Source organism: Streptomyces sp. TRM68416 (assembly GCF_014596915.1).
Classification (GTDB): Bacteria; Actinomycetota; Actinomycetes; order Streptomycetales; family Streptomycetaceae; genus Streptomyces.
The window spans coordinates 57672-115342 of record NZ_JACVWU010000011.1 but is presented as its reverse complement, the minus strand read 5'-3'; the positions used below and the strand labels follow the sequence as shown (position 1 = coordinate 115342).

49 protein-coding genes (2 of these 49 cut by a window edge) are annotated in these 57671 nt (G+C 72.0%); 20 read left to right on the top strand and 29 right to left on the bottom strand.

What is annotated here, in order from left to right; translation table 11 throughout:
- Both ICC28_RS19135 and ICC28_RS19130 read left to right on the top strand, forming a co-directional pair.
- Positions 1–909 carry the 3' portion of a sodium:solute symporter family protein gene (locus tag ICC28_RS19135; RefSeq protein ID WP_188289831.1) on the top strand. Its footprint begins 780 nt before the window's first position, so 909 of the gene's 1689 nt are visible here — the last part of the coding sequence; its start codon lies beyond the left edge, outside the window; its stop codon occupies positions 907–909.
- Between the two features lie 20 nt (positions 910–929).
- Complete coding sequence (locus ICC28_RS19130) at positions 930–1250, top strand: hypothetical protein (RefSeq protein WP_188289830.1); 321 nt, start codon at positions 930–932, stop codon at positions 1248–1250.
- Positions 1251–1585: 335 nt separating this feature from the next.
- Here the strand turns inward: ICC28_RS19130 and ICC28_RS19125 are convergent, their stop codons facing one another.
- The 10 genes from ICC28_RS19125 to rsmI form a co-directional block, all read right to left on the bottom strand.
- Positions 1586–2293, bottom strand: a complete 708-nt coding sequence (locus tag ICC28_RS19125) for a helix-turn-helix transcriptional regulator (protein ID WP_188289829.1) — start codon at positions 2291–2293, stop codon at positions 1586–1588.
- A 295-nt stretch (positions 2294–2588) separates the two neighbouring features.
- A complete protein-coding gene (locus ICC28_RS19120) occupies positions 2589–4622 on the bottom strand; it encodes a PQQ-binding-like beta-propeller repeat protein (RefSeq protein ID WP_188289828.1) in 2034 nt (677 codons plus the stop codon).
- Positions 4623–4709: 87 nt separating this feature from the next.
- Positions 4710–6545 carry a PQQ-binding-like beta-propeller repeat protein gene (locus tag ICC28_RS19115; protein WP_188289827.1) on the bottom strand — a complete coding sequence of 612 codons (1836 nt, stop codon included), beginning with the start codon at positions 6543–6545 and terminating at the stop codon, positions 4710–4712.
- Between the two features lie 282 nt (positions 6546–6827).
- Positions 6828–8630, bottom strand: a complete 1803-nt coding sequence (locus tag ICC28_RS19110; protein WP_188289826.1) for an ABC-F family ATP-binding cassette domain-containing protein — start codon at positions 8628–8630, stop codon at positions 6828–6830.
- A gap of 335 nt (positions 8631–8965) precedes the next feature.
- Positions 8966–9868, bottom strand: coding sequence for a 4-(cytidine 5'-diphospho)-2-C-methyl-D-erythritol kinase (locus ICC28_RS19105; protein ID WP_188289825.1), 903 nt, complete (start codon positions 9866–9868; stop codon positions 8966–8968).
- Entirely contained in the window at positions 9865–10836 is a 972-nt protein-coding gene (gene rsmA / locus ICC28_RS19100) for a 16S rRNA (adenine(1518)-N(6)/adenine(1519)-N(6))-dimethyltransferase RsmA (RefSeq protein ID WP_188289824.1), read from the bottom strand. The genes ICC28_RS19105 and rsmA overlap by 4 nt, the downstream gene beginning before the upstream one ends.
- Before the next feature lie 56 nt (positions 10837–10892).
- Complete coding sequence (locus ICC28_RS19095) at positions 10893–12464, bottom strand: ubiquitin-like domain-containing protein (protein WP_317454044.1); 1572 nt, start codon at positions 12462–12464, stop codon at positions 10893–10895.
- Positions 12465–12621: 157 nt separating this feature from the next.
- The gene (locus ICC28_RS19090) at positions 12622–13500 is read right to left on the bottom strand and encodes a TatD family hydrolase (RefSeq protein WP_188289823.1); all 879 of its coding nucleotides are present in this window, start codon (positions 13498–13500) and stop codon (positions 12622–12624) included.
- A gap of 47 nt (positions 13501–13547) precedes the next feature.
- The gene (locus ICC28_RS19085; protein WP_188289822.1) at positions 13548–13946 is read right to left on the bottom strand and encodes a hypothetical protein; all 399 of its coding nucleotides are present in this window, start codon (positions 13944–13946) and stop codon (positions 13548–13550) included.
- Between the two features lie 387 nt (positions 13947–14333).
- Positions 14334–15191, bottom strand: a complete 858-nt coding sequence (gene rsmI / locus ICC28_RS19080; RefSeq protein WP_188289821.1) for a 16S rRNA (cytidine(1402)-2'-O)-methyltransferase — start codon at positions 15189–15191, stop codon at positions 14334–14336.
- A 62-nt stretch (positions 15192–15253) separates the two neighbouring features.
- Here rsmI and ICC28_RS19075 point away from each other — a divergent pair, with 62 nt between their 5' ends.
- From ICC28_RS19075 to ICC28_RS19065, 3 genes are all read left to right on the top strand, one after another.
- On the top strand, positions 15254–17005 hold the full coding sequence (locus ICC28_RS19075; RefSeq protein ID WP_188289820.1) for a dolichyl-phosphate-mannose--protein mannosyltransferase: 1752 nt from the start codon (positions 15254–15256) through the stop codon (positions 17003–17005).
- 121 nt (positions 17006–17126) lie between these two features.
- A complete protein-coding gene (locus tag ICC28_RS19070; RefSeq protein WP_188289819.1) occupies positions 17127–18746 on the top strand; it encodes a penicillin-binding transpeptidase domain-containing protein in 1620 nt (539 codons plus the stop codon).
- A 95-nt stretch (positions 18747–18841) separates the two neighbouring features.
- Positions 18842–20515: a penicillin-binding transpeptidase domain-containing protein gene (locus ICC28_RS19065; RefSeq protein WP_188289818.1), complete on the top strand. Its 1674-nt coding sequence runs from the start codon at positions 18842–18844 to the stop codon at positions 20513–20515.
- A 128-nt stretch (positions 20516–20643) separates the two neighbouring features.
- Here ICC28_RS19065 and ICC28_RS19060 read toward each other — a convergent pair whose 3' ends face one another.
- On the bottom strand, positions 20644–21003 hold the full coding sequence (locus ICC28_RS19060; RefSeq protein ID WP_188289817.1) for an SsgA family sporulation/cell division regulator: 360 nt from the start codon (positions 21001–21003) through the stop codon (positions 20644–20646).
- Between the two features lie 165 nt (positions 21004–21168).
- Between ICC28_RS19060 and ICC28_RS19055 the strand changes: the two genes are divergently transcribed.
- The 6 genes from ICC28_RS19055 to ICC28_RS19030 all read left to right on the top strand — a co-directional run bounded on the left by ICC28_RS19055 (position 21169) and on the right by ICC28_RS19030 (position 26083).
- Complete coding sequence (locus ICC28_RS19055; RefSeq protein ID WP_188289816.1) at positions 21169–22227, top strand: energy-coupling factor ABC transporter permease; 1059 nt, start codon at positions 21169–21171, stop codon at positions 22225–22227.
- Between the two features lies 1 nt (position 22228).
- Positions 22229–22990 carry a cobalt ECF transporter T component CbiQ gene (gene cbiQ, locus ICC28_RS19050; RefSeq protein ID WP_188289815.1) on the top strand — a complete coding sequence of 254 codons (762 nt, stop codon included), beginning with the start codon at positions 22229–22231 and terminating at the stop codon, positions 22988–22990.
- Positions 22978–23745 carry an energy-coupling factor ABC transporter ATP-binding protein gene (locus ICC28_RS19045; protein ID WP_188289814.1) on the top strand — a complete coding sequence of 256 codons (768 nt, stop codon included), beginning with the start codon at positions 22978–22980 and terminating at the stop codon, positions 23743–23745. Before cbiQ ends, ICC28_RS19045 begins: the two co-directional genes overlap by 13 nt.
- A gap of 10 nt (positions 23746–23755) precedes the next feature.
- Positions 23756–24226, top strand: coding sequence for a MarR family winged helix-turn-helix transcriptional regulator (locus ICC28_RS19040; RefSeq protein ID WP_188289813.1), 471 nt, complete (start codon positions 23756–23758; stop codon positions 24224–24226).
- Positions 24227–24378: 152 nt separating this feature from the next.
- Positions 24379–24825 carry an organic hydroperoxide resistance protein gene (locus ICC28_RS19035; RefSeq protein WP_188289812.1) on the top strand — a complete coding sequence of 149 codons (447 nt, stop codon included), beginning with the start codon at positions 24379–24381 and terminating at the stop codon, positions 24823–24825.
- An 85-nt stretch (positions 24826–24910) separates the two neighbouring features.
- The gene (locus ICC28_RS19030; protein ID WP_188289811.1) at positions 24911–26083 is read left to right on the top strand and encodes a serine hydrolase domain-containing protein; all 1173 of its coding nucleotides are present in this window, start codon (positions 24911–24913) and stop codon (positions 26081–26083) included.
- Between the two features lie 180 nt (positions 26084–26263).
- On the opposite strand, the gene ICC28_RS19025 is transcribed toward ICC28_RS19030, so the two are convergent.
- From ICC28_RS19025 to ICC28_RS19005, 5 genes are all read right to left on the bottom strand, one after another.
- Positions 26264–26539: a DUF1876 domain-containing protein gene (locus tag ICC28_RS19025; RefSeq protein WP_188289810.1), complete on the bottom strand. Its 276-nt coding sequence runs from the start codon at positions 26537–26539 to the stop codon at positions 26264–26266.
- 98 nt (positions 26540–26637) lie between these two features.
- Complete coding sequence (locus ICC28_RS19020; protein WP_188289809.1) at positions 26638–27483, bottom strand: EamA family transporter; 846 nt, start codon at positions 27481–27483, stop codon at positions 26638–26640.
- Complete coding sequence (locus ICC28_RS19015; protein WP_188289808.1) at positions 27480–27977, bottom strand: YbaK/EbsC family protein; 498 nt, start codon at positions 27975–27977, stop codon at positions 27480–27482. The genes ICC28_RS19020 and ICC28_RS19015 overlap by 4 nt, the downstream gene beginning before the upstream one ends.
- 154 nt (positions 27978–28131) lie before the next feature.
- Complete coding sequence (locus ICC28_RS19010) at positions 28132–30348, bottom strand: MMPL family transporter (protein WP_188289807.1); 2217 nt, start codon at positions 30346–30348, stop codon at positions 28132–28134.
- 202 nt (positions 30349–30550) lie between these two features.
- Complete coding sequence (locus ICC28_RS19005; RefSeq protein ID WP_188289806.1) at positions 30551–31156, bottom strand: TetR/AcrR family transcriptional regulator; 606 nt, start codon at positions 31154–31156, stop codon at positions 30551–30553.
- Positions 31157–31340: 184 nt separating this feature from the next.
- Between ICC28_RS19005 and ICC28_RS19000 the strand changes: the two genes are divergently transcribed.
- Positions 31341–34601, top strand: a complete 3261-nt coding sequence (locus ICC28_RS19000; RefSeq protein ID WP_188289805.1) for a S41 family peptidase — start codon at positions 31341–31343, stop codon at positions 34599–34601.
- A gap of 137 nt (positions 34602–34738) precedes the next feature.
- Here the strand turns inward: ICC28_RS19000 and ICC28_RS18995 are convergent, their stop codons facing one another.
- Positions 34739–35380 carry a MerR family transcriptional regulator gene (locus ICC28_RS18995; RefSeq protein ID WP_188289804.1) on the bottom strand — a complete coding sequence of 214 codons (642 nt, stop codon included), beginning with the start codon at positions 35378–35380 and terminating at the stop codon, positions 34739–34741.
- A 132-nt stretch (positions 35381–35512) separates the two neighbouring features.
- On the opposite strand from ICC28_RS18995, the gene ICC28_RS18990 reads away from it, so the two are divergent.
- The 4 genes from ICC28_RS18990 (at position 35513) to ICC28_RS18975 (ending at position 39081) form a co-directional block, all read left to right on the top strand.
- Entirely contained in the window at positions 35513–37009 is a 1497-nt protein-coding gene (locus ICC28_RS18990; RefSeq protein WP_188289803.1) for a flavin-containing monooxygenase, read from the top strand.
- The gene (locus ICC28_RS18985) at positions 37006–37923 is read left to right on the top strand and encodes an alpha/beta fold hydrolase (protein ID WP_188289802.1); all 918 of its coding nucleotides are present in this window, start codon (positions 37006–37008) and stop codon (positions 37921–37923) included. Before ICC28_RS18990 ends, ICC28_RS18985 begins: the two co-directional genes overlap by 4 nt.
- Entirely contained in the window at positions 37920–38804 is an 885-nt protein-coding gene (locus ICC28_RS18980; RefSeq protein WP_188289801.1) for an SDR family oxidoreductase, read from the top strand. Before ICC28_RS18985 ends, ICC28_RS18980 begins: the two co-directional genes overlap by 4 nt.
- Before the next feature lie 91 nt (positions 38805–38895).
- Positions 38896–39081, top strand: a complete 186-nt coding sequence (locus tag ICC28_RS18975; RefSeq protein ID WP_188289800.1) for a hypothetical protein — start codon at positions 38896–38898, stop codon at positions 39079–39081.
- Between the two features lie 68 nt (positions 39082–39149).
- On the opposite strand, the gene ICC28_RS18970 is transcribed toward ICC28_RS18975, so the two are convergent.
- On the bottom strand, positions 39150–39953 hold the full coding sequence (locus tag ICC28_RS18970) for an exodeoxyribonuclease III (RefSeq protein ID WP_188289799.1): 804 nt from the start codon (positions 39951–39953) through the stop codon (positions 39150–39152).
- A 71-nt stretch (positions 39954–40024) separates the two neighbouring features.
- On the opposite strand from ICC28_RS18970, the gene ICC28_RS18965 reads away from it, so the two are divergent.
- A complete protein-coding gene (locus tag ICC28_RS18965) occupies positions 40025–40504 on the top strand; it encodes a GNAT family N-acetyltransferase (protein WP_188289798.1) in 480 nt (159 codons plus the stop codon).
- A gap of 7 nt (positions 40505–40511) precedes the next feature.
- On the opposite strand, the gene ICC28_RS18960 is transcribed toward ICC28_RS18965, so the two are convergent.
- The 3 genes from ICC28_RS18960 to ICC28_RS18950 form a co-directional block, all read right to left on the bottom strand.
- Positions 40512–40967 carry a phospholipase gene (locus ICC28_RS18960; RefSeq protein WP_188289797.1) on the bottom strand — a complete coding sequence of 152 codons (456 nt, stop codon included), beginning with the start codon at positions 40965–40967 and terminating at the stop codon, positions 40512–40514.
- Between the two features lie 112 nt (positions 40968–41079).
- On the bottom strand, positions 41080–41751 hold the full coding sequence (locus ICC28_RS18955; protein WP_188289966.1) for a response regulator: 672 nt from the start codon (positions 41749–41751) through the stop codon (positions 41080–41082).
- The gene (locus ICC28_RS18950; RefSeq protein ID WP_188289967.1) at positions 41733–42992 is read right to left on the bottom strand and encodes a sensor histidine kinase; all 1260 of its coding nucleotides are present in this window, start codon (positions 42990–42992) and stop codon (positions 41733–41735) included. The genes ICC28_RS18955 and ICC28_RS18950 overlap by 19 nt, the downstream gene beginning before the upstream one ends.
- Positions 42993–43262: 270 nt before the next feature.
- On the opposite strand from ICC28_RS18950, the gene ICC28_RS18945 reads away from it, so the two are divergent.
- The 3 genes from ICC28_RS18945 (at position 43263) to ICC28_RS18935 (ending at position 47372) form a co-directional block, all read left to right on the top strand.
- The gene (locus tag ICC28_RS18945) at positions 43263–44000 is read left to right on the top strand and encodes an ABC transporter ATP-binding protein (protein ID WP_188289796.1); all 738 of its coding nucleotides are present in this window, start codon (positions 43263–43265) and stop codon (positions 43998–44000) included.
- The gene (locus ICC28_RS18940; RefSeq protein WP_188289795.1) at positions 43994–46432 is read left to right on the top strand and encodes an FtsX-like permease family protein; all 2439 of its coding nucleotides are present in this window, start codon (positions 43994–43996) and stop codon (positions 46430–46432) included. The genes ICC28_RS18945 and ICC28_RS18940 overlap by 7 nt, the downstream gene beginning before the upstream one ends.
- 430 nt (positions 46433–46862) lie before the next feature.
- Entirely contained in the window at positions 46863–47372 is a 510-nt protein-coding gene (locus tag ICC28_RS18935; RefSeq protein WP_188289794.1) for a tetratricopeptide repeat protein, read from the top strand.
- A gap of 90 nt (positions 47373–47462) precedes the next feature.
- Here the strand turns inward: ICC28_RS18935 and ICC28_RS18930 are convergent, their stop codons facing one another.
- From ICC28_RS18930 to ICC28_RS18895, 8 genes are all read right to left on the bottom strand, one after another.
- On the bottom strand, positions 47463–47648 hold the full coding sequence (locus ICC28_RS18930; protein ID WP_188289793.1) for a hypothetical protein: 186 nt from the start codon (positions 47646–47648) through the stop codon (positions 47463–47465).
- Between the two features lie 111 nt (positions 47649–47759).
- Complete coding sequence (locus ICC28_RS18925; protein ID WP_188289792.1) at positions 47760–49079, bottom strand: MFS transporter; 1320 nt, start codon at positions 49077–49079, stop codon at positions 47760–47762.
- A 90-nt stretch (positions 49080–49169) separates the two neighbouring features.
- Positions 49170–50273, bottom strand: coding sequence for a dTDP-4-dehydrorhamnose 3,5-epimerase family protein (locus tag ICC28_RS18920; protein WP_223189098.1), 1104 nt, complete (start codon positions 50271–50273; stop codon positions 49170–49172).
- A 301-nt stretch (positions 50274–50574) separates the two neighbouring features.
- A complete protein-coding gene (locus tag ICC28_RS18915; protein WP_188289790.1) occupies positions 50575–50910 on the bottom strand; it encodes a hypothetical protein in 336 nt (111 codons plus the stop codon).
- Positions 50911–51075: 165 nt separating this feature from the next.
- Entirely contained in the window at positions 51076–51969 is an 894-nt protein-coding gene (locus ICC28_RS18910) for a LysR family transcriptional regulator (RefSeq protein WP_223189083.1), read from the bottom strand.
- Between the two features lie 224 nt (positions 51970–52193).
- Positions 52194–53402: a phosphoribosylglycinamide synthetase gene (locus tag ICC28_RS18905; protein WP_188289788.1), complete on the bottom strand. Its 1209-nt coding sequence runs from the start codon at positions 53400–53402 to the stop codon at positions 52194–52196.
- A gap of 150 nt (positions 53403–53552) precedes the next feature.
- Positions 53553–56582 carry an AfsR/SARP family transcriptional regulator gene (locus ICC28_RS18900; RefSeq protein ID WP_223189082.1) on the bottom strand — a complete coding sequence of 1010 codons (3030 nt, stop codon included), beginning with the start codon at positions 56580–56582 and terminating at the stop codon, positions 53553–53555.
- 488 nt (positions 56583–57070) lie between these two features.
- On the bottom strand, positions 57071–57671 hold the 3' portion of the coding sequence (locus ICC28_RS18895; RefSeq protein ID WP_188289787.1) for a bifunctional 5,10-methylenetetrahydrofolate dehydrogenase/5,10-methenyltetrahydrofolate cyclohydrolase. Its footprint extends 266 nt past the window's final position; the window shows 601 of its 867 coding nt (coding positions 267–867); the start codon falls outside the window, past its right edge; the stop codon is at positions 57071–57073.

Genomic DNA, 57671 nt, shown 5'->3' with positions numbered 1-57671 from the left:
CTGGGCTTCGTGTTGAGCTTCGGCTACTGGACGACGAACTTCGCGGAGGTGCAGCGCGCGCTGTCGGCGAAGAACCTGAGCGCCGCTCAGCGGACGCCCCTGATCGCGGCCTTTCCGAAGATCTTCATCGTCTTCCTGGTGATGATCCCGGGCCTGGCCGCCGCGGCCCTGGTCCCCGGCTTCGGCACCCCCGAATCGGGCTACCAGTACAACGACGCCATCCCGTACCTGATGGAACAACTCCTGCCCAACGGCGTCCTCGGCGTCGCGGTGACCGGCCTGCTGGCGGCCTTCATGGCGGGCATGGCGGCGAACGTGTCGTCCTTCAACACGGTGTTCACCAACGACATCTGGGCGAGGTACGTGGTCAAGGACCGCGAGGACGACTACTACGTGCGCTTCGGCCGCCTGATCACGGTGATCGGCGTGTGCGCGTCGGTCGGCACGGCGTTCCTGGCGTCGACGTTCTCGAACGTCATGAGCTACCTCCAGACACTGTTCTCCTTCTTCAACGTGCCGATGTTCGTCGTCTTCGTCATCGGCATGTTCTGGAAGCGCGCGTCGGTGAAGTCCGGCTTCTGGGGCCTGCTCGCGGGCACGGTCGCCGCGATGCTGAACTACTTCTGGATCTACAAGCAGGGCGTCGTGGACATCCCCTCCGAGCAGGGCGCCAACTTCGTCTCGGCGATCGTCGGCTTCGTCGCGGGCGCGGTGGTGATGGTCGCCGTCTCCCTCTTCACCGCCCCGAAGCCCGTCGAGGAACTCCAGGGCCTGGTCTACGGCACCCGCTCCCCCGGCATGTCCGAGCCCCCCGCCGAGGGCGACGACGCCTGGTACCGCAAACCGGCCCTGCTGGGCTGGGGCGCGGTCGTCCTCGCGGCCGCCTGCTACATCCCGTTCTCGTTCTAGCCCAGGAGGATTGACAGACCATGTCTGAGCACCGCGAACACTCCGGCTACTCCGAGGACGACGTCCAGCGCGAGGTCACCGAGCTGGAGGCCAAGTCCGCCACGGCGGCCCGCATCTTCGACCTGCGCCGCATCATCGGCGGCCTGTTCGTCATCTACGGCGTGATCGTCACGATCGCCGGCATCTCCCCCTCCGACACCGACCTCGACAAGACCGGCGGCATCAACATCAACCTCTGGACGGGGCTGGGCATGCTGCTGCTCGGCCTGTTCTTCCTGACCTGGCTGAAGCTGCGGCCTCTGGCACCGCCGACGCCGGAGAACGACGAGCCGCCGGAGTAGAGAGGACGAGGCGGGGACCGGCGTACGGCCCCCGCCCCCGTTCCACCGACCACTCGACGGCGAACAACTCCTCGGCGTCGTCCACACTCACCGCGCGCCGGGCCCACACTTCGAGCTGATCCGGATCGGAGCACCCCTCCACCCGCTGACGCACCGAGTCGGACACCTCGATACCGCGCCAGCTCAGGATGTTCAGCCCCATCGCGAAACGCTCCTCGACGCGGCCTTCCTCCCAGCCTTCCTTACGCACCTGCTGGGCGAGCGGATGCCGCCAGAAGTTCGGCTGAGCCGCGGGTGCCCCGGGGAGGGCGGCGGAGCCCTCCGGGAGCCTCTTCCTAGGATTCCGGCCCCCTTCCCGGGTCCCGGGGAGAGGGCGGTACGGGGCCCGCTCGGTCCAGTAGGCCGGTGCGGGCCGCCAGGGCCGCTGCTTCCAGGCGGGAGCCCACGCCGAGTTTCATGAGGACGCGTTGGACGTGGGTGCGGGCCGTGGAGGGGGCGATGCCCATGCCTGCGGCGATCAGGCGGGTGTCCTCGCCGTCGGCGACGCGGACCAGGACCTCGACCTCCCTCGGGGTGAGCATCTGGAGGAGGCGTTGGCCCTCGTCGTCGGGCTGGGCGGCGGGGTTGAGCAGTTCGCTGAAGGCGCCCTGGAGGAGCTGGGGCGCCACCGCCGCCTCTCCCGCCCTCGCCTTCATGATGGCTCGTTCGACGCCCTCGATGCGTTCGTCGTGGCGGACGTAGCCCGAGGCTCCGGCCGCGAACGCCGCCGCGATGCCCCGGGGGCTCGGCACCGGGCCGAGCACCAGCACCGCGACCTGCGGCCGCTCCCGTTTGATCCTCACCACCGGGTCGAACATCCCCGGCTCCGCCGGTGTCGCCGTGCCGAGCAGGCACACTTCAGGTGCCCGTGTGATCACCAGTTCCGCCGCCCCCGCCGCGGGTGCCGCCGCGGCCAGCACCCGGTGTCCTCGCAGCTTCAGCGCCGAGGCCAGTGCCTCGGCGAGCAGGCGGTGGTCGTCGACCACCATCAGCCGCACTCCCATCGAGCAACCCCCCAGTCCCCCCAATGGATCCCCGTCCCCATGCATCCCAGTGGCCGTCCCACAGGGATGCACCACCATGGATGCCCACTGGTCCGCACGGACAGAAGCCCCCTCCCGGCTCCCCCCGGTCCTTCTTGCCCCCGGAAGCTACACGCTTGTTCGACGTTGCGCTCCCCCTACCGGTGAGAAGTGCCCCGGATCGCCGAAATTCCTCGCATACGAGGGTGATGAGCGGTAAATGCACGGCCCCGCCCCTGAGCAGGGGCGGGGCCGCGTCAATCGTGCGGAACAGTGATCACTTGGCGCCGAAAGCGATCACCAGGTAGTCCACCTTGTCGCTGCTGGCGCCGATGTCGCTCACGTATACGTCCGACATGAACAACCGACCCTGCCCGTAGAGGAGTTCCGCGTTCTTCGGCTGCATGCGCCGCTCCACGTCCATTACCGACTCCGTGGACGGGTTCTGCATCAGCTGGGTCTCCTTGAAGGTGCTGCCGTCGATGCTCACGACCTGGCCGCCCTTGTCGTAGGGCCCGCGCTTGTACGCGATCAGGTTGGGGCCGTCCATGCGCAGCGGGGAGAGCGTGTAGTCGTCGCCCGCGTCCGCCCGCTGGCCGGTCTCCTTGCCGGTGGCGAGGTCGATGGAGACGATCTCGTTGGTGTCGATGAACTCGCCGGAGCCCTCGTGCTCCTCGGTCGGCAGGTAGAGCCGGTCGTTGCCGACGGCGACCTCGCGGCACTCCTCGACCTTGGTGATGCCGTCGCAGCTGGCCGCGTACTTGTCGCCCGGCGCGGGGATGCGGACGCGGAGCTTGCCGGTCTTGTTGTCGATGGAGAAGAAGTCCGAGATACCGCTGGCGTCACCCGCGGAGTCGGCGACGTCCGCGGCCACGACGAGCGGCTCGGTGGAGACCACGCTGGCGTACTCGATGCCCTCGGCCATCTTGTACTCGGAGATCACCTTCCCGGACTTCGGGTCGATGGTCTGGATGTGCAGCTGACGCTGGCCGTACCGGCCGCACTTGCGCACGGCTACCAGCTTCGGGCCACCGCCGTATCCGGAGTCGTAGCAGGTGTCGGTCGGCTTCGGCGCCCACAGCAGGTCGCCGGTCGCGATGTCGAACGCGGCGCCGCCACTGGTGCTGCCCACGGCGACGGTGCTCGCGCTGACGGTGACGTTGTTGAAGCCGATCGCCTGGTCGCCGGAGGTGGCGGTCTCGGTCCACAGCTTCTTGCCGGCGTCGAGGTCGATGCCCGCGACCTCGGTGCAGCCCCAGGAGGGGTTGGCCTTGGTCGGCATCTTCGGCTGGTAGATGATCGCCGTCTTGTTGTCCTCGGTGGCGTGGTTGCTGGCCTGGCACACCGGGCCGGGGAGGTCGATCGTCCAGAGCTTGCTGCCCTTGTCGAGGTCGTAGCCGACGACCTCGGCGACGCCGACCTTGACGTACGCCTTGTCGGTGAGCCAGGAGCCGGCGGCGGAGAACGTGGACTTCACCTTCTCCGCCGGGACCTGGAACAGCACCTTGGAGTTGGGGTTGGCGGGTGCCTTCTCCACGGCCTTGGCGTTCGTGGTGCCACCCGTGCCGCCCGTGCCGTCGGCGCCGCCGGTGTCGCCCTTGCCGTCGCCACCGCCGCCGGTGCCGCCGCTGGAGCCGGCCGTGTCCTTCTTGCCGCCGTCGTCACCGGACTGCGCGTACAAGACGCCGCCGCCGACGATCAGCGCGATCGCCACGACGGCCGCGACGATGATGGCCAGCTGCGAGTTGAACTTCCGCCCGCCGGCCGCCGGGCCCGCCTGCGCCTGCATCGGCACGGTCGCCGCGGGGTAGCCGTAGCCGGGCTGCTGCCCGTACGGCTGCGTGGGCGCCTGGCCGTACGGCTGTGTGGGTGCCTGGCCGTACGGCGGTGTCGGCGGCTGACCGGGGTAGCCGTAGCCGGGGGCCGGGGTCTGCGGAGGTTGCGGCTGCTGCGGAGCCCCGGGAGCTTGGGGTGCCTGGGGTGCCTGGGGTGCCTGGGGGTAGCCGTAGCCGGCCGGCGGCTGCGGTGCCGCAGGGGGCGGGGTCTGTGGGTAGCCGTAGCCCGGCGCCGGGGTCTGCGGCGGCTGCGGGGGCGCCTGGGGCGCGCCGAAAGGCGGCTGCGGGGGCGTGGGCTGGCCCGGTGGGGGCGTGGGCTGGCCCTGCGGGGCGCCGAAACCGGGCTGCTGCGGGGGCTGCTGGTCCTGGGGTGCGCCGAAACCTCCCTGCTGCTGCGGCTGCTGGGGCGGCTCGTCCTGGGGTGGGCCGTAGCCTCCCCCCTGCGGGGGCTGGTTGGGCGGCGGGGGCTGGGTCATGGTGTGACTACCTCGAAGACGGGTCGGCGAAGCCGGTGGGGACTACGGCGGACAGGGGGCGGGGGCCTCGGAAGTGCGGTGGGCGCCTCACTTGCCGTAGACGATCATCAGCTTCTCCTTCGTCTCGTCGCTGCCGGACAGCCGCGTCGTCGACAGGTAGAAGCGGCCGTCGACCCAGTCGTAGGCCGCCGAGTAGAAGCTGTTCTCGAGCTTCGAGATGGCCTCGGGGTTCTGGAGCAGCTTCGTCGGCTTGGGGCTGGTGCCCGTGGTGGGGATCGCCACGACCTGGCCGCCCGAGTTCCAGCCCGGCTCCACGTAGGCGATGAGCTTTCCGGCCTCGACCTTCAGCGGGATCATCGAGTCGTCCAGCGGCGACTTCACGCGCCACTTCTCCTTGCCGTTGGCGAGGTTGATCGCGACGATCTCGTTGGCGCCGGTGGTGGCCTTGGTGGGCAGGTAGAGCGTCGAGCTGTCGGCGGTGACGCCGGTGCAGCCCTGGAGGTCGCGGCCGAGGAAGGCCCAGCCGCACTCGGGCGCGAAGTCCTCGTCGACGGCGACCTGGGAGGTGACCGTGCCGCCCGAGCCGAGCGTGGAGATGTTCCACGCGTTCTTGTCCTCGTTGGTGCTGTAGACGACGACCGGGTTCACGGAGTAGACCCGCTCGACCTTCCAGCCCTTGTCGGGCTTCCAGGTCCACTTGGCCTTGCCGGTCTTGGGGTCGAGCTCCTGGACCGAGTCGTGCGCGTTGTCGCCGCCCGCGCTGCAGGACGCCACGGAGATCAGCTTCTCGCCGCCGGTGAAGCCGGCCGGGAAGCAGGCGTCGCCGTACTTCTTCTTGTCGTACAGCTTGTCGCCGGTCGTGACGTCGTACGCCGTGCCGGACTGGGAACGGCCCACCATCAGCGTCTTGCCGACGATGTTCAGCTGGAGCTGGAGCGTGCTGTCGAACAGTTCGCCGTCGGCGACCTCGCCCGTCCAGCCCTTCTCGCCGGTGTTGAGGTCGAGTTCCTGGAGCTGGTTGCACTTGGCGCGGTCGCTGCTGCCGCTCATGTAGGCGATGACGATCTTGTCGTCGGCCGTCTTCTGCGGGGTGGCCGAGCAGATCTTCTGCGGGAACGTGATCGCGTCCCAGGTCGGGGCGCCGCCGTCGACGTCGTAGGCGAAGACCTGCTTGTACGCCGCCTTCACCGCCGTCTTGTCGGTGATCCACAGGCCGGGGGCGTCGGCGCCGGAACCGGGCGCGTCGGGCGCCTCCTTGTACCAGAGCACCTTCGACTCACCGGGCTTGCGGCCCGCGTTGAGGTCCTCCGCGCCGTCGCCCTTGTCGCCGGCGCCGTCGCCGGGGTTGACCGGCGCGTCGGTCGCGGTGGGCTTGGGGTCGTCGGTCTTGCCCGCGACGGGCTTCTTCTTGCTGCCGCCGCCGTCGTCGTCGCCGCCTCCGGTCACGGCGAACACGGTGCCGCCGATGACGAGCAGTGCCACGACCGCGGCACCGATGGCGAGCAGGGGCTTGCCCTTGAAGGGGTTGCGGGAGCCGGGGGCGGGCGGCGGGGTGCCGGGCGCGCCCGGCTGCCCGGGCTGCTGCGGGTAGCCGTAGCCGGGCTGGCCGTAGGGGCCGGGCTGCTGGGGTTGTCCGTAGGGGCCGGGCTGCTGCGGCTGGGCGTACGGGCCCTGCTGGGCGTACGGGCCGGGCTGGCCGTAGGGGCCCGGCTGCTGCGGCTGGCCGTAGGGGCCGGGGGCCGGGGTGGGCTGCTGCTGCGGGTAGCCGTAGCCGGGCTGCGGGGGGCCGGCGGGCGGCGGGGTCTGCGGAGGGCCCGCCGGTGGCGGCGGGGGCGTCTGCGGTGCCCCGAAACCGCCCTGCGGCGGCTGGTCCTGCGGCGCGCCGAAACCGCCGTGCGGCGGCTGGCTGGGCGGCTGGCTCATCAGCGGTTCCCCCTTGTGACCGATGTGGCGCCGCGCTCTGTGGCGCTGCGTTTCCGCCACACCCGTGGTTCTTCAGACGGTTCTCAGACGGCTCTTTCTATCACTCGGGACCGACAGACCACGGGGCCGGTCAACCCCTGTTCCCAAGGGACGACCGGCTCGTGATACCGCCGTTACGCGCCTTCACGCGCCCTTCACGCGGCTTGCGCGCCCCACGCACGCGCCTCACCGCGCGCCGCACGCACGCGCCCCCGGCTCACGCTCGGCCCGCGCCTTCCGGGGCTACGCGTCCTCCGCGAGTTCCAGCCACCGCAGCTCCAGCTCTTCGCGCTGGCCCGCCAAGTCGCGCAGCTCGGCGTCGAGTTCGGCGACCTTCGCGAAGTCTGTCGCGTTCTCGGCGATTTGGGCGTGGAGCTTGGTCTCCCGCTCGGAGACCTTGTCGAGCTGCCGCTCGATCTTCTGGAGCTCCTTCTTGGCGGCGCGCTGGTCGGCGGCGCTCTTCTCGGGTACCGCCTTCTGGACGACCGGGGCCGCGGCGGCGGCCGCCTCCTCCATCCGGTGGCGCCGCTCGATGTACTCGTCGATGCCGCGCGGCAGCATCCGCAGGGTGGCGTCGCCGAGCAGGGCGAAGACGCGGTCGGTGGTGCGTTCGACGAAGAACCGGTCGTGGGAGATGACGATCATCGAGCCGGGCCAGCCGTCGAGGACGTCCTCCAGCTGGGTGAGGGTCTCGATGTCGAGGTCGTTGGTGGGCTCGTCGAGGAAGAGGACGTTCGGCTCGTCCATGAGGAGGCGCAGCAGTTGCAGGCGGCGCCGCTCACCGCCGGAGAGGTCCCCGACCGGCGTCCACTGCTTCTCCTTGTTGAAGCCGAACGTCTCGCACAGCTGTCCGGCGGTCATCTCGCGTCCCTTGCCGAGGTCGACGCGCTCGCGCACGCGCTGCACGGCCTCCAGGACCCGCAGGGCCGGGTCGAGTTCGCCGACCTCCTGGGAGAGGTAGGCGAGCTTGACGGTCTTGCCGACGGCGATCCGGCCGCCCGCGGGCTGCGCCTCGCCCTCCGTGCGTGCGGCCTCGGCCATGGCGCGCAGCAGGGAGGTCTTGCCGGCGCCGTTGACCCCGACGAGGCCGATCCGGTCACCGGGGCCGAGCTGCCAGGTGACGTGCTTGAGGAGCACCTTGGGGCCCGCCTGGACGGTCACGTCCTCCAGGTCGAAGACGGTCTTGCCGAGCCGCGAGGAGGCGAACTTCATCAGCTCGCTGCTGTCCCGGGGCGGCGGCACGTCCTTGATGAGCTCGTTGGCGGCCTCCACCCGGAAGCGCGGCTTGGACGTACGCGCGGGGGCGCCTCGGCGCAGCCAGGCCAGCTCCTTGCGGACGAGGTTCTGCCGCTTGGTCTCCTCGGTGGCGGCGATGCGCTCACGCTCGGCGCGGGCGAAGACGTAGTCGGAGTAGCCGCCCTCGTACTCGTGGACGGCGCCGCGCTGCACGTCCCACATGCGCGTGCAGACCTGGTCCAGGAACCAGCGGTCGTGGGTGACGCACACGAGTGCGGAGCGCCGCTCGCGCAGGTGCTGGGCGAGCCAGGAGATGCCCTCGACGTCGAGGTGGTTGGTGGGCTCGTCGAGCACGATCAGGTCCTGCTCGTCGATGAGCAGCTTGGCCAGCGCGATACGGCGGCGCTCGCCGCCGGAGAGCGGTCCGATGACGGTGTCCAGGCCCTGCGGGAAGCCGGGCAGGTCGAGCCCGCCGAAGAGGCCGGTGAGCACGTCGCGGATCTTGGCGTTGCCCGCCCACTCGTGGTCGGCCAGGTCCCGGATGACCTCGTGCCGCACGGTGGCGGCCGGGTCGAGGGAGTCGTGCTGCGTGAGCACGCCCAGGCGCAGTCCGCCGGAGTGCGTGACGCGCCCGGTGTCGGCCTCCTCCAGCTTGGCCAGCATCCGGATCAGGGTCGTCTTGCCGTCGCCGTTGCGGCCGACGACTCCGATCCGATCCCCTTCGGAGACGCCGAGCGAGACGCCGTCGAGCAGGGCACGGGTGCCGTACACCTTGCTGACGTTCTCGACATTGACCAGATTGACGGCCATTTCTCTCCTGCCCAGGGGGGTCGATCGGCCTCCAGGGTAGTCGGCGGGTGTGACAGGCGGCCGCGGAGTCCGCGACTGCCGCCGGGGTGGGGGCGGGGGCGGTTGCGGCTGGCGTGGCGGGGGGCGGTGGGCGGTGGCGTGGCGGGGGGCGGTGGCCGTTGTCGTGGCGGGGGGCGGTGGGCGGTGGCCGCTGGCGTGGCGGGGTCGGTGACCCTGGCGTGACGGGGGCCGGTGGCCGTCTGCCATGACGGGGCCGGTGACCGCTGGCGTGACGGGGTTGGTTGCGCTGCCCGCCGTCGCTCCCCGCCGCCGCTGCCGCCGTCCTCCCCGTCGTCCTACCCGTCGAGAACCGTCGCGCCCGGAGCGGGCCCCGACGCCGTGCGCACCGTGCGGCAGGTGCCGGAGGCGAGCAGGGCCTCGGCGACCTTGTCCGCGGCCTCGGGGTCGCGGACCAGGAAGGCCGTGGTCGGGCCGGAACCGGAGACGAGCGCGGTGAGCGCGCCGGCCGCCCGCCCCGCGGCGAGGGTGTCGGCGAGTTCGGGGAAGAGGGAGAGCGCGGCGGGCTGGAGGTCGTTGGAGACGGCGGCGGCGAGCGCGTCCGCGTCGCCCTCGGCGAGGGCGTCGAGCAGCGGCCCGGAGGCGACGGGGTCGGGGATGTCGGTCCCCTCCCCCAGCCGGTCGAACTCCCGGAAGACAGCCGGTGTCGACAGCCCGCGCGCGGCCATCGCGAACACCCAGTGGAAGGTCCCGCCGACCTCCAGCGCGCGCAGCTTCTCGCCGCGTCCGGTGCCCAGCGCGGCCCCGCCCACCAGGCTGAACGGCACGTCGCTGCCCAGTTCGGCGCAGATGTCGAGGAGTTCGTCGCGGGAGGCGTGCGTGCCCCACAGGGCGTCGCAGGCGAGGAGGGCGCCCGCGCCGTCCGCGCTGCCGCCCGCCATGCCGCCGGCGACGGGGATGTCCTTGGTGATGTGGAGGTGGACGTCGGGTTCGAGGCCGTACCGTCCGGCGAGCGCCTCGGCGGCGCGGGCGGCCAGGTTGGTGCGGTCCAGCGGGACCTGGGCGGCGTCCGGGCCCTCGCAGGTGACCCGCAGACCGGTGGGCGACGGGGTGACGGTGACCTCGTCGTAGAGGCCGACCGCGAGGAAGACGTTGGCCAGGTCGTGGAAGCCGTCGGGGCGGGCGGCGCCTACCGCGAGCTGGACGTTGACCTTGGCGGGGACGCGTACCGTGACGCTCACTGGTGACCGGTCTCCTTGTGCTCGGCGGGGGCGGCCGTCTTGTCCTCGGCGGGGGCGGCCGTCTTGTCCTCGGCGGGGGCGGCCGTCTTGTCCTCGGCGGGGGCGCTCGCCTTGTGTTCTGCGATCCTCGCGAACTCCTCGACCGTCAGCGCCTCTCCGCGCGCCTGTGGTGAGACGCCCGCCGCGACGAGCGCCGCCTCGGCGGCCGGTGCGGAACCGGCCCAGCCCGCGAGCGCGGCCCGCAGCGTCTTGCGCCGCTGGGCGAACGCGGCGTCGACGACCGCGAAGACCTCCGCCTTGGAGGCCGTCGTCGCGACCGGCTCGGCGCGGCGCACCAGCGACACCAGCCCGCTGTCGACGTTCGGCGCCGGCCAGAAGACATTGCGGCCGATGGCTCCGGCCCGCTTCACCTCGGCGTACCAGTTGGCCTTCACCGACGGCACGCCGTACACCTTCGAGCCGGGCGCGGCGGCGAGCCGGTCGGCGACCTCCGCCTGCACCATGACGAGCGTGCGCTCGATGGTGGGGAAGGTGTCGAGCATGTGCAGCAGCACGGGAACGGCGACGTTGTACGGCAGGTTCGCCACCAGCGCGGTCGGGGCGGGGCCCGGCAACTCGCGTACGTGCATCGCGTCGGAGTGGACCAGCGCGAACCGGTCGGCGCGCTCGGGCATCCGCGCGGCGACGGTGGCGGGCAGCGCGGCCGCGAGTACGTCGTCGATCTCCACGGCCGTGACCCGGTCGGCGACCTCCAGCAGCGCGAGGGTGAGCGAGCCGAGCCCGGGGCCGACCTCGACGACCACGTCGTCCGGCCGGACCTGCGCGGTGCGGACGATACGGCGGACGGTGTTCGCGTCGATCACGAAGTTCTGACCGCGCTGCTTGGTGGGGCGCACCCCGAGGACGTCGGCGAGTTCGCGGACGTCGGCGGGGCCGAGGAGGGCGTCGGGGGCGGGGCTGGTGCTCACGGGACAAGGGTACGGGGGTGCGGGGCCGGCCCTCGTCCGGTCGGCGCCCGTGGTCCTCACCCCTGCAGCCGCGCCCCGCAGTGCGGCCAGGGGCTCGCCCCGCGCTGCACGTACAGCTTCTTCGCCCGGAACGTCTGCTCCGACGCGGGCGCGTCCTGCGGCCGTCCCTTGCCGCCGAGCCCCTGCCAGGTCCGGGTGTCGAACTGGTACAGCCCGCCGTACGTCCCCGACGGGTCCACCGCGTCGGGCCGCCCGCCCGACTCGCAGGCGGCGAGCCCCTGCCAGTTCAGGTGGTCGGCGCCCTGCACCGACGTCGGCATCGGCTTGGTGCCCACCTTCACCACCTGCGTCCGCGGCTCCCGTACCGTCTCGGTCCGGATCCGCCGGGGCTTCTGCTTGACGCCGTTGACGGTGCGCAGGGAGTAGGTGACCCGGCGCAGCCCCGGCTGGCCGGACTGCTCGACGACCTCCGTCCCCTTGAACAGCGAGGGGTCCTCGGTCCGCTCCACGTCGAACGGGATCTGCTCCTCGCGGACCTCCTTCGTCCCGGTGATCCGCAGGACGGTCACCGTCTGGCCGTCGCGCGGGAAGCTCGCGAGCGCGACGGAGGTGGTGTCCTGTCCGCGCAGGGTGATGCCGGCCTCCTCGACGGCCTCGCGGACGGTCGCCGCGTTCGTGCGGACGGTGCGGGCACGGCCGTCGGCCATGATCGTGACGGAGCGCTCGGTGCGCACGTCCAGTGCGAGCCCCTCGCGCCCGATGCGCAGGGATCGCGCGACGGACAGGTACGCGCCCTCCGCGCGTACGCCGAACTGCCGCAGCGCTTCGTCCACGGTGCGCGCCGTCGTCCACACCTGGCGCCGTCGGCCGTCGAGCGTGAGCCGTACCGGGCGTCCGTAGCGTACGGCGACCTCGTCGCCGCTGTTGAGGTCCGCGCCGGGGGCGGGCGCGACCACGTCGTGCGCCCCCACTTCGACCCCTTGCTCCGCGAGCAGTTCGGTGACGTCGTCGGCGAAGGTGTGGAGGGTGCGCGGTGTGCCGTCGACGCTCAGTTCGATCGCCTTGTCCTTGGCGACGAACGCGGAGGTGCCGCCGGCGAGGAAGGCGACGACGAGGGCCTGCGGGAGCAGGCGGCGCAGGGGACTGTCGGGGCGCTCGGCGTAGCGCGCGCGGCGACGGCGTGCGGCGCGGCGTCCCGCGCCGGCGCGGGCGGGGGGCGCGAGCGCCGCCTCGCCGGGCGCTTGCTCACCGTACGCGCCCCCGGCGTGCGCCTTCTCGTCGAGAGCCCCTCCGTCCGGCGCCCTTCCGTCCGGCGCCCCTCCGGTCTGGCGCGGCAGCGCCGTCCCGTGCGCCGCGCGCGCCCCGGGAAACTCGCGCTCCGCATCGGCCGCGCCGCCCCCGCGCGCCCCGCGCCCCTCACCGGACTCGCGCGCCCCCTGCCCCTCGTACGCCGGCCGATACGTGTCCGCGTACGTCTGCTCGTACACCCCGGGCATCCCGTAGCCGAGGGTCTCCGCGCTGTGCAGGTCGGCGGGGGGCGCGTCGTATCCGCCGTACGCCGGGGGCGGATACGCGCCGCTCGCGCCCGCGCCGTACGCCTCATACGTCTCGTACTGCGAGTTGCTCACGCCGATACGCTCCAGAGGGCCAGAGGGGTCCCGATCGGGCCCCAAGAACCTAGCGGAGCGATGGTCACTCTCCAAAGCGACGCGACTACGCACCGTCGCGGCGAGGTCCGGGGCGGACCTGTGCGAGCGTTATCCGTCGGTTACGAACGCGGCACCCTCAGTAGTCGAAGGCGCGCGCCGTGTTCGCGCCGAGCGCCGTTGCCAGCGCGTCCTCGTCGATGCCGCGCACGGCGGCCATCGCGCGCACCGTGACCGGAACGAGATACGGGGCGTTGGGCCGTCCGCGGTACGGCATCGGCGTCAGGAAGGGCGCGTCGGTCTCCACCAGGACCAGCTCCAGCGGGGCCGCCGCGAGCGCGTCGCGGAGGTTCTGGGCGTTCTTGAAGGTGACGTTGCCCGCGAAGGACATGTAGTAGCCGGCGCGGGCGCAGATCTCCGCCATCTCCGCGTCCCCGGAGTAGCAGTGGAAGACGGTCCGCTCCGGCGCGCCCTCCTCCTTCAGCACGCGCAGCACGTCCGCGTGGGCGTCCCGGTCGTGGATGACGAGCGCCTTGCCGTGCCGCTTGGCGATCTCGATGTGGGCGCGGAAGGAACGCTCCTGCGCGGCCTTGCCCTCGTCGCCGGTGCGGAAGTAGTCGAGGCCCGTCTCGCCGACGGCCTTCACGTGCGCGAGCGCGGCCAGCCGGTCGATCTCGGCGAGCGCCTCGTCCAGGCCCGCGTCCCCGCCCGGCTCGCGCGCCCCCTGCCGGGACCAGCCGTCGGGGTCACCGTGGACGATGCGCGGGGCCTCGTTGGGGTGCAGGGCGACGGCGGCGTGGACGGCGTCGTACGCCGCTGCCGTCTCGGCGGCCCAGCGGGAGCCGTTCACGTCGCAGCCCACCTGCACGACCGTCGTCACCCCGACCGACGCGGCCTTCGCCAGCGCCTCCTCCACCGTGCCGGACTGCATGTCGAGGTGGGTGTGGGAGTCGGCGACGGGCACCCGGAGGGGTTCCGGGAGCGGCGGCGCCTCGTTCTTGTCGCTGGAGGAAGGCATGCCCCGATCCTACGAAAGGGGCGCGCGCGGCCGGCCGGGCGACCGGGTCAGCTCGCCCTGCGGTGGAACGGGTGCAGGAGATCGGACAGATGCCAGTGGTGGTGCTCGCGCTCCTCCGCCGCGCCCGGCGCCTCCACCGGGCCCGCCGGGGGCGTGCGGTGGCTCCGGTGCGCCGCGTCGCGCGCCGACGAGACCTGCCCCGCGCGCAGGAGCCGTACGACGTGGCTGTCGCAGTTCTGGCACGTGGGCCGGCTCAGAGGGGACGGGACGACCTGGCCGTCGGCCACGTACATCACGAACTCGTGGCCGTCGCCGTCCGTGTGGTGCTCGATCTCGTACGACTGTTCCCAGCCGTGCCCGCAGCGCATGCAGGCGAAGGAATACGACTCGTGGACGATCGGGGTGTCCGCGCCACGGAGGCGGGTCTGTCCTGCGGTCTCGCTCATGCCGGCTCCTCGTGTTGGACCGGGGACGGGTGCGTCCCACCACCCAGTGGACGCCTCCGCCGACGCGAACGCAGCAGGCCTGTCGAGTGTTGGCGGCGATTTGGGCGTCCCTTGCCCGGGCGCCCCGTTCACCCGGCGCGGGCTTTGCTTTTCATGGCCGCCCTTTGCCGCCGGATGGGGCGCGCGCTCAGAGGAGATGCGCCCTGCTCAGAGGGCGCACGCCCCGACCAGGTGCCTCACGCCCCAGCCGGGCGCCTCACGCCCCGCGTGAAACGATCACGCCCGGCGCGCGCCAAACCGATCACACCCCGCGCGCACCACACCCCGCGCGCCCCGCGCAAGACGATCAAGGCCCTCCCCGTGAGGCGCGCCTCCCCACAAGCCCCCTCACACCCCCGCGTTCTTCGCCGCCACCACCGCGTCGAACACCTCCCGCTTCGGCAGCCCGGCCTCCGCCGCCACCGCCGCGATGGCCTCCTTGCGCCGCTCGCCCGCCTCCTCGCGCACCCGCACCCGGCGCACCAGCTCCTCGGGGCCGATCTCCTCGGGTCCCTTCTCCGGCGCACCCTCCACGACGACGGTGATCTCCCCGCGCACGCCCTCGGCCGCCCACTCCGCCAGCTCCCCCAGCGAACCGCGCCTGACCTCCTCGTACGTCTTGGTCAGCTCCCGGCACACGGCGGCCCGCCGCTCCGCGCCGAACACCTCGGCCATCGCCGCGAGGGTGTCGTCGAGCCGGTGCGGGGCCTCGAAGTAGACGAGGGTGCGCCGTTCCTCGGCGACCTCGCGCAGCCGCGACAGCCGTTCCCCGGCCTTGCGCGGCAGGAACCCCTCGAAGCAGAACCGGTCGACGGGCAGCCCGGACAGCGCCAGCGCGGTCAGCACGGCGGACGGCCCGGGCACCGCGGTGACCCGCACCCCGCGCTCGACGGCCGCCGCGACCAGCCGGTACCCGGGGTCGGACACGGATGGCATCCCCGCGTCCGTGACGAGCAGCACGCGCGCGCCGCCGAGCAGTTCGTCGACCAGTTCCGGCGTACGGGCCGACTCGTTGCCCTCGAAGTAGGACACGACACGCCCCTTGGGCGTGATCCCGAGCGCCTGGGTGAGCCGCCGCAGCCGTCGGGTGTCCTCGGCGGCGACGACGTCGGCGCCGGCCAGCTCCTCGGCGAGCCGGGGAGGTGCGTCGGCGATGTCGCCGATGGGAGTGCCGGCAAGGACCAGGGTTCCGGGCGTAACTGTCACGTTTCCATCCTCGCAGGCCCCATGCGCGGGACTCCCGCAGCACGGTTCCCTACGATGGCGCGGTGACCAGTACAGCGTCGTCCATGGACTCCACGGACACCCGGCAGGGCCAGGCGCCACCCGAGCAGCGGCCCTCGTGGCAGCAGCGGTTGCGCCGCTTCGGATACACCGCGGGGCCCGGAAGCGATGTCCGCGACCGCCTGGTGCCGCCGTATGTGCAGCCCAGCCCACGACTGTGGACGGTACTCGGCCTGTCGCCGGCGCTCACCAAGCGGATCACGCGGTGGTCGGGCTGGGGCGGTCCGCTGCTGGTCACCCTCCTCGCGGGCGTGCTGCGGTTCTGGAACCTGGGCAGCCCGAGGGGGGTGATATTCGACGAGACGTACTACGCCAAGGACGCGTGGGCGCTCGTCCACCGCGGCTTCGAGGTCAACTGGGACAAGAACGCCAACGACCTGGTGCTGTCCCTGGGCGACAAGGTCAATGTCCCCACGGACGCGGCGTACGTCGTGCACCCGCCGGTGGGCAAGTACGTCATCGGGCTGGGCGAGCTGATGTTCGGCTTCGACCCGTTCGGCTGGCGGTTCATGACGGCGCTGCTCGGCACGCTCTCCGTGCTGATGCTGTGCCGGATCGGCCGCCGACTGTTCCGTTCCACCTTCCTGGGCTGTCTGGCGGGCGCGCTGATGGCGGTGGACGGCCTGCACTTCGTGATGAGCCGGACCGCGCTGCTGGACGGCGTGCTGATGTTCTTCGTGCTGGCCGCGTTCGGCTGCCTGGTCGTCGACCGCGACAAGGCGCGCGAGCGGCTCGCCGCCGCGTTGCCGGCCGACGCCGACGGCCGGGTCCGCCCCGACGCGTACACGGCCGAGACCGCGCGCCTGGGCCTGCGCCCCTGGCGCTGGGCGGCCGGTCTGATGCTGGGCCTGGCGATCGGCACCAAGTGGAACGGCCTGTACTTCCTGGTCGCGTTCGGCCTGATGACGGTCCTGTGGGACGTCGCTTCCCGCAAGGTGGCGGGCGCCCGCCACCCGTACACGGCCGTCCTCAAGTACGACCTGGGGCTGGCGTTCCTGGCCACCGTGCCGGTCGCGATCGTGACGTACCTCGCGTCGTGGACGGGCTGGATCCTGTCGCCCACGGACGGCACCGGCGGCTACTACCGCAACTGGGCCGCCACCGACGGCAAGGACAGCAGCTGGTCCTGGCTCTTCCCGGACTGGTTGCGCAGCCTGTGGCACTACGAGCAGCAGGTCTACGAGTTCCATGTGGGCCTGTCCTCGCCGCACACGTACCAGTCCAACCCGTGGAGCTGGATCGTCACCGGCCGCCCGGTGTCGTACTTCTACGAGTCACCCGCCCCCGGCGTGGACGGCTGCCCCGCCGATGCGGGCGACAAGTGCGCGCGCGAGGTCCTGGCCATCGGCACGCCACTGCTGTGGTGGGTGGCAGCCTTCGCCCTGTTGTACGTGCTGTGGCGCTGGTTCTTCCGCCGCGACTGGCGCGCGGGCGCCATCGCCTGCGCCGTCGCGGCCGGCTATCTGCCCTGGTTCCTGTACCAGGAGCGGACGATCTTCTTCTTCTACGCCGTCGTCTTCCTGCCCTTCCTCTGCCTGGCCGTGGCGATGCTCCTGGGCGCGATCGTCGGCCCACCGGGCTCGTCGGAGACACGCAGGGTGGCCGGGGCCACGGGCGCGGGCGTCCTGGTGCTGCTGATCGCCTGGAACTTCATCTACTTCTGGCCCCTGTTCACGGGGACGAGTATCCCGATCGACGACTGGCGGTCGCGGATGTGGCTGGACACCTGGGTCTAGCCACCTCGGCGACCGCCCGAATACCTGGATCAGGCAACAATCGGAGAACAGCGGCCCCACCCTCCCCACCGGCCCCCTACAGTGCGGAAGACCACTGGGGAATCGGGGAGGGGACGACCCTATGGGCAAGGGGGTGAAGGCCGCCGTCGTCGGCGGTGTGTTCGCCGCGATGGTGGGCGGGGCCGGTTACGGCGCCTACAACCTCGTATCCGCGCTGAACGGTGACGGGGGCGCGCCGGAGGTGAAGACCGGGCCGCCGAGCGCGGAGGAGGTGGCGGAGGCCTCCGGGAAGTTCTTCTCGGCGTGGGAGAAGGGGCGCGCGGCGCAGGCGGCGGCGTACACGAACTTCGAAGCCCCGGCCGAGAAGCTGCTGACCGCGTACGGCGAGGAAGCGCACATCACCGGTGTGAAGATCACGCCGGGGGCGGCGAAGGGGACCACGGTGCCCTTCTCGGTGCGGGCGACGGTGTCGTACGGGAAGGCGTCGAAGCCGCTCGTGTACAAGAGCGAGCTGAAGGTGGTGCGCGGGGAGACCTCCGGGCAGGCGCTGGTGGACTGGGATCCGTCGGTGGTCCATCCCGCGCTGAAGAACGACGGCGACACGCTGGTGACCGGGGAGTCGGCGAGCCCGCCCATCGTGGCGGTGGACCGCGACGACCGCGTGCTGACCAAGGAGAAGTACCCCTCGCTGGGTCCGATCCTGGACACGTTGCGCGAACGGTACGGCGACCGCGCCGGCGGCACCCCCGGCATCGAGCTGGTGGTCCGGCACACCGCCGGGGACGCGGCCGACACCTCGCTGGTCACCCTCACCGAGGGCAAGGCGGGCCGGCTGCCCACGACGCTGAGCGCGGCCGTGCAGGCGGCGGCCGAGAAGGCCGTGCAGAGCTACGACGAGTCGTCGGTGGTCGCGGTCAAGCCCAGTACCGGCGAGGTGCTGGCGGTGGCGAACAACCGTGCGGACGGATGGAACGCGGCCTTCGAGGGGCGGGTCGCGCCCGGCTCCACGATGAAGATCGTCACCGCGGCGATGCTCATCGACAACGGTGTCGCCTCGATGAACGGCCCGGCGCCCTGCCCGGACACCGCCACCTGGCAGAGCCAGACCTTCAAGAACCTTCCCGGTCTGCCGGCCAACGAGAGCGCCACGCTGGCCGATACGTTCATGCGTTCGTGCAACACCGGTTTCATCAAGCTCGTCGACGAGGAGCCGCTCACCGACGCCTCGCTGACGGCGGAGGCGCAGGAGCGGTTCGGGCTCGGCCGGGACGACTGGAAGACCGGCATCACCTCCTTCGACGGCAGCGTTCCGCCGTCCGCGGGCCCGGACCGGGCGGCCAACGCCATCGGCCAGGGCCAGGTCCAGATGAGCCCGCTGAACATGGCCTCCGTGACCGCCACCGCGAAGACGGGTGCCTTCCGGCAGCCGTACCTGGTGCCGCCCGGGCTGGACGACCGCGAGCTGGCCACCGCCAAGGGCCTGCAGCCGAACACCTCCTACCAGCTCACCCAGATGATGCGGCTCACCGCGACCCAGGGCACGGCCCGGGACGTGATGGCCGGGCTCGGCGGGGACATCGGCGCGAAGACCGGTTCCGCCGAGGTGGACGGGCAGGCGGCCAACAGCTGGTTCACCGGGTTCCGCAACGATGTGGCCGCGGCGGCGATGAGCGAGGCCGGCGGGCGCGGCAGCGAGGCGGCGGGCCCGATCGTCAGGGCGGTGCTGGCGGCCGGAGGCTGAACTCACCCCTGAAGGACGGGACTCTAGGGTGGTGCCGTCGTTGGGCTGGACGAGGGCGACGGGGACCCTGGGACTTCGCGGAGGAACTGACAGCTGTGGGCAAGAGAAGGCGCGTCGCGGACGAGCGACGGAAGACGAGGCCCGCCGTGGTGGTCGGCGGGATGATCGCCGTGGTCGTCGGCGGCGCCGGGGTGGGCGCCTACGCGCTGTACGGGGGCGGGGCGGTGGCCGACGAGCGTACGCAGACCGCGGCCGCCGACGGCACGGCGAAGGCGGTCAAGACGGGCCCGCTGTCCGCCGAGGAGGTCACCACGGCGGCCGGCGCCTTCCTCACGGCCTGGCAGCGGGGCGAGGTCGACGAGGCCGCCGCCGCCACGGACGACGCCACGGCGGCCCGGAAGCTGCTCGCCGGCTACCGCAAGGACGCCCACATCAAGGACGCCACCTTCACCCCCGGCACGCCGAAGGGCGCCGAGGTGCCCTTCTCCGTCAAGGCAACGGTGGCGTACGACAAGCTCAGCGAGCCGTTGGCCTACGACAGCGCCCTGACCGTCGTACGGCGTGCCGGGGACGGCGAACCGGTCGTCGCGTGGCGGCCGTCCGTCGTCCACCCCGACCTCAAGGACGGCGACACGCTGGTCACCGGGGAAGCCGGGACCCCGCCGGTCAAGGCGCTGGACCGGGACGGCGGCGAGCTGACGGCCGAGTCGTACCCGTCGCTGGGCACGGTGCTGGACGGGCTGCGCGAGAAGTACGGCGAGACGGCCGGCGGCAAGGCGGGCATCGAGCTGCGCGTGATCCGCGGCAAGGAGTCCAAGTCGGCGGACAGGACCCTGGTGGAGCTGAGCGAGGGCACACCGGGCACGGTGCGGACGACGCTCAACCCGACGCTCCAGGCCGCGGCCGAGGAGCAGGTGGCGAAGAAGGCACGCGCCTCGGTCGCCGTCCTGCGCCCCTCCACGGGCGAGATCCTGGCGGTCGCGAACTCCTCCAAGGGCTTCAACACCGCGCTGCAGGGCTCCCTCGCGCCCGGCTCCACGATGAAGGTCGTCACCGCCTCGCTGCTGATCGAGAAGGGCCTGGCCTCGGCGAACAAGGCGCATCCGTGCCCGAAGTTCTTCACGTACGGGGGCTGGAAGTTCCAGAACCTCGACAAGTTCGAGATCAAGGGCGGCACGTTCAAGGCGAGCTTCGGGCGGTCCTGCAACACGGCGTTCATCAGCCAGGCGCCCGAGCTGGACGACGACAGCCTGACCAAGCAGACGCAGCAGGTCTTCGGCCTGGGCCTGAACAACTGGTCCGTGGGGGTGCCGACCTTCGACGGCAGCGTCCCGGTGCAGTCGCACGCGCAGATGGCGGCCTCGCTGATCGGCCAGGGCGGGGTGCGGATGAACCCGCTGAACATGGCCTCGGTCTCCGCGACGGTCAAGGCGGGCGTCTTCCGCCAGCCGTACCTTGTCCCGCCGGAGGTGGACAGGCGCACACTGGCCACGGCCCCGCGCGCGATGTCCTCCGGCACGCTCTCCCAGTTGCGTGAGCTGATGGCCCATACGGCGGTCTACGGCACTGCCGCCGAGGCGATGGCCGGGGTGGGCGGTGACATCGGCGCGAAGACCGGTTCCGCCGAGGTCGACGGACAGAAGAAGCCCAACGGCTGGTTCACCGCCTACCGGGGCGACCTCGCGGCCGCGGGCGTGGTCCAGGCGGGCGGGCACGGCGGGTCGACGGCGGGGCCGATCGTGGCGTCGCTGCTGAAGCTGGGGGGCTGAAGGGCTGAGCGCTGCTGAAGCCGGGGGCTGAAGGGCTGAGCGCTGCTGAAGCCGGGGGCTGAGGGGCCGAGCGCTGCTGAGGCTGGGGGCGCTGAGTGAAGGCGTGAGGAGGGGCCGTACGCGCGTGTTCAGCCGCGTACCGGCTCCGCCGCCGCCGTGTACGTCCGGCGCAGGAACCGCAGCAGCGCCTTCGTCTCGAACTGCACCACCGAGACGCCCTGCGCGGAGTGGAACTCCACCACCGCCTGTACCCGCCCGCACGGCCACACCCGTACGTCCCCGCTGCCTGCGGGCGCCCGCAGGCCCTGTTCCAGCAGGTCGCGGGAGAAGGTCCACTCGTGCGGTCCGGGCAGTCCGACCCGTACCGCGCGGGGGTCCCGCTCGGGGTCGTACCGCAGGACGACGGGTACGGCCCCGCGGTCCTCCTGCACCTGGACGTCCGTGTCCGTGACGATCTGGGCTCGCGCGTACTGCTCGACTACCGACATCGGGCGGCCCCTTACGCTGCGTGACCTATGCGAAAGCTGTGAATCCGCTTCCTCTCCAATGTCGCATATTTTCCGCCGGGCGCCCCTGGGCCGGAGATTCTGCGCCGATTGTTCTCGGTCACACGCTCTTGCAAGCCGTTCGCAACAAGCCACTATCATCGAACGGTGCATGTCCCTGACGGATTCATAGACGCCCCCACCTCGCTCGCGACCGGAGCGGTCGCCGCGGCCGCGGTCGCCGTGAGCCTGCGCGGCGCGCGCCGGGAACTCGACGAGCGCACCGCGCCGCTGGCCGGCCTGGTGGCCGCGTTCATCTTCGCCGTCCAGATGCTGAACTTCCCCGTCGCCGCGGGCACCAGCGGTCACCTGCTGGGCGGCGCGCTCGCCGCGATCCTCGTCGGCCCCTACACCGGCGTGCTGTGCGTCTCCGTCGTCCTGCTCATGCAGGGCATCCTCTTCGCGGACGGCGGCCTGACCGCGCTCGGCGTGAACATCACCAACATGGCGGTGGTCACCACGGTCGTCGCCTACGGCCTCTTCCGCGGCCTGGTCAAGATCCTGCCGCGCACCCGCCGCTCGGTGACCGTGGCCTCCTTCGCCGCGGCCCTCGTCTCGGTCCCGGCCGCGGCGCTCGCCTTCACGCTGATGTACGCGGTCGGCGGCACCACCGACGTCTCGATCGGCAAGGTGGCCACCGCGATGGTCGGCGTGCACGTCCTGATCGGCATCGGGGAGGCCGCGATCACGGCGCTCACGGTCGGCGCGGTGATCGCCGTGCGCCCGGATCTCGTGTACGGCGCGCGCGACCTGCGCCAGCGCCTGCAACTGCGCGTGAACGGCGCACTGGTCGACGTCCCGGCGCCCGAGGGGGCGCGCACGGCGCCCGTCGCGGCGCGCACCTCCCGGCGCGCGCTGTGGATCACCGGTCTGGTCACCTCCCTCGTCCTCGCCGGCGTCGTCAGCTTCTACGCCTCCTCCAACCCCGACGGCCTGGAGAAGGTCGCCTCCGACCAGGGCATCGACAAGAAGGCCGAGGAGCACGCGTACGCCGACTCCCCCCTCGCCGACTACGGCGTCAAGGATGTCGAGGACGCCCGCCTGTCCGGGGGGCTGGCGGGCGTCATCGGCGTCGGTGTCACGGTCGTGGCGGGCAGCGCGGTGTTCTGGGCGGTGCGCCGCCGACGTACGCACGACGACGTCTCCCCCGTGAGCACGAACGTCTGACATGGGCGCCGGACACGCGCACAGGCTGTACCGGCACGGGCACTCCCCCGTGCACGGACTGCCGCCGCACACCAAGCTCGCCGCGACCTTCGCGTTCGTGGTCGTCGTGGTGTCGACACCGCGGGAGGCGATGTGGGCCTTCGGGCTGTACGCCGTCCTGCTCGCGGTCGTCGCGTACCTCGCGCGCGTGCCCGCCGGTTTCCTGCTCAAGCGGCTGCTGATCGAGGTGCCGTTCGTCGCCTTCGCGGTACTGATGCCGTTCGTCGCGGAGGGCGAGCGCGTCGAGGTGCTCGGTGTGTCGCTGAGCGTCAGCGGACTGTGGGGCGCCTGGAACGTGCTCGCCAAGGGCACCCTCGGCGTCGCCGCGTCCGTCCTGCTGGCCTCCACCACCGAACTGCGCGAGCTGCTGCTCGGCCTGCAGCGCCTGAAGCTCCCGCCCCTGCTGGTGCAGATCGCCTCCTTCATGATCCGCTACGGCGACGTGATCACCGACGAGATGCGGCGCATGCGCATCGCGCGGGAGTCGCGCGGCTTCGAGGCGCGCGGTGTGCGGCACTGGGGCGTGCTCGCGAAGTCCGCGGGCGCGCTGTTCATCCGCTCCTACGAACGCGGCGAGCGCGTCCACCTGGCCATGATCAGCCGCGGGTACGCCGGTGCGATGCCGGTGATCGACGAGGTGACCGCATCCCGCGCGCAGTGGACGTACGCGTTCACCCTCCCCCTCGCCGCCCTCGTGGTCTGTCTGCTGGGATGGACCATGTGACTGCTTCCCTGGAGGTCTCCGGCCTCGCCTTCGCCTACCCCGACGGCCATCAGGCCCTGTTCGGCGTGGACTTCTCCATCGCGCGCGGCGAGCGTGTGGCGCTGCTCGGGCCGAACGGTGCCGGCAAGACGACGCTCGTGCTGCACCTCAACGGCATCCTCGGCGGCGGCACCGGCACGGTGACGGTGGCGGGTCTGCCCGTGGGGCGGCAGCACATGGCCGAGATCCGGCGCAAGGTGGGCATCGTCTTCCAGGACCCGGACGACCAGCTGTTCATGCCGACGGTCCGCGAGGACGTGGCGTTCGGTCCGGCTGCGGCCGGGCTGAAGGGGGCGGAGCTGGAGGAGCGCGTGGACCGGGCGCTCGCGCAGGTGGGCATGGCGGAGTTCAAGGAACGGCCGCCGCACCACCTGTCGTTCGGGCAGCGCCGCCGGGTGGCCGTGGCGACCGTGCTGGCGATGGAGCCGGAGATCCTGGTGCTGGACGAGCCGTCCTCCAACCTGGACCCCGCCTCCCGCCGCGAACTGGCCGACATCCTGCGCTCGCTGGACGTGACCGTGCTGATGGTCACGCACGACCTGCCCTACGCGCTGGAACTGTGCCCGCGCGCGCTCATCCTGAGCGACGGCGTGATCGCGGCGGACGGCCGGACGGGCGAGCTGCTCGCGGACGACGACCTGATGCGCGCCCACCGGCTGGAGCTGCCCTTCGGCTTCGACCCGCGTTCCGTGCCGGCGACCCGGCTCCGTCCGTGACAATGGGCGCGTGACGAACGACGAGAACGGCGGGGCGGCCGGTTCCCTGCTCCTCGACGAGCAGCTGTGCTTCGCGCTGTACGCGGCGCAGCGCGCGGTGACGGCGGCGTACCGCCCCCTCCTCGACGACCTCGGGCTCACCTATCCGCAGTACCTCGTGCTGCTGGTGCTGTGGGAGCGCGGGGAGACGACGGTCAAGGAGCTGGCGGGGGCGCTGCGGCTGGACTACGGGACGGTGTCGCCGTTGCTGAAGCGGCTGGAGTCCGCGGGGCTCGTGCGCCGGGAGCGCGCGGCGGGCGACGAGCGCTCGGTGCTCGTCGCGTGCACGGGGCGTGCGGAGGAACTGAAGGAGCGCGCGGCGCGCGTACCGGGCGCACTGCTCGCGGCGACGGAGCTCGGCGGGCCGGAGGTCGCGCGGTTGCGCGAGGAGCTGTGGCAGCTCGCGGAGAGGGCGCAGGCGGCAGCCGACCGCGCACACTGACCCGCACACGCCCGGCGCACACGCCCCACCTCCCCTCTCCCCTGATCTGGCGTTACCCGCAGTTGCCACCCCCTGCCCGCACCCCCACACCTACCGGTCAGTACCTTGTGCACGATGTATTTGTGCACAAGGATTCCCGGGGGAGGACGTCCATGACCGACGGCACCGCTGTCGACACCCGTCCGACGAAGATCATGTACGTCGCCGAGGCCACCGCGCACGGTGGCCGGGACGGCTATGTCACCAGCCAGGACGGCGTGCTGGAGCTGCGCGTCGCGATGCCGCCGGAGCTGGGCGGCGACGGCAACGGCACCAACCCCGAGCAGCTGTTCGCCGCCGGGTACAGCTCCTGCTTCCACAACGCGCTCGTCCTCGTCGGCCGACGGGCCGGTTACGACCTGACCGGCTCCACCGTCGCCGCGAAGGTCGGCATCGGCCCCAACAAGCAGCTCGGCTACGGTCTCGCGGTCGCCCTCAACGTCTCCCTGCCGGTGCTCGACGCGGACGTCGCGGCCAAGCTCGTCGACGCGGCCCACGAGGTCTGCCCCTACTCCAACGCCACCCGCGGCAACATCGACGTCACGATCCTGCTCGGTTGACGCGAGCCGAGGAATCGCAGGCGACGGTCCGTTGTTGCACCCGCTGTCGAAGGCGAGTGGGACGCATGGGAAGGGACCTGCGGACGTGAAGGTGAACGGCACGGTCGTCGAGGGATTCGAGCCGGTCAGGGAGGCGTTCGTACGGAACTTCGAGGCGCTCGGCGAGCGGGGCGCGGCCGTCTCCGTCTACCGCGACGGGCAGCGGGTCGTCGACCTGTGGGCCGGCACCCGGGACGTCGACGGCACGGAGCCGTGGGAACGCGGCACCGCGCAGGTGGTGCGCTCGGCGACCAAGGGCGTCGCCGCCGCCGTACTGCTGATGCTGCATCAGCGCGGGGAGCTGGACCTGGACGCGCCGGTGGGTGCGTACTGGCCGGAGTTCAAGGCGCACGGCAAGGAACGGGTGCTCGTGCGGCACGTGCTGAACCACCGGGCCGGGCTGCCCGTGCTGGACACGCCGCTCACCCCCGCGCAGGCGCTGGACCCCGCGCGCGGACCCGAGGCGGTCGCCGCGCAGGCGCCCGTCTGGGAGCCGGGCACCGATCACGGCTATCACGCGCTGACCTACGGCTGGATGGTCGACGAACTGACCCGGCGGGTGACGGGACGCTGGGCCGGTGAGTGGATCGCGGCGGAGCTGGCCGCGCCGCTGGGCCTGGACCTGTGGCTCGGGCTGCCGGAGTCGGAGGCGGCGGCCGGGCGGGTCGGCCGTTCCGGACGCGTGGAGGGGCCCGAGCCCGTCGGCGGACTGCGCGCCCGCCCGAAGCGTTCGGTGACCGAGGCCTACGCCGACCCCGACTCCCTGACCCGCCGGGCGTTCGCGGCGATCAGCCCGTTCCCCGACCAGAACGACCCCGCCCACCGCGCGGCCGCCCTGCCCGCCACCAACGGCATCGCGACGGCCGAGGCCCTCGCCCGCTTCTACGCGGCGCTGATCGGGCCCGTCGACGGCTTCCGCCTGTTCGACGCGGCGACGGCCCGGCTGGCCCGCGCCGAGGAGTCGGCGGGCCCGGACCGGGTGCTGGTCGTGGGCACCCGCTTCGGCCTCGGCTACATGCTGCACGGCAGCGCGTCCCCGCTCCTCGCCCCCACCTCCTTCGGCCACCCCGGCCGCGGCGGCTCCCTCGGTTTCGCCGACCCCGACTCGGGCATCGCCTTCGGCTACGTCACCAACGGCTTCCGCAAGACGGTGACGGCGGACCCGCGCGCGCAGGCGCTGGTGCGGGGGGTGCGGGAGTCGCTCACGCGGGGCGCGTAGCTGCTCGCACACGCTCGAGCGCGGGCTCACCAGCGCACGCAACTCGGGCGCACGCCCCGATCCGGCGCGAAGCGCCCGCGCGGGGCGCACAAGCCGACCAACGCGCCCCAAACAGGGTGGCGCACCCCAGCCAGGGGCGCGCGAGCGAACCCGCACGCCCCCACCTCACCTCACCTCACCTCACACGTGAATCGGATGGGACGTGCGCCCCGAGGCCGAGTCGATCTCGCCGTGCGCCTTCGTCAGCAGCTGCATCGCGAGTTCGTTGAGGGCACGTGCCGCCGCTATCTCCTCCCCGACCCGCGGCTGATTCGCGTCGGTGTGGTGGCGGCTGGCGTGCCCCTGGGCCCGTACCTCGGTGCCGTCGGGCAGCCGCACCAGCGCCGCCGCCCGCGTGTGCTGGTCGTCCTCCTGGAACTCCAGCTCCACATGCCATCCCACTGCGGTGTGCATCATGACGATCACCTCCGGAACTCCTCCTTCCAGGGTGCTCCTCCGACCACGCCCCGCACCACCGCTCCCGCGCCGGAACGGACACCCGCCCCCTCTCCGGTTCACCCCGCCCGCAGCATCAGCCCGATCCCCACCACCAGCAACCCGGCCGCCACGATCCGCGGCGCCCCGAACCGTTCCTTGAAGAACACCGCGCCGATCGCCGCGCCCACGATGATGGAGGACTCCCGAAGGGCCGCGATCGGCGCGAGGGCCGCGCGGGTCTGGGCCCACAGGACGAGGCCGTAGGCGGTGACGGAGAGGGCGGCGCCGAGCAGGCCGACGGCGGCGTACGGGCGGAGGAGGGCGACCGAGTCGCCCCGTCGGCGCCAGACGGTGTACGCGGGGATCACCACGCCCTGGATCGTCATCAGCCAGGCGATGTAGCCGAGGGAGGAGCCGGAGGCGCGCACGCCGAGGCCGTCGACGACCGTGTAGGCCGCGATGGTGAGGCCGGTGGCGAGGGCGGCGCCGATCGCGGACCAGTGGGGGCGGTGTCCGCGCAGTCCCCACAGGGCGACGCCGGTCAGTCCGGCGCAGGACAGGGCGATGCCGGCGGCGGCCCAGTCGTCCGGGACCTCGTGGGCGAAGAGCGCGGCGAACAGGGTGACGACCAGGGGCGCGGTGCCGCGGGCGATGGGGTAGGCCTGGCCGAAGTCGCCGAGCCGGAAGGACTTCATCAGCAGGGCGTAGTAGGCGATGTGGATGAGCGCGGAGCCGATCAGGTACGGCCAGGCACCGGCCGCCGGCACCGGCGTGAACGGCAGCATGACCAGCCCGATCAGCGCCCCGCCGCCCGCGATCAGGGTGAAGCCGACGAGTTTGTCGGGGATGCGGTGGGCGAGGGCGTTCCAGCAGGCGTGAGTGACCGCGGCGAGCAGGACGGCGGCGGTGACCAGGGGCGTCACGCGGTGTGCTCGCGCACGTCCGCCAGGGCGGCGCCGGCGTGCGCGATCAGGGCCTTCGGTTCCATGGGGAAGACGGTGTACGGGGTGCCGGCGGCGGCCCAGACGAGGTCGTGGTCGAGCAGGGAGCGGTCGGCCAGGACGCGGGTCCGCGTGCGGTGCCCGAAGGGCGGGACGCCGCCGATGGCGTATCCGGTGGTCTCCCGTACGACGTCGGCCTTGGCCCGGGTGACCCGCTCGGCGCCCAGTTCGCGCCGGACGAGGTCGACGTCGACGCGGGAGGCGCCGTCCATGAGGACGAGGACGGGGACGCCGTCGGCGGCGAAGATCAGCGACTTGCAGATCTGGCTCAGTTCGCAGCCGATCGCGGCGGCCGCCTCCGCGGCGGTGCGGGTCGCGTCCGGGAAGCGCCGGATCCGGTCGTGCAGTTCGCCGAGTCCGAGTTCGTCGAGGGCGGCGGCGAAGAGGGGGTGGGCTCCTGAAGCGGCAGACGTCATGAAAGGCCACGCTAGCGGTGCGTGTACCGGGCACGCGACGGGATATCGGTCCTCGCGGAATCCGGCCGCGTGCCCGCGTGCACAAGGCAGCCGGTGAGGGCGCCCCCGTCCCCACGGAGCCCTCACCGGCCGGTCCTGCGGCGGACGCGGTGCGTCAGGCGCGTACCAGCTCCTTGTCCGCGTCCGCGTGGGCCTCGGCCGCGGCCTTGAGGCCCTCGCCCTCGACGTCGACGTTGGGCAGGGCGCGGTCCAGCCACTTCGGCAGCCACCAGGCCTTGGTGCCGAGCAGGGCCAGCACCGCCGGGACGATCGCCATGCGGACGACGAACGCGTCGAAGAAGACCGCGACGGCCAGGCCGAAGCCGATCATCTTCACCATCGACTCGGAGGAGCCGATGAAGCCCGCGAAGACGGCCATCATGATCACGGCGGCGGCGGTGACCACCCGTGCGCCGTGCTTGAAGCCGGTCACCACGGCCTGGCCGGGGCTCTCGCCGTGGACGTAGGCCTCGCGCATCCGGGTCACGAGGAACACCTCGTAGTCCATGGCGAGGCCGAAGACCACGCCGACCATGAAGATCGGCATCATCGACATGATCGGGCCGGTCTCCTCGACGCCCATGAGGCCGGACAGCCAGCCCCACTGGAAGACCGCGACGACGGCGCCGAGCGCGGCGAGCACGCTGAGCAGGAAGCCGAGGGCCGCCTTCAGCGGGACCAGGATGGAGCGGAACACCGCGATCAGCAGCAGGAAGGCGAGGCCCACGACGAGCGCGAGATACGGGATCAGCGCGTCGTTCATCTTCTGCGAGAAGTCGATGTTCATCGCCGTGGTGCCGCTGACCAGCACCTCGGTACCGGTGTCGGCCTTGATGTCCGCGCCGGTGTCCCGGATGGTGTGGACGAGGTCTTCGGTCTGGGTGGAGGAGGGCTTGGAGTCGGGGATCACGGTGATGGTGAAGGTGTCCCCGGCCTTGTTGAACGTCGCCGGGGTCACCGTGACCACGCCGTCCAGGTCCTTGATCCCGTCGGCCACCTCGGTCGCGGCGGCCTTCGGGTCGGCGCTGTCCTTCGCGTCGCCGACGACCAGGAACGGGCCGTTGAAACCGGGGCCGAAGCCCTCGGACAGCAGGTCGTAGGCGCGGCGCTGGGTGGTGGAGGTGGGCTGCGAGCCGTCGTCGGGCAGGCCCAGCTCCAGGGAGCCGACCGGGACCGCGGCGGCGCCGAGGCCTACGACGCCGAGGAGCAGGACGGCGACGGGGCGGCGGACGACGAAGCTCGCCCAGCGGGTGCCCATGTTGGGCTTGGCCGGCTTGTCCCCGGAGGCAGCCTTTCCGCGGCCGAACAGCTTGCTCTTCGCGCCCGCCGGCTGGACCTTGCGGCCCGCGTAGCCGAGCAGCGCGGGGATCATGGTCAGCGCGATCAGGACGGCGATGACGACCGTGCCGGCCGCGGCGATGCCCATCTTCGTCAGCATCGGGATGTTGACGACGGAGAGGCCCACCAGAGCGATCACGACCGTGAGGCCGGCGAAGACCACCGCGGACCCGGCCGTGCCGGTGGCCCGGCCGACCGCCTCCTCGCGGTCCCGGCCCTCGGCCAGTTCCGCGCGGTAGCGGGAGACGATGAACAGCGCGTAGTCGATGCCGACGGCGAGGCCGATCATCATGGCCAGCGTGGAGGTGGTCGAGCCGAGGTCCAGCGCGTTGGCGAGGGCGGTGATCGTGGAGACGCCGATGCCCACGCCGATGAGCGCCGTCAGCAGCGGCAGACCTGCCGCGACCAGCGAACCCAGGGTGATGACGAGGACGACGGCGGCGACCGCGATGCCGATGATCTCGGTGGAGCCGGTCTCGGGCGTGGCCTGGAGCGCGTCACCGCCGATCTCGACGGTCAGCCCGGACGCGCGGGCGTCGTCGGCGGCGTGCTCCAGGGCCTCCTTGGAGGACTCCTGGAGCTCCATGCCGGAGACCTCGTAGCGGACCTGGGCGTAGCCGACGGTGCCGTCCTTGGAGACGGAGTCCGTCTTGAAGGGGTCGGTGACGGAGACGACCTCGGAGCCGTTGCCCAGTTCCTTGACGGTGTCCTCGACGGCCGCCTTGTGCGCGGCGGACGACAGCTTCTGTCCGTCGGGGGCCTGGAAGACGACGCGTGCGGTCGCTCCGTCGGCACTCGAACCGGGGAATCGTTCCTCCAGCAGGTCGAAGGCCTTCTGGGCCTCGGTGCCGGGGATGGAGAAGGAGGCGCTGCCGGCGGTGGGCGCGGAGGCGGCGCCGACGCCCGCGAGCGTCAGCAGGGCCACCCAGATCAGGGCGACGAAGTGCCGACGCCTGAAGGCGAGTCGGCCGAGCTTGTAGAGGAACGTGGCCACGGAGGCGTACTCCCGGTCATGTCGATGGGGTGTTCTGGGCAGGGGTGATCAGCCCGGCGACGTGAGCGGTGACGTCAGGTGGAATGGGCTTGCTGGGGACTTCTCGGATCCGCTGGGGACCTTTCGGATCCGCTGAGGACTCCTCGGATCCGCTGGGGACTTCTCGGATCCGCCGGGGACCTCTCAGGCCCCCAGTGACGGTTCAGTCGGTCGGAACGCCGAGGGCGGGGAGGACCACGGCGTCGATGTACGAGATGAGGAAGGCCTGCGTCGGCGGCAGCTCGTCGATCATCGTGCGGGCGGCGAACGCGCCGAGCATCATGTGCATCATGTAGTCGATCGCGGGGTTGTCCGCACGGACCTCGCCCCGGTCGACCGCCCGTTGCACCACGCGACGGAACGCCGTCATCTCCGGCTCGACGAGATGCTCCCGGAACGCCCGCAGGAGGTCCGGGTTGCCGTGCACGGCCATGGCGAGCCCTCGCATCAGCGCGGAGTTCTGCTCCATGTCGCAGTCGTCCGAGCGCCGGGTGAGGGCGTGCAGGTCGCCCTTGAGCGACCCGGTGTCGATGTCGCCGAGGCCGATGCCGCCCGGCTTGGTGTGCCGTACGGCCTTCGCCACCAGTTCGGCCTTGCCGCCCCACTGGCGGTAGAGCGTGGCCTTGCTGGACTTGGTGCGCGCGGCGACCGCGTCCATGGTCAGGGCGTCGTAGCCGACTTCACGGAGCAGGGCGAGGACGGCCTCGTAGAGCTCGGCCTCGCGCTCGGGTGTGATCCGGCTGCGGCGCGCTGTTGCCACCTCGGCCATGGAGCCACTCCCTTTCCCGTCCTCCGTGCGGAAACGACCGCGAACACCATGAAACGAACGCGAGCGACACTGTTTCGTACGGAACGAATGTAACGCAGAACCCAAGCGAAACGAAACGGTTTCGTACGTGTTCTGGGTCACGACACGAGTTGCTGGGGCCCATCCCCCGGAAAAGCATGGGGAGGTGAGCTATCTGCGCCTGCCCCACATCAACGGTGACCTGCTGTGCTTCGTGGCCGAGGACGACCTCTGGCTGGCCCCCCTGAGCGAGCCGGACCGCGCCCGGCGGCTCACCGTCGACCGCACCAAGGCCGGCCACCCGCGCTTCTCGCCCGACGGCCGCCACATCGCGTACACGAGCTGGCGCAGCCTCGCCCCCGAGATCCATCTGGTCCCGGTGGACGGCGGGCCGGGGCGCCGGCTCACCCACTGGGGCAGCGCCGACACCCAGGTCACCGGCTGGACGGAGGAGGGCGACATCCTCGCCGTCACCTCCCACGGCGAGCCCTTCTCGTACTTCACCTGGGCGTACAAGGTCACCCCCGACGGCTCCCCGGGCCGCAAGCTGCCCTGGGGGCCGGTCTCCGACATCCAGGTCGCCGGCCGTCAGACCCTGCTGCTGACGGGCACCCCACCGCACGAGCCGGCCGCCTGGAAGCGCTACCGGGGCGGCGCCACGGGCCGCCTGTGGCTGCACGGGCAGCGGCTGCTCGCCGACCTGGAGGGCCACCTCCACTCCCCCATGTTCGTCGGCGACCGGATCGCCTTCCTCTCCGACCACGAGGGCATCGGCAACCTCTACTCCTGCGCCCACGACGGCTCCGACCTGCGCCGGCACACCGACCACGACGCCTTCTACGCCCGGCACGCCTCCAGCGACGGCACCCGGGTGGTCTACCAGTGCGCGGGCGACCTGTGGATCGTCGACGGCCTCGACGCCGAACCGCGCAGGCTGGAGGTGCGGCTGAGCAGCCCGCGCGCGGGCCGGCGCCGCTACCAGGTGCCCGCCGCCCAGCACCTCGACGGCATCTCCGTGGACGAGACGGGCCGGGCGAGCGCCGTCGTGGTGCGCGGCAGCCTGTACTGGCTCACCCACCGCGACGGCCCGGCCCGCACCCTCACCGACACCCCGGGGGTACGGGTGCGGCTCCCGGAGATGCTCGGCGCGACCGGGCGGATCGCCTACGTCACCGACGCCGAGGGCGAGGACGCCGTCGAGATCGCCTCCCTGCCCCGGGCCACCGGCGACCGCGCGCCGCGCAGGCTGGCCTCGGGCGAGCTGGGCCGGGTGCTGGAGCTGGTCGCCGACCCGCGGGGCGAACGCCTCGCCCTCGCCTCCCACGACGGACGGCTGCTCCTCATCACGGTGTCCGACGACGCGGCTGCCGCCGCGGGGACCGAGGAGTCCGACGGCGACGCCACCGAGGACTCCAACGGCGAGGTCACGGAGCTGATCCGGTCGATCAACGGCCCCGTCCGCGACCTGGCCTTCTCCCCCGACGGCGCCTGGCTGACCTGGTCCCACCCGGGCATCGGCCGCTCGCTGCGCCAGATCAAGATGGCCAGGATCAAGGACCGTTACGTCGTCGACGTCACCAACGGCCGCTTCGAGGACGAGAACCCGGTCTTCACCAGCGACGGCCGCTACCTGGCGTTCCTCTCCTGGCGCGGCTTCGACCCGGTCTACGACGTCCACACCGGCGACCTGTCCTTCCCGCTCGGCTGCCGCCCCTATCTGGTCCCACTCTCCTCGGCCACGCCCTCCCCCTTCGCGCTGAACCCGGAGGGCCGCCCGGCCGCCGGCGGACTGGACCCGGCGGAGGACGGGAGCGGCGACGGCGGGGCGGTGACCGTGGAGGTCGAGGGGCTGGAGAGCCGGGTGACGCCGTTCCCGGTCGCCGCCTCCAAGTACTCGGCGCTGTACCCGGTCGCGGGCGGCGGTCTGGTCTGGCTGCGCTGGCCGATCTCGGGCGCGCTGGGCGAGACGTTCGCCAACCCGGACGACACCAGCGGCCGGCCGACCCTCGAACACTTCCACATCAGCAAGGCGAAGAAGTCCGAACTCGTGGACCACCTCGACTGGTTCGCGGTCAGCGGCGACGGCAGCCGGCTGGTCGTGGTGGACGAGGGCGAGCTGCGGGCGGTGCCCGCGAACGAACTCGGCGACAGCGACTCCACGGTGTGGATCGACGCCCGCCGCATCCTGCACGAGGTCGATCCGGCCGCCGAGTGGCGCCAGGCGTACGAGGAGGCGGGCCGGCTCATCCGCGCCTACTTCTGGGACCCGGGGATGTGCGGCATCGACTGGGACGCGGTGCTGGCGCAGTACCGCCCGCTGGTCGAACGCGTGGCGTCCCCGGACGAGTTCGCGGATCTGCTGCGCGAGGTCCTCGGCGAGCTGGGCACCTCCCACGCCTACGTCTCCCCCGCCCGCCGCGACGAGGGCCCGCCGCACTACCAGCGCCGCCAGGGCCTGCTCGGCGCCAACTTCGTGCGCCGCGAGGCCGGTTGGACGGTCAAGCGGATCCTGCCCGGCGACTCCTCCGACTCCAAGGCCCGTTCCCCGCTGGCCGGTACGGGCATCCGCGAGGGCGCGGTGCTCACCCACGTCGACGGCCGCCCGGTGGACCCGGTGACGGGGCCGTACCCGCTGCTGGCGGGAGCGGGCGGTACGACGGTGGAGCTGACCTTCACCCCGGCGGAGGGGGAGGGACGCGCCCGGAGGGTCGCGGTCGTCCCCCTCATCGACGAACGCCCCCTGCGCTACCAGGACTGGGTGGCCAAACGCCGTGAGGTGGTACGGGAGTTGAGCGGGGGCCGGTGCGGCTATCTGCACATCCCCGACATGGGCGGCTCGGGCTGGGCCCAGTTCAACCGGGATCTGCGCATGGAGGTCTCCCGGCCGGCCCTCATCGTCGACGTGCGGGGCAACGCGGGCGGCCACATCAGCGAGCTGGTGGTGGAGAAGCTGTCGCGCACGATCCTCGGCTGGGACCTCACCCGCGACGCCCAGCCGGTGTCGTACGCCTCCAGCGCGCCGCGGGGTCCGGTGGTCGCCCTCGCGGACGAGGCGACCTCCTCCGACGGCGACATGATCACCGCGGCGTTCAAGCTGCTGAAGCTCGGCCCGGTGGTCGGGCAGCGCACCTGGGGCGGCGTGGTCGGCATGACCGGCCGTCACTCGCTGGGCGACGGCACGGTGATCACGGTGCCGATGAACGCGGCCTGGTTCGACGCGTACGGCTGGTCGATCGAGAACAAGGGCGTCACCCCCGACCTGGAGGCCCTGCGCACCCCGCTGGACTGGGCGGAGGGCCGCCACGCCCAGCTCGACGACGCGGTGCGGCTGGCCCTGGACCTGCTGGAGACCAACCCGCCGGCGACCCCGCCGGGGTACGCGCACGTACCGGACCGGTCACGGCCGAAGCTGCCGCCGCGCTCCTGAAGGAAGAGGGCTCTCCGGCAGCGCCCTCAAGGGGCGCGGGGCTGTATTCGACATGCGGCTACCGCCGCGTGGGCGCGACCGGCCACAACGGCGCCGCAGCCGAACGACGGCACCACGCGGCCCTTCCGGCGGAGCGCTCAGGACGGCTTCCGCAGCCTGCGGTCCAGCGCCAGCGACAACTCCGCGTCGACCACGCTCCGGGCCAGCGGACGCAGGCGGTGGAGGTCCTCCTCCGGCGCGTGGCGCAGGACCACGTCGGCGAAGAGTTCGGCGAGGGCGTCCACGTGTTCCCGCACGCGCTTGCCGGCGGCCAGGACGTCCGCGAGCGGGATGCCCTCGCGGACCAGGGCGGCCGAGACGTCCAGCAGGCGGCGGCTGACGTGGACGATCTCGTCGCCGTCGGTGCCGAGGTACCCGAGGTCGAGGGCGGCGGCGAGGTTCTCGGCGGTGACCTGGCCCTCGAAGCGGGCGGCGAGTTCCTCGGGGGTCAGCCGGACCGGCTCCTCCTCGGTGGGGGCGACGCCGAGCAGGTCGGCGACGTCCCGGCCGTGGTCGAGGGCCTCCGCCAGCTCCGCGATGCCGCTGAGGGTGTGGCCGCGCTCCAGCAGCGCCGCGATCGTGCGCAGCCGGGCCAGGTGGTGGTCGTCGTACCAGGCGATACGGCCCTCGCGGCGCGGCGGCGCGATGAGCCCGCGTTCGCGGTAGAAGCGCAGGGTGCGCACCGTGATGCCGGCCTCCCTGGCCAGGTCCGCCATGCGGTATTCGCGCTTCTCCGTCACGCCCGCAGCCTATGTCGTACCCCCGGTAACTTTCCTGGCCCCGCCCCCTACCCATGAGTACGGAGCTGCTCTACCCTCCCCATTGCGCCAGTATTCACTGGCAGAGTCGTCGGGTCTGTGGAGGGCGTCGGGATGACCGAGCACGAGCATGTACGAGTGGCGGTGGTGGGGTCCGGGTTCGGCGGCCTCGGAGCCGCGGTCCGGCTGCGGCGCGAGGGCGTCACCGACTTCGTGATCCTGGAACGGGCGGACAGCGTCGGCGGCACCTGGCGCGACAACAGCTACCCCGGCTGCGCCTGCGACGTACCGTCCCACCTGTACTCCTTCTCCTTCGCCCCCAACCCCGACTGGCCGCGCACCTTCTCCGGCCAGGAGCACATCCGCGCCTACCTGGAGCACGTCGCGGACGTCTTCCGGCTGCGCCCGCACCTCCGGCTGAACTCCGAGGTCAAGCGGATGGCCTGGAACGCCGAGCGGCTGCGCTGGGACATCGAGACCACCGGCGGGAACCTCTCGGCCGACCTCGTGGTCTCCGCCACCGGCCCGCTGTCCGACCCCAAGGTGCCGGACATCCCGGGCCTGGACACCTTCCCCGGCAAGGTCTTCCACTCCGCCCGCTGGGACCACGACTACGACCTGCGCGGCAAGCGCGTCGCCATGGTCGGCACGGGCGCCTCCGCCATCCAGATCGTCCCGGCGATCCAGCCCCTCACCGAGCGGCTCACCCTCTTCCAGCGCACCCCGCCCTGGGTGATGCCCCGCATGGACCGCCCGATCAGCCGCGCGGAGCGCTGGCTGCACCGGCAGCTGCCCTTCACCGCCGCCGCCCGCCGCGGACTGCTGTGGGGCATCCGGGAGTTGCAGGTCCAGGCGTTCACCAAGCACCCGAACGAACTGGGCCTGGTCGAGCGGCTCGCCAAGCAGAACATGGCCCGTGCCATCAAGGACCCGGCCCTGCGCGCCAAGCTCACCCCCGACTACCGCATCGGCTGCAAGCGGATCCTGCTCAGCAGCGAGTACTACCCGGCGCTCACGAAGCCCAACGTCGACGTCGTCGCCAGCGGCCTCAGCGAGGTCCGCGGCTCGACCGTGGTGGCCGCCGACGGCACCGAGGCCGAGGTCGACGCGATCGTCTTCGGCACCGGCTTCCACGTCACCGACATGCCCATCGCCGAACGCGTCGTCGGCGCGGACGGGCAGACCCTCGCCGAGAGCTGGAAGGACGGCATGGCGGCCCTGCGCGGCGCCTCCGCCGCCGGATTCCCCAACTGGATGACGATCATCGGCCCCAACACCGGCCTCGGGAACTCCTCCATGATCCTGATGATCGAGTCCCAGCTGAACTACCTGGCCGACTACGTACGGCAGTTGGACGTCCTCGGCGGCCGGGTCGCCCTCGACGCCCGCGCCTCGGCCGTCCAGGCCTGGAACCACCGGGTGCAGGAGCGCATGAAGCGCACGGTGTGGAACACCGGCGGCTGCACCAGCTGGTACCTGGACGCCAACGGCCGCAACACCACCGTCTGGCCGGGCACCACCGCCGAGTTCCGGCGCGCGACCCGCCGGGTCGACCTCGCCGAGTACGAGGTGCTGCGCGCCCGGGTCAAGGAGGAGGTGACGACCGCGTGAGCCGCCTCCTGCACGTCGCCTCCGGCCCCTACGCCCCGCCCGCCCCCGCCCGCCGGCTCACCGCCGTCTCCGCCGACGGCGCCCGCCTGCACGTCGAGGTGCACGGCCCCGAGGGCGCCCCCGCCGTCGTCCTCGCCCACGGCTGGACCTGCTCCACGGCGTTCTGGGCGGCGCAGATCCGGGACCTGGCCGCCGACCACCGGGTCGTCGCCTACGACCAGCGCGGCCACGGACGCAGCCCGGCGAGCCCGGCGTGCAGCGCCGACGCGCTCGCCGACGACCTGGAAGCCGTACTCGAAGCCGCCCTCGCGCCCGGCGAGAAGGCCGTGATCGCCGGTCACTCCATGGGCGGGATGACGGTCATGGCCGCGGCCACCCGGCCGGCCTTCCGGGAGCACGCCGCCGCCGTCCTGCTGTGCAGCACCGGCTCCTCCCGGCTGGTCGCCGAGTCCACCGTCGTACCGATGCGGCCCGGCCGGCTGCGCACCTGGCTGACCAAGCACATCCTCGGCTCCCGGGCACCGCTCGGCCCGGTCACGCCGGTGGCCCGGCGGATCCTCAAGTACGGGACCATGGGCCCCGGTTCGGCGCCGCACATGGTCGAGGCGTGCGCCCGTATCGTCCACGCCTGCCCGCGCCAGGTGCGCCACGCCTGGTCGCACGTACTGGATCTGCTCGACCTCGACCACGGGGTGCGGGAGTTGAGGGTGCCGACGGCCGTGGTCGTGGGGACGGCCGACCGGCTCACCCCGCCGGTGCACGCCCGCTCGCTGGCCGCCGCGCTGCCGCACTGCCTCGGCGTCACCGAACTGCCCGGCGCCGGCCACATGACCCCGGTCGAGGCGCCCGAGCTGGTGACCGGGAAGATCCGTGAACTCGTCACCACCTACACGCAGGCGAAGGAGAGCGCATGAGCAGGGTGAGCCTCGAAGGACAGGTCGCCGTCGTCACCGGCGCCGCGCGGGGCGTGGGCGAACTCCTCGCCCGCAAGCTCTCCGCGCGCGGCGCCAAGGTGGCGCTGGTCGGCCTGGAGCCGGACGCGCTGAAGCAGGTCTCCGAGCGGCTGCACAGCGACAGCGACCACTGGCACGCCGACGTCACCGACCACGAGGCGATGGCGCGGGTGGCGCGGGAGGTCAAGGAACGCTTCGGGAAGGTCGACATCGTCGTCGCCAACGCCGGTGTGGCGACCGGCGGTCCGTTCGTGGACTCCGACCCGGACGCCTGGCGGCGGGTGATCGAGGTCAACCTGATCGGCTCGGCGGTGACCGCCCGCGCCTTCCTGCCGGTGCTGATGGAGAGCCGCGGCTACCTGCTCCAGATCGCGTCGCTGGCCGCCATCACCCCGGCGCCGATGATGACCGCGTACTGCGCCTCCAAGTCCGGAGTGGAGGCCTACGCGCACAGCCTGCGCGCCGAGGTCGGCCACAAGGGCGTGCGGGTCGGCGTGGGGTACCTGTCCTGGACCGACACCGACATGGTGCGCGGGGCCGACCAGGACGACGTCATGCGCGAACTGAGGCAGCGGCTGCCCTGGCCCGCCAACAAGACCTATCCGCTGGGCCCGGCGGTCGACCGGATCGTGGCCGGCATCGAGCGGCGGTCGAGCCATGTGTACGGGCAGTGGTGGCTGCGCGGGATGCAGGGGGTGCGCGGGTATCTGCCGGGGCTGATCGGCACGGTCGGACAGCGGGAGGTGCGGCGGTTCGGGGAGCGCCTGGACGGGATGCGCATCGGGCTGGTCGGCGCGGGCGGGGCGGCGGACGAGGAAACCCGCGCTACGCAGCGTAGTTGATCGAAATGCGCGCTCTGTCCCCGCGTGTGAGTCTGGTCGAGGCCCCGGCACGGGGCTCATCCCCCCTCACCCACCACGGGAGTGAACCCACATGGGTATGAAGGACCAGTTCCAGGACAAGGCCGAGCAGTGGCAGCAGCAGGCCAAGCAGAAGGCGGAGCAGGCCAAGGAGAAGGCCCAGCAGCGCGGCCAGCAGCGCGGTCAGCAGCGTGACGACGAGACCGAGCGCATGCGCCAGGAGGAGCAGGACCGGTTCGACCAGGACTACGACGCGTAGCCGCGGCGCTCGACCGATCCCCTTCGTCGTGCGGGGTGCCCTCCCTTCCGGGGCACCCCGCACGCGCGTCACGTCCCGAAGACCACCGTCACCGGAGCGTGGTCCGACCAGCGCTCCTCGTGGCTGGCGGCGCGCTCCACGTACGCCTTGACCGCACGCTCGGCCAGCCCCGGGGTCGCGACCGCGAGGTCGATGCGCCAGCCGGAGTCGTTGTCGAAGGCACGCCCCCGGTACGACCACCACGAGTAGGGGCCCGCCACGTCCGGATGGAGCGCCCGCACCACGTCGACGTAGCCGCCCTCGGCCTCGTCGAAGACCCGGGTCAGCCAGGCCCGCTCCTCCGGCAGGAAGCCGGAGCTCTTCTGGTTGGCGCGCCAGTTCTTCAGGTCGGCCTGCTGGTGGGCGATGTTCCAGTCGCCGCAGACGACGACCTCGCGGCCGTCGGCGGCGGCCCGCCGGCGCAGGTCCTTCAGGTAGGCGAGGAACTCGTCCATGAAGCGGATCTTCTCGTCCTGGCGCTCGGTACCGACCTCGCCGGAGGGCAGGTAGAGGGAGGCGACGGTGACGCCGGGCAGGTCGGCCTCGACGTAGCGGCCGCTGGTGTCGAACTCCGCCGAGCCGAAGCCGACCTGGACGCGGTCGGGCTCGCGGCGGGTGTAGAGGGAGACGCCGGCGCGCCCCTTGGCGGCGGCGGGCGCGTGCACGACGTGCCACCCGTCCGGGGCGCCGGCCTCGTCGGGCAGCTGGTGCGGCTCGGCGCGCACCTCCTGCAGGCACAGGACATCGGCCTCGGTCGCGGCGAGCCACTCCACGAAGCCCTTCTTCGCGGCGGCACGCAGCCCGTTCACATTCACAGAGGTCACAGTGAGCACCCGGGCACGATACCCGTAGGCTGGACAGAGTCTAAATCTCCGCCCTGTCGAATAGATGTACGGTTTGGTGCATGCACATACGTCGCGTTTCCTTCGACCACCCCGACGCCGTCAAGCTCGACGCCGAGGTCCAGGCCGAGTACCACGAGCGCTACGGAGACGGCGGCGACGCCACCGAGCTCGCACCGGCCGACTTCGAACCGCCCAACGGGGTGTACCTCGTCGCGTACGACGAGCTGGGCCGGGCCGTGGCCACCGGCGGCTGGCGCCGGCAGGACCACAACGGCGAGGGCAACGAGGACGGCGACGCCGAGCTCAAGCGGATGTTCGTGATCAAGGAGATGCGCGGCCTTGGCCTGGCCCGCCGGCTGCTGGCCGCCCTGGAGGACGACGCGCGCGCGGCGGGCCGTACCCGCATGGTGCTGGAGACCGGGGTGCAGCAGCCGGAGGCGATCGGCCTGTACACCTCCAGCGGCTACGAGCCGTGCACGAAGTTCGGCTACTACCGCTTCCACGAACTGAGCCGCTGCTTCGCGAAGCCGCTGGCCTAACCGCGGCCTAGCCGAGCTTGTCGACCGCCTGGTAGTAGGTCCAGGCGGTCGCGTCGCAGGAGGTCTTCTTCAGGCCCGAGTAGGTGGCACACACGCGCTTGAGATCGGCGTGGAAGGCGTCGTCCAGGCGGGACTTGTGGGCGTCGAAGGTGCCGGCCGCCTTGTAGTTGCGGTAGCCGAAGTCGTGGCGGACGCAGGCGTTGGCGAAGGGGAAGCCGAAGGGGTTGTCCGGCGAGGTGGTGCAGTGGTCGGTGGACCAGTCGAAACCGTAGGAGCTCCAGGCACCCCGGTCGGCGCGGGCCGCGAAGAAGGCGTTGTAGCTGGTGGCGCCGGTCTGCGTCCAGTCGCTGAGGACCGCGTTCTTGTCGGCGGGCGCGGCGGCGGCCTCCGTGGCGGGCAGCAGGGCGGCGGTCAGCGCGAGCATGGCGGTGGCCAGGGACGCGGCTGCGGTACGACGGCGCATGGGGTGTCCTCCGTGGGGAGCGCTGCTCGCTCCGGCGGGGGTCGCTCGGAGCGGCGTCAGCGTCCGCCACGGGGTTGATGCGCCGTCTATACGGCCTGTACGGCCTCCCGCGTCAGGCCCGGAGGTAGGCCAGCACCGCCAGGACCCGGCGGTGGGTCTCCTCGGCCGGGGGCAGGTCCAGCTTGGCGAGGATCGAGCCGATGTGCTTGCCGACGGCGGCCTCGGAGACGACCAGGGCCTTGGCGACGGCGGCGTTGGACTTGCCCTCCGCGACGAGCGCGAGCACCTCGCGTTCGCGCGGCGTGAGCCGCTCCAGCGGGTCGCGGCGCCGGCGCAGCAACTGCCGTACGACCTCGGGGTCCACGACGGTGCCGCCGTCGGCGACCTCGCTCAGCGCGTCGACGAACTCCGCGACCTGACCGACGCGGTCCTTCAACAGGTAGCCGACGCCGGAGCCGCCGCCGGAGTCGAGCAGATCGGCGGCGTAGGCCCGCTGCACGTACTGGCTGAGGACCAGGACGGGCAGGGCGGGCCGCTTCTCGCGCAGGGCGACCGCCGCGTGCAGGCCCTCGTCCTGGAAGCCGGGCGGCATGCGTACGTCGGTGACGACGATGTCGGGTTCGTGCTCCTCGACGGCGGCGACCAGGGCCGTCGCGTCGCCTACGGCCGCCACCACCTCGTGGCCGCAGCGGCCGAGCAGGCCGATGAGGCCTTCGCGCAGCAGGACGCTGTCCTCGGCCAGAACCACCCGGAGCGATCGGCGCGTCAGGCCGCCTCGGTCCACTCGCAAGGAATCTCCACACGCAACAGGGTCGGTCCGCCCGGCGGACTGGACAGGGAGAGTCTGCCATCGAGGACGGAGACGCGGTCGGCGAGACCGGTCAGTCCGCTGCCGCGTTCGACGTCGGCGCCGCCGTGCCCGTCGTCGTGGACCCGGAGCACGAGGCGCCCCTCGGCATGGCCGCCGCTGACCGCGGCGCGGGTGGCGCCGCTGTGCTTGGCGACGTTGGCGAGGGCCTCGCAGACGACGAAGTAGGCGGCGCTCTCCACCGCTTGGGGCAGCCGTCCGGGCAGGTCGAGGTCGACGTCGACGGGCACCGCGCTGCGGTCTGCCGCATCGGCGACGGCCGCGCCGAGGCCGTAGTCGGCGAGCACCTTGGGGTGGATGCCGTGGACGAGTTCACGCAGCTCCGCAAGGGCTCTGCCCGCCTCGTCGTGGGCCTTGGCGAGCTGGTCGGCGAGCGGGCCGGGCGGGGCGTCGAGGCGGGCCAGGCCGAGGGTCATGGTGAGGGCGACCAGGCGTTGCTGGGCGCCGTCGTGCAGATCGCGCTCGATGCGGCGCCGCTCGGCCTCGAAGGCGTCGACCAACCGGACGCGGGAGCGGGCGAGTTCGACGACCTTCTCGCCGAGTCCGGCGTCGCGGGGGGCGATGAGCAGGCGGGTCAGTTCGGCGCGGGCGCCGGCGGTGACCGCGAGGACGTAGGCGCCGGCGGCCAGCAGGAGGACGCCGAGCACGGCGACGCCGAAGGCGGTGGGCCAGTCGGTGACCGTCCACTGCTTGAGCACCTTGGTCTCCTCGCCGCCGCCGACGGTGGCCAGCAGCAGCGGGGTGGCCACCATCGACACCGGAAAGAGCAGGGCGACGGTGACGACGAGGGCCTCGGCGGGCCACAACAGGCCCGCGAAGAGCAGCGTGTAGCCGAGTTCCCGCCAGGTCGGCTGCTCGCGCAGGCGAGTGGTGAACCAGCACCACAGTCCCGGTTCGGCGGGCTCGGCGTGACTGCCGTGGGCCGGGTCGCGGTCGATCAGCCGCAGCCTGCGCCGCTCGACGGCGGCCACGGGCACACCGGCCAGCGCCGTCACGGCCAGCAGGGGCAGACCGACCAGGACGATCGCCAGGACCCCGCCGACCGCCACCAGGGTCACCAGCGACACGAGGACGGCGAGACCGGCCAGAACGCCCGTCAGGAGGTACACGACGGCACGCCAGGGCCACGGCGACAGCAGGAAGCCCGGGCGGGCCATGGCCTGCCACACAGTGCGAGGGTGCATGCGGATCACCGTAGAAGGGGCGGCCGGGGTGGTGCCATCGGTCCAGGTGGCGGACCGGGGGTATGCCTGGCCCTACCCCGAGTCTCGCCTCTGCCGCACTGCGCCGGAGGGTCCTCACGCGCTTTCGTGTTCATCCCCACCGACCACTATCTCCGTCCCGCCCGCCCCGGTGCGCGGGAGGACCGACACCAATGGACATAAATGGTCACCAATGGACACCAACGGGCAGGGGCTCAGGACCAGATGACCGACAACGCGATCCAACTGCGCTCCGTGAGCCGGGAGTACGGGTCGGGCGGCAGCCGTGTCACCGCGCTCGACCAGGTCTCCCTCGCCTTTCCCCGGGGCACCTTCACCGCCGTCATGGGCCCCTCCGGCTCCGGCAAGTCGACCCTGCTGCAGTGCGCCGCCGGACTGGACCGGCCCACCTCGGGCTCGATCACCGTCGGCGAGACCGAGCTGACCGAGCTGAGCGAGACCCGGCTGACGCTGCTGCGCCGGGAACGCATCGGCTTCGTGTTCCAGGCCTTCAACCTGCTGCCGTCGCTGACCGCCGAACAGAACGTGGCCCTGCCCCTGCGGCTGGCCGGCCGACGCCCCCGGCGGGGCCGGGTGCGTGAGGTGCTGGCGCAGGTCGGTCTCGGCGACCGGGCGGGACACCGCCCGTCGGAGCTGTCCGGCGGCCAGCAGCAGCGGGTGGCCCTGGCCCGCGCCCTGATCACCCGCCCCGAGGTGCTGTTCGGCGACGAGCCGACCGGCGCCCTGGACTCGCGGACCGGCCGCGAGGTGCTGACGCTGCTGCGCGGCATGGTCGACGCCGAGGGCCGGACGATCATCATGGTGACCCACGACCCGGTGGCCGCCTCCTACGCGGACCGCGTGGTCTTCCTCGTCGACGGGCGCGTCAACGGCGAGTTGGCCGACGCCTCGGCCGGCGACATCGCCGCCCGGATGACCGGGCTGGAGGCCGTTCCGTGCTGAGCATCGCCCTGCGCACCCTGCGCACCCGCTGGGTCACCTTCGCCGGCAGCTTCGTCGCACTGTCGCTCGGCGTCGCGCTGATCGCCGTGATGGGGCTGGCCCTCGCCTCCTCCCTGGACGCGCCCGAGCGGCAGCCCGAGCGGTTCGCGGCAGCCCCGGTCGTGGTGCAGGGCAAGGCCACCCTGAGCGTGCCGACCCCGGTCGGCGACCGCGAGCAGAGGCTGGAGCAGCCCAATCCGGTGCCGGCCGCCACGGTCGCCGCGCTGCGCGAGCTCGGCACCGTCACCGAGGACCGCTCCTACGCCGTACACGTCGAGGACGGGCCCGGTGACCTCGTGGGCCACCCCTGGTCCACGGCGGCCTTCGCGCCGTACCGGCTGACCGACGGACGCGCGCCCGAGGCGGCCGACGAGGTGGTCGTCAGCGGCGACTGGACGACGGTCGGCAAGGAGCTGCGCACCGGGTCCGGCACCGTGCGGGTCGTCGGCACCGTCGGCGGACTCGGCTTCGAGAACGCCGTCTTCCACACCGACGCGCGGGCCGCCGAACTCGCCCCGGTCAGCACCCGGTTGGTGGTGGACGCGGACGCGGCGGCGGTGCGCGACGCGGTCGGCGACTCCGGCGCCGAGGTGCTCACGGGCCCGGACCGGCGGTACGCGGATGCCGACCCCGACCGGGACAGCGAGGCGCTGACCGCGATGAACGCCATGTTCGGCACGGCGGGCGGGGTCAGCGGCTTCGTGTCGGTGTTCGTGGTGGCCTCCACGTTCGCCTTCGCCGTCGCCCAGCGGCGCAGGGAGTTCGGGCTGCTGCGCACCGCGGGCGCCACCCCGGGCCAGATCCGCCGGACGGTGTGCGCCGAGGCGCTGCTCGTGGGCGTCCTGGCCTCGGCGGCGGGCTGTGGCCTCGGCGCGTACACGGCGCCGTACCTCGCCGAGTGGGTGGTGGACGGCGGGCTCGCCCCCGCCTGGTTCACCATCGGCGACCACACCTGGCCGTACCACATGGCCTTCTGGACGGGGCTGCTGGTGGCGCTGTGCGGGGTGGTGGCCGCGTCCTGGCGGGCCGGGAGGACCGCGCCCACGCAGGCGCTGCGCGAGGCGTCCGTGGACGGCCGGACCATGACCCGGGGCCGTCTGCTGTTCGGCGCGGGCCTGCTGGTCACCGCCGCCGTGACGCTGGGCCTTGCCCTGCTGACCGAGCCCGGCGACCTGCTGCACCGCAAGACGTACGTCAGCCGGCCCATGCTGCTGATCACCGCGACCGCGCTGCTGTCGCCGGTGCTGGTGCGCCCGCTGACCCGGCTGATCGCCTGGCTGCCGGCCCAACTCCCGGGCGCGGGCGGCATGCTGGTGCGGGAGAACGCCGCCGCGGGAGTCCGCCGTACGGCCGCGATCGCGGCGCCCGTGCTGGTCACGGTCGGCCTGGCCGGTTCGCTGCTCGGCGCGACCGCCACTCTGAACGGGGCGAAGGCCACCGAGACCCGGGAGCAGACCGCCGCGGACTTCGTGGTATCCCCGGCCGGGGACGGCTTCGGCGCGGCCACGGTCGAACGGCTGCGGAAGCTGCCCGGCGCGGAGGTCTCGCCGACCTCGTCGAGCGCCGTGTACGTCCTGGAGGAGGGCGTCGCCCTCATCCGCTCCGACGCCCGCGCGGCCGACCCGAAGACCCTCGCGGACACCGTGCGGCTGCCGGTGACCTCGGGCCGCGTCACCGACCTCGACGACGACTCCATCGTCGTCAACGAGGAGTGGGAGCGGCACACCGTCGGACAGCGGGTGAGCGTGTGGCTCGGCGACGGCACGAGGAAGTCGCTGCGGATCGCCGCGGTGATGTCCGTCGGCACCGGCGACAACGGGGTCTACGTCACCCCCGCCAACGCCCCGCGGGCCCCGGTCGACCGGGTCGACGTGAACGTGGCCGAGAGTGCGGACGCCTCCGCGGTGGCGGCCGCCCTGCGGTCGGCGGTGGCCGCCGAGGGCGGACAGGTGTACACCAAGGACGCCTGGGTGCGCGCGAGTCACCCGAAGACCGACGACACCACCCGGCTCGGCTTCCTGCTGGTCCTCGGCATCGCCCTCCTCTACACCGGCATCTCGCTGGCCAACACCCTGGTCATGGCGTCCTCCGACCGGGTCCGGGACCTGGCGGCGCTGCGGCTGGCCGGCGCCACCACCTGGCAGGTGCTGCGGCTGGTGGCCGCGGAGGCGCTGACGGTCGTGGTGGTCGGCGGGGTCCTGGGCCTGCTGGTGACCGCGCTCAACCTGCTCGGGATGTGGAGCGCGCTGGGCCTGCTGTCGGTGTGGACGCCGATCCGGATTCCGTGGGCGGCCATCGGCTGTGTGACGGGGGTCTGCGCGCTGCTGGCCGTGGTGGCGACGGTGGTTCCGGCCGGGATGGGGGCGCGGCGGGCGGCGCGGGTGCGGGAGTGATGCGACGAGGGGGTGGGAAAAGGGGCGGGGCGTGTGCGTCACGTGGGGTGGCCGATCATCCGGGTGTGCCGGCTCCGCCCCAGCAACCCGGCCGGGTTGCTGGGGGGCGCAGACCCGCCTGGCAGCGGCCGCGTGCGCCGAGTCGGGCCATGAGGTCGGCGGCGACACGACGCCCGGTGCGCGCGGAGACACCGAGCCTGCGGGCGACTGCCTCGTCCGTGGGTGCGGTCGAACAGCAACATCCTGGACGGCAACGCCACGCTCGTACGCACCTCGTCCCCGTGGGAGCGCGGCCGCCTCATCAGGTGCTCAACCGTCGCGGCGTCGTTGTGGACGCTGTCTGTCCGGACAGACACGGCGCATCACCACGCCGCGTCCGGCCGGCTTCCCGGCCTGCCTGCGTCCGCGGCACGTCTGCAAAGCTATGACGATGACCCTGAAGACCACGGCGGAGTGGGAACGGCGGTGCGACGCCCTGTGGGCCGCCTTCCAGGACTGCGATGCGGCGGAGTTCCGCTCGAAGATGAAGACGCTGGCCGACGAACTGCCGGAGGGGCATCCCGTCGCCCTGTTCGAGCTCGCCTCCGCCTACGACGCGACCGACCTGGGCGAACAGGCCGTTCTCCTCTACCGGCAGGCCCTGGACGGCGGCCTGGACGGCGACCGTCGACGCCAGGCGGTCATCCAGCTCGCGAGTACGCTGCGCGCCCTCGGCCACCCACAGGCCGGCGCCGACATGCTGCTCGCGGAGCGCGAGAAGACCTCGGACCACCTCGACGACGCGGTCACCGCGTTCCTCGCCCTGGCGTTCGTCGACCTCGGACGCGAACGGGAGGCCGCGGCGCTCGCCCTCGGCGCCCTCTCCCGCCATCTGCCGTGCTACAACATCTCACTCGCCAATTACGCGGCGGCCGTGTCCGATCCGCTCCCGAACAGCTGAGAAACAGCGCCGGGGTCCAGGTGTCCTTCCAGACGAACAGACCGCTCCGTACACCGGCACGGTGTACGGAGCGGTCCGAGCTCACGGGGGTCAGGCCCGCGGGGTCGCCGGCCCCTCCCCCTGGGCCACGCTGTGCGCCGCGGCCTCGGTCCCGACCAGTGCGGCACTTCCCCCGAGCGCCAATGCGAGCGTCATCGCAACAATCCCGGCCAGCTTCATCGTCCTGCTGAGCATGCCCCACCCCTTTGTCGCAGCCAGTGCCTGTGTCGTGGTCACGTCGATCGCTCCCGACATCCCGGATACTGCTCGCCACCGTTCCCGCCGCGCTCCCTCGGCATGGGAACGAGCAAGGAACCGTGTATCAAGGCAGTGGACAGGACGCCCGCATCACGAGGCGGGGCGTGCCCCGACCAGGGGCTCCGGGGCCTCGGGCGCCGGCTCCTCGGCCTTCTTCACGGCCTCCCCCGGCGGCCGCAGCGCGCTCAGGTCCACCCACCGCAGTGTCGCCAGCGTCATCAGCACCGGCAGCGTCCCGCCCAGCACGAAGAGGGTCACCACGAACGCCCGGCCCGAGCCCACACCCGCGATCACCGCCGACAGCGGTACGAGCGCCAGCGAACCCAGCCAGTCGATGCTGATGACGCGACCGCGCACCGCGCTCGGCACGGTCTGGATCAGCGTCGACCAGTACACGTTGCCGACTGTCGAGAAGCAGCCGTACATCACAGCCATGGGAAGCAGCAGCCAGAATGACGGCACGAAGACCATCACTGCCAGCGGCGCGGCGCCCGCCGTCCACGCGAGCAGCATCCACCGGGCGTAGTCCTTGGGAGGTTTGCGCGCACCCAGCACGACGGAGGCGACCACGGCCGCGACGCCGGTCACCGCGATGAACAGGCCGTAGTCACGGGCGTCGCCACCGAGCCGGTCGCTGATGAGGAAGGGCAGGAGCACCTGCCGGGGACCTGACTGGAGCAGCAGCACCACGCCGGACCACACGATGAGCACCCATAGCCACCGCTCCCCGAACAGGTAACGCAGCGCCTGCCGATACGGGACGGGTTCGGCCGACTCGGCCTCCTCCTCGGACACGGAACCGGCGGACACTCCCGGCCGGATGAAGGCCACACACAGTGCCGCCACCCCGAAACTCACCGCGTTGAGCATGATGACGCTCATGGAGTCGAGCAGCGAGATCAGCACACCGCCAAGCGCCGGGCCAACCATCCGCATGGTGAGCGAACGCACGGTGGACTCAAGGGCGTTGGCGGAGTGCAGGCTTTCCTCGGGCACGAGGTCGGGAGTGAAGGCGTCGGAGGCGGGACCGCTGATCGCGGCGGACGCGCCGAGGACGAAGGCGGCGCCGACCAGTTGCCACACCTTCAGGTCCCCGATGACATGGACGGCGGTGAGCATGGCGAGCACGGCGAAGCTCGCCACGAACGACCAGCCGATGACCCGCTTGCGCGGGAAGCGGTCCGCGAGCGCGCCGCCCACCAGGACGCAGGAGACCAGGCCCACCGCCTCGGCGCCCACCACCATGGCGAGTTCGGAGCTGTCACCGCCCAGCTCCATGGCCACCCAGGGCAGCGCGACCAGCCAGACCCCGTCACCGAGCATGCTGACGAGGTACGAGATGAAGAAGAGGCGGTAGTCGCGGTGCCGCAGGGGCGCCAATGACCGGTACAGGGAACGGGACTTCGACATGGGTTCCAACTCCGTGGACGACTGATGGTGCGTGGGGGTGCACGACAGAGGTGCGGCGACCGTGTCGGCCGCCGCACTGCTGGTTGTTTCTCAGGAGCCGGTCATCGCCACCTTTTTCCGCAGCGCGACCCTGATCTCCTTGCCGTCCTTGCCCTTGATCATCATCACCGAGGGGGTGGAGTGGGTGACGGGCAGCGCCCGCAGGGCCTTCTGGTCCGCGACCTGGGCCTCGTAGTACTCGCGGCTCGCCGGGACCGTGTTGGGCCGCAGCGCCGGGATCGGCCGATTCTCGACCGGCCAGTCGACGACGTCGTTGCCCGGCTGGTACTCGCTGCCGTCCTCGGGCAGCAGGGTTCGCGGCCGGTTGACGGTGAACACGTTCTCCAGGTGCTCGAAGGCGTGGCCCACGCCCGGCGGGATGAGCAAGTACCGCTCGGGGTCCGGATAGAAGGTGTACGTCACGTCCGCGCCGTAGGTCGGCGAGTCCACCCGGGTGTCGATGAGGTGGAGGGTGACCATCTGCTTGCGCGGTCCGGCGAAGGTGAGCCGGTCTTCCTGGCCGAGGTGGATGCCGTAGGCGTCGTGGGTGTAGCCCGTCTCACCGTGGTCGATGAAGTAGAGCGGGTGGCGGTCCAGGAGGGCGGAGAAGCCGGACTCGGCGCCGCTGCGGATCACCGGGTGGCGCACCCAGCCCACGCCGAAAACCTCGGCCAGCGGCTCCCAGCCCTTCCTGTCGTCCTTGGGCAGCGGGCGGCGCAGTTCGACCCGGCGGACCGTGCCGTCGGCGAGCTTCACGTCCCGCGTGACCGGATACTCGTAGGCCACCTTCGGGATCATGGCGCGCTGCTGGGCGGCGACCATGTCGTACCAGAGTTCGCTGGCCGGGTGGGAGTTGGGCTTGTAGAGGGGGATGTCCTCGTCGGCGATGTCAAGGGGAATGTTGATGATGTCCGCGTCGGGCTGCCAGTCGAGGGTGCCGTGCACCCATGCGGCGGGGTCCGGCAGGAACAACTCGTAGGAGTTGATGGTGTTGACGGACTCCAGGCCGTCGAAGGTGTGGGCCACCCCCGGCGGGATGTACAGGGCGCGCGCCGAACTGGGCGACCAGATGTGCTTCTCACGCACACCGGCGGTGGGCGAACCCTCGCGGCAGTCGATGAACCAGCCGGTGACCGTGCCGCTGCTCGGTCCCATGAAGGTCAAGACGTCCGCCTGGCCCAGGTGAATTCCGTAGTGACCGTAGCTGAATTCTGTTTCCCCGTGGAAAACCAGGGTCGCCGGCCGCAGGGTGGGGAAAGGGACGACATAGGAATCGTTCCCGTTCTCGATCCGCCAGTTCTTACGCCAGCCGAGTCCTTCGATGGAAAACGACTCACTCACGACGTTCCCTTTCTTTTTCTGCTTCGGTTGGGAGCGGGGTGGGGATTTCATCCGAGGGGGCGGCCCGCCCCCGGACACGGGGTCCGGGGCCAGACCGCACCGTCCCGCATCGAGATCAGGCGAGGATCTCGACCTCGTAGCCGGCGGCCTCGGCGGCAGCGCGCAGGTCCTCGATCGAGGTGGTGGGCAGCTCCTCGAAGATCTCTGCAACGGCCGCCTGCTTGATGCCGGCCAGGGAGGCGGAGAGACGAGCGGCCTGGTCGGCGCCCTCGAACTTGCTGAACGCCAGGCTGGTGAGGAGCGACTGCAGCGCCTCGTCACCGGAGGCGGCGGCCTCGCGCAGCTTGACGAGGGTGGCGTCGTCGACCTTGCTCCAGTCGGCGTCGAACTGGGCGCCGTCGGCGTACAGGCCGTTCATCATCTGCTGGGCCGGGGTGGAGACGTTGCTCATAGGGGGCTCCTCTTGGTTTTCCGCCCCCCTTGTTTTCTTGCCTTTTTCCGGGGGGCTTCCCTGTTGGTGACTTAATTTCACCAACCGCGGCCGTCACGGTCAATGAATTCCTGATCGGCTTACCTGGAATGAAAATTCGGACAAGCCGATAGGTCGGCTTTCCTCTCAGGCCGCGAGCTGGTCGTCCTCCTCGGCCATAAGATTGCTGACCTGGTCGATGAACAGCCTCATCTCCCGGCTGACCGGGGTGCGCCTGCGCCGTACGAGCTGCGCGTACACGGCCGACGGCGGGCGCCAGTCGAGCGGGACGAGCACACCCGCAGCGACGTCGTCGGCGACGGCCACCGCGGGCAGCAGTCCCACCCCGAGACCGGCCGCGGCCCACCGCTTGGTCGACTCGACCGTGCCGGACTCAAGGATCGGCGCGGTCCGACCGTCCAACTCACCGTCCAGCAGCCGCCGGTAGCCGCGTCCGGACTCCGGCGCGAGGATCGGCACCTGCCGCAGCCGCTCACCGGCGACCGATCGCCGTCCGGCCAGCTCGTGATGGGGTGCCACTACGGCGACGAGCGGCTCGGGTCCGAACACCGTGCTCTCCAGGCCGGGATGGAGTGTCTCGGTGTCGATCAGCAGGACCAGGTCCAGGGCGCCCTGGCGCAGACCGTCGAGGATCTCCGCCCCGCTGCCGGGCCGTAGCACCAACTCCAATTGCGGGCAGCGGTGGTGGAAGAACTCCAGAAGGGGTGGCATGCGGTACGTGGCGATGCTCTCCATCGTCCCGATCACCAGCCGCCCCGACGGCTCGGGAGAGCCGGAGACGGCGCTGCGGGCCTCTTCGGCGAGCAGGAGCAGCCGTTCCGCGTACGGCAGCAGCCGTCGGCCCGCCGGCGTGAGGCGGACCCTGCGTCCGGAGAGCCGCTCGAACAGCGCCACGCCCAAGGCGTTCTCCAGGCCCTTGATCTGCCCGGTCACACTGGACTGCGCGTAGTTGAGCTCGGCAGCAGTGCGGCTGAAGCTGAGCAGGGCGGCCGCCCTGTGGAATGTCCTGAGCTGACGCATGTCCACGTGTCCTGTCCTCCGGGGTGTGGGGAGATAGGGGGGTACTGGCGGCGGGGGCGAGTGCGTGAGCCGTGCGGTGGTACGGCGGGCTTGGCACGAGTGGGAGCGGCGCGTGGGGCGGCGCGGCTCGCAGCCGGGCGCGGCGGTCGGCGGTCGGCGGTCGGCGGTCGGCGATCGGCGGTCGGCGGTCGGCGGTCGGCGGTCGGCGGTCGGCGGTCGGCGGTTCAGGGTGCGGGCTCTGCCTCGGCGCGCAGCAACCGCCGTACGGCGGCGAGGCGTTCGGCGGTTTCCTCGGCGTTCGCACCGTCGACGACGACGAAGCCGGGCACGGTCGCGCCGTCCGTCATGCCGGGCACAGGGTCTCCGGGGCGGAAGGGGAAGTGCACCGCGTGCACATGGGGCAGGGCACGTATCTCGTCGAGGTCGGCCACGGCGGTCAGCCGGCCAGGTGGCAGCTGGAAGAAGGCAGCCCCGGCGGTGCGTACGGCGTCGGTGTGCGGCAGGCATCGGCTGATCGTGAGGGTCTGGAAGAACGCCGCCTCCAAGTCGACCCCCCGGGCGAGCCTCAGCAGCAGGGGTATCCCGTCCCGGGAGAACCCGGGGCGGGAAGAGACTATGCGGGGACCGGTGCCGGTCAGTACGACGGTGATGTCAGCCGGTCCGTGCTCGAATCCCGCGAGGTCCAGCAGCGCGCATACCGCGGACCGGATCTCGGCGCTCTCCCGGTCGCCGAGCGGGGCCGGGTGAACATGCTCCAGGGTCACGAGGTGCGGCGGCCCCCCCGTCCTGGTGGCCGTGATGCCGACGACCTGGTGCATGCCGTCAACGCTGAGGGTGCTGACGGTGTATTGCGGCCCTGCCAGGAACTCCTCGACGAGGTAAGGCCCCGGGGTGCGCCCGGCCCAGGCCTCGAGGGCGCCCGGCCCGGGCGCGAGGACAGGGCGGCGGTCGACGTCCCGGGCCAGGGAGCGGACGACGACCGGGGGGCCGCCCAACTCGTCCACGGCAGCGTGCAGTTCCGTCCGCAACTCAACCCGCCGGAAGCACACGCCCAGCCTGGCGTGGCCGTGCAGCAGTTCACACAGAGCCGCACGGTCCCCCAACAGCAGGTGGGACTGCGGCGGGTTGGCGCCGAGTCCCAGCCGGTGGGCCTCCTCCAGCACGGGCCACGCGCCCATCCCGCTGCCCAGGTACATCACGTGGCCTATGCGATGCTCCTGGGCGGCCCGCACGACGAGTGCGCGCAGGGCCGACTCGTCGGTGACATCGACGGTCAGGACCTCCTCGGAGTACCGGGCCACTTCCCCGCGCTCGGCCGCGTCGCGTCGCACCGGGTCCCACACGGACCAGACCCGGTGCCCCGCGTCGACGGCCTTCCGGACCAGCCGGGCGCGCGGCAGCACCATGAGGATGCGGTCGGGTCGGGTCTGCATGGTGAGGCTCCTCGTCAGTCCGGGCGTCGCCTGCCGGGAGTCTCCACACACCTCTTCCCGTTTCGTTCCCGTACGCGTCCGCTGGGCCGGAAACGGGGCTGCCGAACGGCGGGAAGGGCCCACCTCTCGAACAGGGGGCGCGCAGAATCGTTACTGTCCTTCGCTCGTCCCGATCCCCAGTTCCGCCTGCAGGTCCCGCGCCTGTGTCCGGTACCCCGCCGCCGCCTCCTTCTCCCCCAACTCCTCGGCGGCACAGGCCAGTCCGGTCAGGGCGTCGAGGACCTCGGCGCGGTAGCCGAGGGCCGTCGCATGGTCGAAGGCGAGTCGGTGCAGGCGCAGTGCCTGGGCGGGGTCGCCGGCCCTGCGGTGGACACGTCCGGCGATGTTCTCGACCTCCGAGGCGCGCAGTCGTACGCCGGAGCGGCTGACGATCTCACGGGCGCGGTCGGCGTCGCGCAAGGCCCTCTCGGTGTCACCGAGGAGCTGGCGGGCCTCCGCCGAGAGAGCGAGGGTGAGCGCATGGTTCTCCGTCTGCCGGGTCTCGTCGACCGGTGCGAGTCCCTCGTCGAGGACGGCCAGCGCCCGTTCGGGTTGATCCATGCCCAACAGTCCGGCGGCCAGGTCGTTCAGGACGAGTTTCACCCTGCCAGGGGCGCCGACGCGGCGGCTGATACGCAGGGCCTCCTCCGCCGCGGCGACGGCCTCGTGGTGCCGGCCGAGGCGGCGGTAGGCGGAGGAGAGGTTGGCCCAGCTGTCGGCCTCGCCCGTCGCGTACCCGCTCTCGCGCCGCAGCACCACCGCCTGCTCCAGACAGCGGACGGCTTCGGCCAGTTCACCGGTGTCCAGGTGGAGCAGCCCGAGCCGCCCGACGCTCATCGCCTCGCCCACCTCGTCACCCAGCGCACGGGCGATCCTGCGAGCCTCGGAGACGCTCTCAATGCCCTCGCGGAAGCGGCCCACCCGCCACTGCGCCACACCGAGGTTGTTGAGGCTGAGACACAGCAGGCGCTGGTCCCCGAGCCGCCGCGCAGCGCGTACGGCGGTGAGGCCCTGGGCGACCTGTTCATCCGGTTTGCTGCGCGTGTACAGGTAGAAGGCCAGGTTGCGGGAGAGGCGCACCACGCAGGCCGGGTCGGCGAGGTCGCCCTCGCGGTCCATGGCGAGCTGGATCGTGTGGTATTCCCGGTCGAGCCAGTCCATGGCCTGCGCCGCCGTCCGCAGCGGGGGCAGTTCGGCGGCCGACGGAACCTCGACGTCGAACTCCATGCGCAACCGGTCCGGAAACAGCACCCCGCAGGCGGCTTCCGTCGCGTCGAGGTAGTACGGCAGCAGCCGCCCGCCCAGCGCCCCACCCCCGGCGTCGTCGCCCGGCAGGGAACGGGCGAAGCTACGCACCAGGTCGTGGAAGCTGTACAGGCCGAGCGCGTGCTGCTGCATCATGTGCGCGTCCAGGAGGCCTTCGAGGAGATCCTCGGCCTCCTGCACGGAGGTACCCGTCAGGGCCGCGGCCGACCAGACGTCGATCTCGGTGCCGGGGTGCTGTCCCAGGAGCCGGAAACCGGCGCGTCCGCTCGCACTCAACGCCTGGTACGACAGTTCCAGCGTGGCCGTGACGCTGCGCCGGCCGGTGCTCAGCTCGTCGAGACGCCGGGTCTCGTGGCTGAGCCGCTCCACCAGATGGGCCACCGTCCAGCGGGGACGGTTGCGCAGCCGGGCCGCCGCGATACGCAGAGCGAGCGGCAGTCGGCCGCACAGTTCGGCGAGTTCGGCCACCGCCTCGGGTTCGGCCGCAGTCCGCTCGGCGCCCAGCGTCTCCGCGAGGAGCGTGGCGCTCTCCTCCGGGGCGAGCATGCCGAGCCCGATCCACTCGGCGCCGTCGAGGTCGACCAGCCGTCCCCGGCTTGTTATCAGCACCAGGCAGCCGGAGGAGGCGGGCAGCAACGGGATCACCTGGCTCGGGTCCGCGGCGTTGTCCAGCAGGATCAGCACCCGTTTGCGCGCGACCGTGACCCGCCAGAGCGCCGTCCGTTCCTCGGTACCCTCCGGAAGCTGCTCGTCCGGTACTCCCAGGGACCGCAGCAGGCTCTCCAGCGCCACCGCAGGCTGCAGGGGCCGCTCGCCGGGGGTGAAGCCGCGCAGGTCGATGAAGAGCTGACCGTCGGGGTAATGATCGGCCAGCCGGTGTGCGGCCCGCACGGCGAGGGTGGTCTTGCCGGAGCCGCCCATGCCGTCGAGGGCGATGATCCGGGTGCCCCCGCCGCCGGGCTCACCGGCCTTCTCCAGCAGCAGCCGCAGCTTGTCGTCCCGTCCGGCAAAGTCGGTCAGGTCGTACGGCAGCGTGCACACGCCCCGGTCCGCAGGGCCCGGCTCGGACACGGGTGTCGCCGGTGCGGGCCGCGGTTCGGCGGGCGACGGAGCCGGTTCGAGGTCCTCGCGCAGGATCCCCTCGTACAGGCGGGTGAGCTGGGCACCCGGGTCGACGCCGAGTTCCTCGACGAGCAGTCGGCGTACGGCAGCGTACTCCTCCAAGGCCTCGGCGCCGCGCCCGGAGCGGTACAGGGCGAGCATGAGATGCCCGCGCAGGGTCTCGCGCAGTGGGTGACGGGAGATCAAGTCCCTCAAGTCACCGATGAGTTCCGCGGCCTCGCCGAGCGCCAGGCGCAGCCCGAAATGCTGCTCGGCCGCGGTCAGCCGCCGTTCCTCCCACGCCGTCGCCGCCGCCTCGATGACCCTGCCGCCACGGCCGGCCATGACCGGGCCGCGCCACAGCGCGAGCGCCTGGCGCAGAGCCGCCTCCGCTGTGGCCGTCCGGCCCGCGCCAACCGCCGCGTGGGCGACGCGCAGCAGCTCTGCGAACTCGTTGAGGTCGAGCTGACCGTCCCCCAGTTCGATGCGGTAGCCGGGGGCGTCGGTGACGACGACCCCGGCGCCGCGCGGTATACGCCGACGCAGCTCCGAAACCGCCTTGCGCACCTGATGTTCGGCACTCGGGGGCGGTTCCTCGTCCCAGGCGGCCTCGATCAGGCGGGTGACCGGGACGATCCTGCCGGGCTCGAAGAGCAGGGTGGCGAGCACGCGTTCCTGAATCGCTCCCCCGAACCGCAGCCGGGTCCCCCCGGCCCAGCCCTCCAGTGTGCCCAGGATGTTGAAACGAAGATGGTCCGGCTCTCCCCCCGTCAACGCGCCCCCCTCAGTCAGATAGAGCCCTACGCCCCCACTCCGGGCGTCATCTCAGCAAGATCCTCGCCGCTTCCCGGCGTCCGGGGAAGACCCGGCCACCACCGGCGGTGACAGGAGTGCCGACGACGCGGCGGAACACCTCGGTTGTCCGGAAATCGTAGATCACGACACACCAGGGGCCGGCCGTCATGACTTCAGTGGAGTGCTGCGGCAGACGGAACACGGCTGCGCACAAGAACCGCCGCCGTCCACCACCCCGAACAGCCTCGAGCAGGCCCCGTAAACGACGAAGATCCCGACGATCGTCGTGATCGTCGGGAACTCGTCAACCACTCCTGAGCTGACTCAGGAGAGGTCATGCGTCTGCGTGGGGTGTTCACGAGTGGGGTCGACGTGAGGTGATCCGGTCTCTTGAAGATCGTTTCCCGAGTGGCGGGTGATAGGTACCCGCCGATCCGGTGATCGCCTGTCTGCAGTTGAGGATGGTGTCAGCGTCCTGGAACTCCGAGTTGCCTCGCGGCGGCGTCGGCGGCCTGGGCCAGCAGGACGGCGATGGTCATTGGCCCGACCCCGCCGGGAACTGGGGTGATCAGGCGGGCGCGGGTGTGGGCGGTGTCGAAGTCGACGTCGCCGATGTTGCCGGGGTTGTATCCGGCGTCGACCACCACCGCGCCCGGTTTGATGTCCTCTCCGCGGATCAGTCGGGGTCTCCCCACGGCTGCGATCACGATGTCGGCATCCCGGACGGCTGCGGGCAGGTCGGCGGTGCGGGAGTGGCAGTACGTCACCGTGGCGTCCTTGGCGAGCAGGAGCATTCCGACCGGTTTGCCGAGGATCGCGCTGCGGCCGATCACGACGGCGTGCTGGCCTGCGGGGTCGACGTCGTACTCGTCCAGCAGCCGCATGATGCCGCCGGGCGTGCACGATACGAAGCCGGGCAGCCCAAAGCTCATCGCGGCGAAGGAGTGCATCGTGACGCCGTCGACATCTTTTTCCGGGGCGATGGCCTCGAAGGCCGCGCGCTCGTCGATGTGCTCACCGGCGGGGTGCTGCAGCAGGATGCCGTGCACGCTGGGGTCCTGGGACAAG

What these genes read in the sequence shown, in the direction of transcription:
- ICC28_RS18945 (WP_188289796.1), top strand. Translation starts at nt 43,263, where the DNA reads ATGACCGACAACGCGATCCAACTGCGCTCCGTGAGCCGGGAGTACGGG.
- ICC28_RS19035 (WP_188289812.1), top strand. Translation starts at nt 24,379, where the DNA reads ATGACCGACGGCACCGCTGTCGACACCCGTCCGACGAAGATCATGTAC.
- ICC28_RS19115 (WP_188289827.1), bottom strand. Translation starts at nt 6,545, where the DNA reads ATGAGCCAGCCGCCCAGCCAGCCGCCGCACGGCGGTTTCGGCGCGCCG.
- ICC28_RS19120 (WP_188289828.1), bottom strand. Translation starts at nt 4,622, where the DNA reads ATGACCCAGCCCCCGCCGCCCAACCAGCCCCCGCAGGGGGGAGGCTAC.
- ICC28_RS19110 (WP_188289826.1), bottom strand. Translation starts at nt 8,630, where the DNA reads ATGGCCGTCAATCTGGTCAATGTCGAGAACGTCAGCAAGGTGTACGGC.
- ICC28_RS19085 (WP_188289822.1), bottom strand. Translation starts at nt 13,946, where the DNA reads ATGAGCGAGACCGCAGGACAGACCCGCCTCCGTGGCGCGGACACCCCG.
- ICC28_RS19045 (WP_188289814.1), top strand. Translation starts at nt 22,978, where the DNA reads ATGGACCATGTGACTGCTTCCCTGGAGGTCTCCGGCCTCGCCTTCGCC.
- ICC28_RS19070 (WP_188289819.1), top strand. Translation starts at nt 17,127, where the DNA reads ATGGGCAAGGGGGTGAAGGCCGCCGTCGTCGGCGGTGTGTTCGCCGCG.
- ICC28_RS19015 (WP_188289808.1), bottom strand. Translation starts at nt 27,977, where the DNA reads ATGACGTCTGCCGCTTCAGGAGCCCACCCCCTCTTCGCCGCCGCCCTC.
- ICC28_RS19005 (WP_188289806.1), bottom strand. Translation starts at nt 31,156, where the DNA reads ATGGCCGAGGTGGCAACAGCGCGCCGCAGCCGGATCACACCCGAGCGC.
- ICC28_RS18950 (WP_188289967.1), bottom strand. Translation starts at nt 42,992, where the DNA reads ATGGCCCGCCCGGGCTTCCTGCTGTCGCCGTGGCCCTGGCGTGCCGTC.
- ICC28_RS18905 (WP_188289788.1), bottom strand. Translation starts at nt 53,402, where the DNA reads ATGCAGACCCGACCCGACCGCATCCTCATGGTGCTGCCGCGCGCCCGG.
- ICC28_RS18925 (WP_188289792.1), bottom strand. Translation starts at nt 49,079, where the DNA reads ATGTCGAAGTCCCGTTCCCTGTACCGGTCATTGGCGCCCCTGCGGCAC.
- ICC28_RS18960 (WP_188289797.1), bottom strand. Translation starts at nt 40,967, where the DNA reads ATGCGCCGTCGTACCGCAGCCGCGTCCCTGGCCACCGCCATGCTCGCG.
- ICC28_RS18910 (WP_223189083.1), bottom strand. Translation starts at nt 51,969, where the DNA reads ATGCGTCAGCTCAGGACATTCCACAGGGCGGCCGCCCTGCTCAGCTTC.
- ICC28_RS18980 (WP_188289801.1), top strand. Translation starts at nt 37,920, where the DNA reads ATGAGCAGGGTGAGCCTCGAAGGACAGGTCGCCGTCGTCACCGGCGCC.
- ICC28_RS18965 (WP_188289798.1), top strand. Translation starts at nt 40,025, where the DNA reads ATGCACATACGTCGCGTTTCCTTCGACCACCCCGACGCCGTCAAGCTC.
- ICC28_RS18920 (WP_223189098.1), bottom strand. Translation starts at nt 50,273, where the DNA reads ATGGGACCGAGCAGCGGCACGGTCACCGGCTGGTTCATCGACTGCCGC.
- ICC28_RS19025 (WP_188289810.1), bottom strand. Translation starts at nt 26,539, where the DNA reads ATGATGCACACCGCAGTGGGATGGCATGTGGAGCTGGAGTTCCAGGAG.
- ICC28_RS18975 (WP_188289800.1), top strand. Translation starts at nt 38,896, where the DNA reads ATGGGTATGAAGGACCAGTTCCAGGACAAGGCCGAGCAGTGGCAGCAG.
- cbiQ (WP_188289815.1), top strand. Translation starts at nt 22,229, where the DNA reads ATGGGCGCCGGACACGCGCACAGGCTGTACCGGCACGGGCACTCCCCC.
- ICC28_RS19130 (WP_188289830.1), top strand. Translation starts at nt 930, where the DNA reads ATGTCTGAGCACCGCGAACACTCCGGCTACTCCGAGGACGACGTCCAG.
- ICC28_RS18915 (WP_188289790.1), bottom strand. Translation starts at nt 50,910, where the DNA reads ATGAGCAACGTCTCCACCCCGGCCCAGCAGATGATGAACGGCCTGTAC.
- ICC28_RS18990 (WP_188289803.1), top strand. Translation starts at nt 35,513, where the DNA reads ATGACCGAGCACGAGCATGTACGAGTGGCGGTGGTGGGGTCCGGGTTC.
- ICC28_RS18935 (WP_188289794.1), top strand. Translation starts at nt 46,863, where the DNA reads ATGACCCTGAAGACCACGGCGGAGTGGGAACGGCGGTGCGACGCCCTG.
- ICC28_RS19090 (WP_188289823.1), bottom strand. Translation starts at nt 13,500, where the DNA reads ATGCCTTCCTCCAGCGACAAGAACGAGGCGCCGCCGCTCCCGGAACCC.
- ICC28_RS19060 (WP_188289817.1), bottom strand. Translation starts at nt 21,003, where the DNA reads ATGTCGGTAGTCGAGCAGTACGCGCGAGCCCAGATCGTCACGGACACG.
- ICC28_RS19125 (WP_188289829.1), bottom strand. Translation starts at nt 2,293, where the DNA reads ATGGGAGTGCGGCTGATGGTGGTCGACGACCACCGCCTGCTCGCCGAG.